Annotated in this window: 50 protein-coding genes (1 of these 50 only partly in view); 15 read left to right on the top strand and 35 right to left on the bottom strand. The window is 61.8% G+C overall.

Going from position 1 to position 57,174, the window contains the following annotated elements; all coding sequences use genetic code 11:
- Window positions 1-428, top strand: partial view of an alpha/beta hydrolase gene (locus tag B0B52_RS19450; RefSeq protein ID WP_077595329.1) — the 3' end only. It extends 451 nt beyond the left edge of the window; only the last 428 of its 879 coding nucleotides appear in the window; the start codon falls outside the window, past its left edge; its stop codon occupies window positions 426-428.
- Here the strand turns inward: B0B52_RS19450 and B0B52_RS19445 are convergent.
- The 15 genes from B0B52_RS19445 to B0B52_RS19375 all read right to left on the bottom strand — a co-directional run bounded on the left by B0B52_RS19445 (window position 425) and on the right by B0B52_RS19375 (window position 15,509).
- Window positions 425-814: a tautomerase family protein gene (locus B0B52_RS19445; protein ID WP_077595328.1), complete on the bottom strand. Its 390-nt coding sequence runs from the start codon at window positions 812-814 to the stop codon at window positions 425-427. The genes B0B52_RS19450 and B0B52_RS19445 overlap by 4 nt on opposite strands.
- A gap of 58 nt (window positions 815-872) precedes the next feature.
- Entirely contained in the window at window positions 873-1,850 is a 978-nt protein-coding gene (locus B0B52_RS19440) for a GMP reductase (RefSeq protein WP_077595327.1), read from the bottom strand.
- Between the two features lie 203 nt (window positions 1,851-2,053).
- Entirely contained in the window at window positions 2,054-5,023 is a 2,970-nt protein-coding gene (locus B0B52_RS19435) for a VIT domain-containing protein (protein WP_077595326.1), read from the bottom strand.
- Between the two features lie 77 nt (window positions 5,024-5,100).
- The gene (locus B0B52_RS19430; RefSeq protein ID WP_254425777.1) at window positions 5,101-5,826 is read right to left on the bottom strand and encodes a hypothetical protein; all 726 of its coding nucleotides are present in this window, start codon (window positions 5,824-5,826) and stop codon (window positions 5,101-5,103) included.
- 53 nt (window positions 5,827-5,879) lie between these two features.
- Complete coding sequence (locus B0B52_RS19425; RefSeq protein ID WP_077595325.1) at window positions 5,880-6,923, bottom strand: YeiH family protein; 1,044 nt, start codon at window positions 6,921-6,923, stop codon at window positions 5,880-5,882.
- A 12-nt stretch (window positions 6,924-6,935) separates the two neighbouring features.
- Window positions 6,936-7,709: a ferredoxin--NADP reductase gene (locus tag B0B52_RS19420; protein ID WP_077595324.1), complete on the bottom strand. Its 774-nt coding sequence runs from the start codon at window positions 7,707-7,709 to the stop codon at window positions 6,936-6,938.
- Window positions 7,706-8,026 carry a gamma-butyrobetaine hydroxylase-like domain-containing protein gene (locus B0B52_RS19415; protein WP_077595323.1) on the bottom strand — a complete coding sequence of 107 codons (321 nt, stop codon included), beginning with the start codon at window positions 8,024-8,026 and terminating at the stop codon, window positions 7,706-7,708. Before B0B52_RS19415 ends, B0B52_RS19420 begins: the two co-directional genes overlap by 4 nt.
- 2 nt (window positions 8,027-8,028) lie before the next feature.
- Window positions 8,029-8,910, bottom strand: coding sequence for an ABC transporter ATP-binding protein (locus B0B52_RS19410; RefSeq protein WP_077595322.1), 882 nt, complete (start codon window positions 8,908-8,910; stop codon window positions 8,029-8,031).
- Entirely contained in the window at window positions 8,907-9,884 is a 978-nt protein-coding gene (locus B0B52_RS19405) for an ABC transporter permease (protein WP_217349821.1), read from the bottom strand. The genes B0B52_RS19410 and B0B52_RS19405 overlap by 4 nt, the downstream gene beginning before the upstream one ends.
- A gap of 3 nt (window positions 9,885-9,887) precedes the next feature.
- Window positions 9,888-11,366 (bottom strand): ABC transporter substrate-binding protein, encoded by a 1,479-nt coding sequence (locus B0B52_RS19400; protein ID WP_077595320.1) that lies wholly within the window; start codon window positions 11,364-11,366, stop codon window positions 9,888-9,890.
- Between the two features lie 77 nt (window positions 11,367-11,443).
- On the bottom strand, window positions 11,444-11,773 hold the full coding sequence (gene fdxA / locus B0B52_RS19395; RefSeq protein WP_077595319.1) for a ferredoxin FdxA: 330 nt from the start codon (window positions 11,771-11,773) through the stop codon (window positions 11,444-11,446).
- A complete protein-coding gene (locus tag B0B52_RS19390; protein WP_077595318.1) occupies window positions 11,770-12,756 on the bottom strand; it encodes a HEAT repeat domain-containing protein in 987 nt (328 codons plus the stop codon). Before B0B52_RS19390 ends, fdxA begins: the two co-directional genes overlap by 4 nt.
- A gap of 10 nt (window positions 12,757-12,766) precedes the next feature.
- On the bottom strand, window positions 12,767-13,000 hold the full coding sequence (locus B0B52_RS19385; RefSeq protein WP_077595317.1) for a ferredoxin family protein: 234 nt from the start codon (window positions 12,998-13,000) through the stop codon (window positions 12,767-12,769).
- Between the two features lie 23 nt (window positions 13,001-13,023).
- The gene (locus B0B52_RS19380) at window positions 13,024-14,754 is read right to left on the bottom strand and encodes a fumarate reductase/succinate dehydrogenase flavoprotein subunit (protein ID WP_077595316.1); all 1,731 of its coding nucleotides are present in this window, start codon (window positions 14,752-14,754) and stop codon (window positions 13,024-13,026) included.
- 14 nt (window positions 14,755-14,768) lie between these two features.
- Window positions 14,769-15,509, bottom strand: a complete 741-nt coding sequence (locus B0B52_RS19375; RefSeq protein ID WP_077595315.1) for a GntR family transcriptional regulator — start codon at window positions 15,507-15,509, stop codon at window positions 14,769-14,771.
- Between the two features lie 431 nt (window positions 15,510-15,940).
- Between B0B52_RS19375 and B0B52_RS19370 the strand changes: the two genes are divergently transcribed.
- From B0B52_RS19370 to B0B52_RS19360, 3 genes are read left to right on the top strand one after another with little or no spacing between them, the layout of a single operon-like run.
- Window positions 15,941-17,278, top strand: coding sequence for an NAD(P)/FAD-dependent oxidoreductase (locus B0B52_RS19370; RefSeq protein ID WP_077595314.1), 1,338 nt, complete (start codon window positions 15,941-15,943; stop codon window positions 17,276-17,278).
- A 52-nt stretch (window positions 17,279-17,330) separates the two neighbouring features.
- The gene (locus B0B52_RS19365; protein ID WP_077595313.1) at window positions 17,331-19,766 is read left to right on the top strand and encodes a UvrD-helicase domain-containing protein; all 2,436 of its coding nucleotides are present in this window, start codon (window positions 17,331-17,333) and stop codon (window positions 19,764-19,766) included.
- 48 nt (window positions 19,767-19,814) lie between these two features.
- Window positions 19,815-20,180: a hypothetical protein gene (locus B0B52_RS19360; RefSeq protein WP_077595312.1), complete on the top strand. Its 366-nt coding sequence runs from the start codon at window positions 19,815-19,817 to the stop codon at window positions 20,178-20,180.
- On the opposite strand, the gene B0B52_RS19355 is transcribed toward B0B52_RS19360, so the two are convergent.
- A complete protein-coding gene (locus B0B52_RS19355) occupies window positions 20,173-21,306 on the bottom strand; it encodes an ABC transporter substrate-binding protein (protein ID WP_077595603.1) in 1,134 nt (377 codons plus the stop codon). The two genes, B0B52_RS19360 and B0B52_RS19355, sit on opposite strands and share 8 nt — an antisense overlap.
- Before the next feature lie 248 nt (window positions 21,307-21,554).
- Here B0B52_RS19355 and B0B52_RS19350 point away from each other — a divergent pair, with 248 nt between their 5' ends.
- Window positions 21,555-22,349, top strand: coding sequence for an IclR family transcriptional regulator (locus B0B52_RS19350; RefSeq protein WP_077595311.1), 795 nt, complete (start codon window positions 21,555-21,557; stop codon window positions 22,347-22,349).
- Between the two features lie 23 nt (window positions 22,350-22,372).
- Here the strand turns inward: B0B52_RS19350 and B0B52_RS19345 are convergent, their stop codons facing one another.
- The 4 genes from B0B52_RS19345 to B0B52_RS19330 all read right to left on the bottom strand — a co-directional run bounded on the left by B0B52_RS19345 (window position 22,373) and on the right by B0B52_RS19330 (window position 25,410).
- Window positions 22,373-23,095 (bottom strand): iron dicitrate transport regulator FecR, encoded by a 723-nt coding sequence (locus tag B0B52_RS19345; protein ID WP_077595310.1) that lies wholly within the window; start codon window positions 23,093-23,095, stop codon window positions 22,373-22,375.
- A complete protein-coding gene (locus B0B52_RS19340; RefSeq protein ID WP_077595309.1) occupies window positions 23,092-23,889 on the bottom strand; it encodes a BPSS1780 family membrane protein in 798 nt (265 codons plus the stop codon). Before B0B52_RS19340 ends, B0B52_RS19345 begins: the two co-directional genes overlap by 4 nt.
- 153 nt (window positions 23,890-24,042) lie before the next feature.
- Window positions 24,043-25,032 carry a homoserine kinase gene (locus tag B0B52_RS19335; protein WP_077595308.1) on the bottom strand — a complete coding sequence of 330 codons (990 nt, stop codon included), beginning with the start codon at window positions 25,030-25,032 and terminating at the stop codon, window positions 24,043-24,045.
- Between the two features lie 18 nt (window positions 25,033-25,050).
- Window positions 25,051-25,410, bottom strand: a complete 360-nt coding sequence (locus B0B52_RS19330; RefSeq protein WP_139352023.1) for a hypothetical protein — start codon at window positions 25,408-25,410, stop codon at window positions 25,051-25,053.
- 422 nt (window positions 25,411-25,832) lie between these two features.
- Between B0B52_RS19330 and polA the strand changes: the two genes are divergently transcribed.
- On the top strand, window positions 25,833-28,658 hold the full coding sequence (gene polA, locus B0B52_RS19320) for a DNA polymerase I (RefSeq protein ID WP_077595306.1): 2,826 nt from the start codon (window positions 25,833-25,835) through the stop codon (window positions 28,656-28,658).
- A gap of 30 nt (window positions 28,659-28,688) precedes the next feature.
- On the opposite strand, the gene B0B52_RS19315 is transcribed toward polA, so the two are convergent.
- The 4 genes from B0B52_RS19315 to B0B52_RS19300 form a co-directional block, all read right to left on the bottom strand.
- Entirely contained in the window at window positions 28,689-29,555 is an 867-nt protein-coding gene (locus B0B52_RS19315) for a fatty acid desaturase (RefSeq protein WP_077595305.1), read from the bottom strand.
- Between the two features lie 45 nt (window positions 29,556-29,600).
- A complete protein-coding gene (locus tag B0B52_RS19310) occupies window positions 29,601-30,002 on the bottom strand; it encodes a hypothetical protein (protein ID WP_077595304.1) in 402 nt (133 codons plus the stop codon).
- Between the two features lie 18 nt (window positions 30,003-30,020).
- Window positions 30,021-30,530, bottom strand: a complete 510-nt coding sequence (locus B0B52_RS19305; RefSeq protein ID WP_077595303.1) for a thiol-disulfide oxidoreductase DCC family protein — start codon at window positions 30,528-30,530, stop codon at window positions 30,021-30,023.
- A gap of 62 nt (window positions 30,531-30,592) precedes the next feature.
- Window positions 30,593-31,162 (bottom strand): GbsR/MarR family transcriptional regulator, encoded by a 570-nt coding sequence (locus B0B52_RS19300; RefSeq protein ID WP_077595302.1) that lies wholly within the window; start codon window positions 31,160-31,162, stop codon window positions 30,593-30,595.
- A gap of 184 nt (window positions 31,163-31,346) precedes the next feature.
- Between B0B52_RS19300 and B0B52_RS19295 the strand changes: the two genes are divergently transcribed.
- Window positions 31,347-32,246: a dienelactone hydrolase family protein gene (locus B0B52_RS19295; RefSeq protein ID WP_077595301.1), complete on the top strand. Its 900-nt coding sequence runs from the start codon at window positions 31,347-31,349 to the stop codon at window positions 32,244-32,246.
- A 448-nt stretch (window positions 32,247-32,694) separates the two neighbouring features.
- Complete coding sequence (locus B0B52_RS19290) at window positions 32,695-33,555, top strand: ZIP family metal transporter (protein ID WP_077595300.1); 861 nt, start codon at window positions 32,695-32,697, stop codon at window positions 33,553-33,555.
- A gap of 100 nt (window positions 33,556-33,655) precedes the next feature.
- On the opposite strand, the gene B0B52_RS19285 is transcribed toward B0B52_RS19290, so the two are convergent.
- On the bottom strand, window positions 33,656-34,600 hold the full coding sequence (locus tag B0B52_RS19285) for a sugar kinase (RefSeq protein WP_077595299.1): 945 nt from the start codon (window positions 34,598-34,600) through the stop codon (window positions 33,656-33,658).
- A 303-nt stretch (window positions 34,601-34,903) separates the two neighbouring features.
- Between B0B52_RS19285 and B0B52_RS19280 the strand changes: the two genes are divergently transcribed.
- Together B0B52_RS19280 and B0B52_RS19275 are read left to right on the top strand one after the other, a co-directional pair.
- A complete protein-coding gene (locus tag B0B52_RS19280; RefSeq protein ID WP_077595298.1) occupies window positions 34,904-35,923 on the top strand; it encodes a BLUF domain-containing protein in 1,020 nt (339 codons plus the stop codon).
- 174 nt (window positions 35,924-36,097) lie between these two features.
- Window positions 36,098-37,345, top strand: coding sequence for an FAD-dependent oxidoreductase (locus B0B52_RS19275; protein WP_077595297.1), 1,248 nt, complete (start codon window positions 36,098-36,100; stop codon window positions 37,343-37,345).
- Between the two features lie 36 nt (window positions 37,346-37,381).
- Here the strand turns inward: B0B52_RS19275 and B0B52_RS19270 are convergent, their stop codons facing one another.
- The 4 genes from B0B52_RS19270 to B0B52_RS19255 all read right to left on the bottom strand — a co-directional run bounded on the left by B0B52_RS19270 (window position 37,382) and on the right by B0B52_RS19255 (window position 43,167).
- The gene (locus B0B52_RS19270) at window positions 37,382-39,964 is read right to left on the bottom strand and encodes a PAS domain S-box protein (RefSeq protein WP_077595296.1); all 2,583 of its coding nucleotides are present in this window, start codon (window positions 39,962-39,964) and stop codon (window positions 37,382-37,384) included.
- A 113-nt stretch (window positions 39,965-40,077) separates the two neighbouring features.
- Window positions 40,078-40,974 (bottom strand): sulfurtransferase, encoded by an 897-nt coding sequence (locus B0B52_RS19265; RefSeq protein WP_077595295.1) that lies wholly within the window; start codon window positions 40,972-40,974, stop codon window positions 40,078-40,080.
- A 45-nt stretch (window positions 40,975-41,019) separates the two neighbouring features.
- Window positions 41,020-41,943, bottom strand: a complete 924-nt coding sequence (locus B0B52_RS19260) for a DMT family transporter (RefSeq protein ID WP_077595294.1) — start codon at window positions 41,941-41,943, stop codon at window positions 41,020-41,022.
- A 105-nt stretch (window positions 41,944-42,048) separates the two neighbouring features.
- Window positions 42,049-43,167, bottom strand: a complete 1,119-nt coding sequence (locus B0B52_RS19255; protein WP_077595293.1) for an aromatic ring-hydroxylating dioxygenase subunit alpha — start codon at window positions 43,165-43,167, stop codon at window positions 42,049-42,051.
- A gap of 241 nt (window positions 43,168-43,408) precedes the next feature.
- On the opposite strand from B0B52_RS19255, the gene B0B52_RS19250 reads away from it, so the two are divergent.
- From B0B52_RS19250 to dxs, 3 genes are read left to right on the top strand one after another with little or no spacing between them, the layout of a single operon-like run.
- On the top strand, window positions 43,409-43,648 hold the full coding sequence (locus B0B52_RS19250; RefSeq protein ID WP_077595292.1) for an exodeoxyribonuclease VII small subunit: 240 nt from the start codon (window positions 43,409-43,411) through the stop codon (window positions 43,646-43,648).
- Window positions 43,649-43,652: 4 nt separating this feature from the next.
- Complete coding sequence (locus B0B52_RS19245) at window positions 43,653-44,564, top strand: polyprenyl synthetase family protein (RefSeq protein ID WP_077595291.1); 912 nt, start codon at window positions 43,653-43,655, stop codon at window positions 44,562-44,564.
- 54 nt (window positions 44,565-44,618) lie between these two features.
- A complete protein-coding gene (gene dxs, locus B0B52_RS19240; protein ID WP_077595290.1) occupies window positions 44,619-46,514 on the top strand; it encodes a 1-deoxy-D-xylulose-5-phosphate synthase in 1,896 nt (631 codons plus the stop codon).
- On the opposite strand, the gene B0B52_RS19235 is transcribed toward dxs, so the two are convergent.
- Window positions 46,498-46,716 (bottom strand): hypothetical protein, encoded by a 219-nt coding sequence (locus tag B0B52_RS19235; RefSeq protein WP_139352022.1) that lies wholly within the window; start codon window positions 46,714-46,716, stop codon window positions 46,498-46,500. The genes dxs and B0B52_RS19235 overlap by 17 nt on opposite strands.
- A gap of 194 nt (window positions 46,717-46,910) precedes the next feature.
- On the opposite strand from B0B52_RS19235, the gene B0B52_RS19230 reads away from it, so the two are divergent.
- Complete coding sequence (locus B0B52_RS19230) at window positions 46,911-47,993, top strand: TRAP transporter substrate-binding protein (protein ID WP_077595288.1); 1,083 nt, start codon at window positions 46,911-46,913, stop codon at window positions 47,991-47,993.
- Window positions 47,994-48,528: 535 nt separating this feature from the next.
- Here B0B52_RS19230 and B0B52_RS19225 read toward each other — a convergent pair.
- The 5 genes from B0B52_RS19225 to B0B52_RS19205 all read right to left on the bottom strand — a co-directional run bounded on the left by B0B52_RS19225 (window position 48,529) and on the right by B0B52_RS19205 (window position 55,036).
- Window positions 48,529-50,292, bottom strand: a complete 1,764-nt coding sequence (locus B0B52_RS19225; RefSeq protein ID WP_077595287.1) for a TRAP transporter large permease subunit — start codon at window positions 50,290-50,292, stop codon at window positions 48,529-48,531.
- Window positions 50,293-50,306: 14 nt separating this feature from the next.
- Window positions 50,307-50,903, bottom strand: a complete 597-nt coding sequence (locus tag B0B52_RS19220; RefSeq protein WP_077595286.1) for a TRAP transporter small permease subunit — start codon at window positions 50,901-50,903, stop codon at window positions 50,307-50,309.
- Window positions 50,904-51,123: 220 nt separating this feature from the next.
- Entirely contained in the window at window positions 51,124-52,188 is a 1,065-nt protein-coding gene (gene selD / locus B0B52_RS19215) for a selenide, water dikinase SelD (RefSeq protein WP_077595285.1), read from the bottom strand.
- Window positions 52,185-53,189, bottom strand: coding sequence for a selenoneine biosynthesis selenosugar synthase SenB (gene senB, locus B0B52_RS19210; protein ID WP_077595601.1), 1,005 nt, complete (start codon window positions 53,187-53,189; stop codon window positions 52,185-52,187). Before senB ends, selD begins: the two co-directional genes overlap by 4 nt.
- 68 nt (window positions 53,190-53,257) lie before the next feature.
- A complete protein-coding gene (locus tag B0B52_RS19205; RefSeq protein ID WP_139352021.1) occupies window positions 53,258-55,036 on the bottom strand; it encodes a hypothetical protein in 1,779 nt (592 codons plus the stop codon).
- Between the two features lie 287 nt (window positions 55,037-55,323).
- Between B0B52_RS19205 and senA the strand changes: the two genes are divergently transcribed.
- Window positions 55,324-56,622 carry a selenoneine synthase SenA gene (gene senA / locus B0B52_RS19200; RefSeq protein WP_254425776.1) on the top strand — a complete coding sequence of 433 codons (1,299 nt, stop codon included), beginning with the start codon at window positions 55,324-55,326 and terminating at the stop codon, window positions 56,620-56,622.
- Window positions 56,623-57,174 lie beyond the last annotated feature (552 nt).

Raw genomic sequence — 57,174 nt, 5'->3', positions numbered from 1 at the left:
GCGGCCATCTGGCGGCCATGCTGCTGGACTGCCTCTGGACTGCTTACGCAAAGGATTTGCCGAAGGACCTGGTCAAAAACGCGTTGTCGATTTCAGGCTTGTATGAGTTGGAGTCCATCATGCACACACCCTTCCTGAAAGACTCACTGCGGCTGACGCCAAGCCAGGTGGCGCAGGCCAGCCCGGCCTGGTTGCCGGCGCCGAAAAATGGCGTGCTCTACACCGTGGCGGGTGCCGACGAAAGCGATGAATTTTTGCGGCACAACGCGTTGATCGAGCAGGCCTGGGGCAGGCAGGTGGTGCCGGTGCGCGAGGCGCTGCTTGGCAAAAACCACTTCAGCGTGCTGGAGGCGCTGGTGGACACAGAGCACCGGCTGCACCGGCTGGCGCTTGAACTGCTCTTTGCGACTTCCAGGCCTACGGCCTAGATTTCGACGTCGTATTCCAGTTCCACCTCGGAGGCTGGCAGGCCACCGCGGATAGCCCAGTTTTCGCGCGGCGCTTCCCGCAGCAACACCTTCAGGTGGTCTGCAGGGATGCCGCACATGCCCAGGTTTTTCACGATGGCCTGGTACAGCGCGCGTTTGGTCTCGCGGGAACGGCCGACGAAGCAGTCCAGCGTGACCAGCGTGTAACGGTCGCTCTTGCCGGGTGGCCCGGCAAAGCGGTGCGACTCATGCACAAAAAGCCGGATGGAGGTCGTCCAGTCGGGTACCTTCAGCGCCGACGTCATCGCCTCCTGCACGGCGGCAATCAGGGCGGTTTCTTCTTCGCGCGAATATTCTCGGCGTATTTCAATGGCTGCGGTGGGCACGGATTTTCGTTTTCATGAAGGAGCGACGACTGTACTCTGCCCGACGGGCGACAGCTTGTTACATCAGAAGATGCTCACCTGCATTGTCGCCGCCCAGGATCACGTAGTTGACCTTGCGAATATCCATCAACCTGGTGCCACCCGAATAACTGATTGCGCTCTGCACGTCTTCTTCCATTTCGCGCAGCGTGTCCTTCAGGCTTCCCTTGACCGGCTCCAGGATGCGTTTGCCTTCGACGTGCTTGTACTCGCCCTTGTTGAAGTCCGAGGCGCTGCCGTAGTACTCCTTGAACAGCCGCCCATCGACCTCCACGGTTTTGCCCGGGCTTTCCTCCAGTCCGGCGAGCATGGAGCCGATCATCACCATGGTCGCCCCGAAGCGGATGGACTTGGCGATGTCGCCGTGTTCGCGGATGCCGCCATCGGCAATGATGGGTTTGGTCGCCACCCGTGCACACCACTTGAGCGCCGAGAGTTGCCAGCCGCCGGTGCCAAAACCGGTTTTCATTTTGGTGATGCAGACCTTGCCCGGGCCGATGCCGACCTTGGTGGCATCGGCGCCCCAGTTCTCCAGGTCGATGATTGCTTCAGGCGTGCCCACGTTGCCGGCAATCACAAAGGATGCAGGCAACTTTTGCTTGAGGTAGGCGATCATGCGCTGCACGGTGTCGGCATGGCCGTGAGCAATGTCGATGGTGATGTAGTCGGGCGCCAGACCTTCGGCTGCCAGCTGGTCGACCGTGTCGTAGTCGGCCTTCTTGACGCCCAGCGAGATGGACGCGTACACGCCCTCAGCCGCCACGCGTTTCACGAAGGCCAGGTTGTCCAGATCGAACCGGTGCATCACGTAGAAATAGCCGTTCTTCGCCATCCAGACGCAAATCGATTCATCGATCACCGTCTTCATGTTGGCCGGCACCACGGGGATACGGAAGTGGCGGCTGCCCAGCGTGACACCGGCGTCGCATTCGGAGCGGCTTTCCACGCGGCATTTGCGCGGCAGCAGCAGAACATTGTCGTAGTCGAAGATTTCCATGAATCCCAAGCCTTTAAAAACTGTTGAAGAACAGAAGGCACTTGGACTGGACCGGCTTGTTCTGCGGCGGACGCAGAAACAAAAAACCGGGCGCAATTGCTTGGGCCCGGTGACTGATTTTACCCGCGCGCCCTCGCGGCGCGCATAGGAGTAACCGTATGGTCCTTATATGGGGCGAAGCATTCCCATCGGCAGCGCCGTTTTCATTCCATCTCGATCTCGGCAATGCGCACGGTTTCGCTGCCACGGGTCAGTCGCACGCTGGTCCATTCATCGCGCGCTTGCGGCGTACCAAAGCCGGTGGTGACGCGCACCATCGCGGTGGTACCGGCCGACAGCACTTGCTGCCGATTGCCAAAGAATTGCGCCTGAACAAGGTACTTGCCGGGTTTGGCTGATTTCAGCGCAAACTCTTCCGGGCCGTAGCCACCCCTTGCGTCCGGGCTCATAGTGCCGCCCTGGTAGGTGAGGCGGTTGGCGTAGCTGGCTTTTTCACCGTTGGGATCGGTGATCCACATGTCGATGTCGGTGTCATCGGTATCCCAGGCCATGACAACGCGTAGCGCCAGCGGCAGATTGCGGCGCAGGCGGGCATCGATCTGGCTCAGATCCAGTGGCGACCCGCCGCTCGCCTGTGCTTGCGCGATGATTGCGTTGAGTTCGGCCAGCGCGATCATGTTGATGCCGGAAAAGCGGCCGTGCCAGGGACGTGAAACCACCTCCCACAGCGCGTTGACCGCGCGTTGTGTCTGGCCACTTTCCGCCAACGCCAGGCCGAGGTCGCGCCAGGACTGCGGCTCGTTCGGTGCTAGTTCGCTGACCCGTTCAAATACTGGCGTGGCCAGGTCCGACCGTTTCGCTTGAACCAGGCGGTAGGCATAGAGGCGAAGCAACTGGCGGTTTTCGAGGTTCATCTCCGCCAGGTTGGAAAGGACGCGCAGTCCCAGATCGGACATTCCGCGCTCGAAGAACACGCCGGCTGCGTCCATATAGAAGGAACTGCTGTTCTGATGGCTGCCGCGCTCATCGAGGTAGATGTGGTAGAGGTTCGCGTTGTTCGCTGCCTGCAGGCGTTTGAAGTAAGGCGCATCGGGTGTCCATGCTTGCAGTGCGATGGTGGCTGTGGTCGGGCTTGCGGCTGTCTTGGCAGAGGTGCTGTCAGCGGAAGGCCGTGGCGCGGGCGCTGCGGCTGAAGCGGGTGCGGGTGCAGCCATGGGTGCGATGGGTGCCGGTGCTGGTGCCAAGCGCTGCGATAGCGAGGCTTCCGCAAGGGAAGCAGCACCCACGGCGCCTTGTGCGGCCGGCAAGGGGTCGGGGCGCTTGGGCGCCTCCTTGGGGAACTCCTTGTCCCACCAGCGCTGTCTGGTCTCCATCTGCCGCACCATGGCTTCAACGTGATCCTGGCGCGATTGCGTGGCCTGCGCCAGCTGCAAGTGCCCGAGTCGCGCGACTTCCTCTGCCAACTCGGGGGGCGGTGTCAAAGCGTAGCGCGCATAGTCGGCCGCAAGCTCCAGCACGATCAGGGAACTGTTGGGGCCCACGATGCCATGCGTTGCCGCGATTCGCTGCAGTTCCGCGCTGTGCAAGGTCGGGTTTTCAGCCAGCTCGGCGCTGCGCCACATTGCCCACTGCTGTGCGGGCCAGCGGCCGCCGGCAGCCTTGGCATCCACATTCAAGCTCAGCGTGCGTTTGCGTCCATCCGGATGGACCAGCATGATCTCGACGCGCGCACGGGAGTCAGCCAATTCGCCAGCGACTGACAGCCGGTTTTGATGCACTCGCGTCGTGGGTGTGGTCAGATGCTGCGCCGTGAGGCTGCTCAGACGCTCGATGCGCCAGCCATGGAAAAGCAGGGCACGGGTAGCCTCGTCATGGGAAAGCCGCGCCGCGTCCACCAACGCGCCACCGGTGCGGTCTGCCAATCGGGTCAGTCGCGGGACGTCGGCCGTTGCCGCGCTGTTGATCACGAACACCGGCGCGGAATGCCGGTAGTTGATGAGCTTTTTGCCATCAGTCATCAGGCCATCCGTCACCATCAGTGTAGTGTCCACGTCGGCAGGAATAGCCAACTCGTCGAAGTTGCTGGAGCCGTCCAACGGCTCCGATCGAAGAGCATCGGCGAGTTCGTTAAAACGCCCAGGCGCGACGGAGAAGCTGCGTACAGGCTCGGCGCTGTTGCGCACCACCAGCAAGCTGACTTTGACGGTCCGCCGCAAGTTCCGAAAATAGGCATCAAGTACGGGCAGTACCCTACTTTGAGCCGACGACGACGCAGAGGCATCCCATATCAGCGCGATATGGGCAGGGTCGGGCCGCCTCACCGGCTCATCGTTAAAGGCCAATTGGCCGGCAAAAAAGTATTTGCCGTCCGTTTCACTCACCATCACTTGCGGCCTCGCGGCATGGTGGACTGCGATTTGCAGCCAACCTGCAACCCCTTGAGGCGCCGACCACTGGTTCCTGCGCAGACGCAGTTCGGTACTCGTGCTGCCTGTGGTCATCTCGGTTCCTGAAGGGGCTTGCAGCAATTGCACATCTTTTTGCGCGGCACCGTGAGCCCGCACATGGACTTGCAGCTTCCCCACGGTGGACGCAAATGCCAGTGGAACCCGAAGCACGCCGAAATCACGCTGACGTGGCAACGTCTCCGTGACCGTGAGCACCACACGGCGCTCACCTTGCGCGGGGATGGGATAGACCCTTAGTTTGTACTGATTGCCGGCCGTAGCCTCCAGCAGTCCGGGGTCGACGCGCCGGCGACGAATATCTTCAAATATTTCCTGTCCGCGAGCTTTGGGCACCGGCACTGCGTCGCGCAGTCGCCCGTTCACGTCCAAGGCGAAGCCTGTCACGGTTTGGCCGTCGAGCAGCGGGAATTGCAATTCGCCCTCGAGCACCCGATTGTTGGGGTTGAACAGACGTAACTCAATACGGGTCTGTGCCTGGTCACCGAACAGATCCACCTCTATCCCCGCTTCACGCAGTTGGATCGGCTGCCCCGGTTGGGTATTCAATACAACGGTCGGGGGGCGCCAATCAGGGGGCGGCGCCATCTTGCCGGTCAAAATGCCTGGTGGCACCGGGCTGAGTGCCCATACGGGAAGGCTGAGGCAAAAAGCTGCTGCGCATTGAAGAAATTTGGCCGCGTAGAGCGAGCCGGACCAGTGTGGCATGGAGACCCCTTTTTTTGTTGATGATCCGGCTTAAACGAACCGGCCAGAGAAATGGGGTTAACCGGATGAAAATTTAGTTAGCCTTTGACGCAGCGCGACTGCGCTGCCAGAAGAATTCGCCCTTGAGCGTCCTGCACCCAGCCGATCACGCGTACCCGCCCGGTGTTCATGCCGGCAGGCACATCCATCGAGCGCGACTCGATGAAGGATTTTTGCTCTGTATTTGATAGCTGCTGAGGCCCGTCCCATGTGGACTGAATGAGGTTTCTGACCATATTTCTGGCGACCGGCGTGCCTTCGGTGCCGACTGGAATGGTTTCCACCAGCGCCAGCCAGGCGGTCCAGGGCTGGGCAGCGGTCTTCGGCACAACGCCTTTGAACGCTATGGATGCGCCTATGTAACCGGAAACCGGTAAGCCATGAGCGACGCGCAGGGTGCCGGTCCGTCCCTGCACATGGGTCTTGCGGTTCAGGCTGGCGGGCGGCGGCGCTGTGCCCAGCGCTTCCAGGCGCTTGAGTCCGTCCCGGGTGGCGACTGCCGATAGCGGAGCGTTGTCGCCCTGGTTGCCGGGCACCACCCAGTCCAGGACCACTGCGCCCCGGTCGGCACGCGGGGTGGCCGGGTCGGTCCAGCAATCGGCACAGTCGGCGTTGATAAAACGTTCAAGCAATGCCACGGGCCGGCCTTGGCCATCGCTGGAACAGGAAGACTGCGCACGCGCCATGCCGGGAAAACCGATACCAGTCGCCAAAAGGCAGGCAGCCAACCATGCGGGCGCCGATAAGCCAAAACCTGTAATCATGAGAATCCCGGAAATTCTGCGTATGTTCGCAGAAGTCGCAGACGGGCCGAACTTTACGGGTTTTCCATCCGCAGCCACAATGCGCCGCCCAGCATGAAGAGGGCTATCCAGCCGGTGGTGAAGCCCATGAGCAAGGCCGTGCGCCGGCCCGAGCGTGTCAGCTCGAGGAACGATGTCTTCATGCCCAGCGCTGCCACACCCACGGTCAGGCAGGCCTGCGAAGCCTGGCCCAGCCCCGTTTGCAGCGGGCCGGGCAGCCAGCCCAGCGAATGACAGGCTGCCATGGCGAGGAAGAGCAGGACAAAACCAGGCACCAGCGGCGGGCGATGGCCGGTTGAAGGGAGCCCGGCGCTGCCCGGCTGCCGAAAGGCCAGCGCCACCCCCATCACCGCAAGGGCCAGCAGGCTGACCCTGAGCAGCTTGACGACGGAAGCTGCATCTCCCGTTTCACCTCCCAAGGCATAACCAGCCACCACCACCTGGGCTACATCGTGAATGCTGCCGCCAATGAACAGGCCGGCAAGTGCGGGCGGCAGCTGCAAAAAGGTGGCAACCAGCGGGTAAGCCAGCATCGCCACCGTGGACAGCAAGGTGGCCAGCACCACCACCGACAGAGTCTCGCGTTCTCGCTCTGAACTCGGCGGCAGCACGGCGGCAATGGCCATAGCGGCTGAGGCGCCGCAAATCGAAGTTGCACCGCCGGCCAGTACACCCAGGGTGGCGGACAGGCGCAGGCGCCGCGCCATCGCCACCCCTGCCAGCAGGGTGGTCGCCGCGCCGAGGATGGTGATGAAAACGGTGGGCCAGCCCAGCGCGGCAATCTGGCTCAGGGTGATGCGTGCGCCGAGCAGGCCCACCCCCAGGCGCAAGAGGGTGCCGGCGCAAAAGCGCACGCCGGGCGCGGTGCGAACCTCCGCATGCAGGTAGTGCAGGGCCGTGCCGAACAGCAGGGCGTACAGCATGGATGGGCCGCCATGCAAGCCGGCCACAAAACATGCCGCCAGGGCGATCAGTACACACAGGCCTGCACCTGGTAGCGCCAGGCCCCAGCTTTGCCAGGGAGGCATGCGTATGTAGCGCAGCATCATCGAGCGCATGCGGCCGGCGCTTTACTTGTCGACAAACGCGCGTTCGATGACGTAGTGGCCCGGATGGCTCATGTTGCCTTCGGCCAGCCCCAGTTTGTCCAGCAGTGCTCGCGTGTCCTTGAGCATGGCCGGGCTGCCGCACAGCATGAAGCGGTCGTGCGCCGGGTCCAACGCAGGAAGCCCTGCTTCGCGACACAGCTGGCCCGTCTCCAGCAGCGTGGGGATGCGACCCTGGTGTCGAAAAGATTCGCGCGTGACGGTGGGGTAGTACACCAGCTGCCGGGCGACCTGCTCGCCAAACCATTCGTTGCGCGGCAACTCCGTCGTGATTAGTCCCGCGTAGGCCAGCTCCGCCACCTGGCGGCAGCCGTGCACCAGCACGACCTTTTCGAACTGCTCATAAACCTCGGGGTCGCGGATCATGCTCATGAAGGGCGCCAGCCCCGTACCTGTGCCCAGCAGGTACAGCGTGCGGCCGGGAAGCAGGTTCTGTGTCAACAGCGTGCCCGAAGCCTTGCGGCCGACCAGCACGGCATCGCCGGGCTGGATGTGCTGCAGCCGGGAGGTCAGGGGGCCGTCGGCCACCTTGATGCTGAGAAATTCGAGCGTTTCTTCGTAGTGGGGGCTCACCATGCTGTAGGCGCGCATCAGCGGGCGGCCATCGACGTTCAGCCCGATCATGGTGAACTGCCCGCTCTGGTAGCGAAAGCCCGGATCACGGGTGCAGGTGAAGGAAAACAGCCGGTCCGTCCAGTGGTGCACCGTCAGGACTTTCGCCTCGAAGAAGTTGCTCATGGTGTGGTCTGAAGGGAGGGGATTGAAGCCAGTTCGTGAAGGTAGGCCCAGGGATAGATGCCGCGGTCATGACCATCTGAAAACCCCAGCTGCAGACCGAACTCTCCAACCGGTTGCAGCACGGTGAGGGCGATGCCCGTCGCAGGAGCTGTGAGATTTCCGGCACGCCGCAGGCTTTCGCAAGCGGCGCAGCGGCAGGCCGCGCGAAGGGCAGACGCTTCCAGCGTGCTGCGCAGTCCGTCGTTCCACAGCACTTCGAGCTGGCCCGAAGCTTCATGCAGAACGATGTCCAGTGGCCAGACGGCGGGAGTGGCCATGGTCACACCACCGAGCTCATGCCCCGTGGGCCGATTTCCGTGCTCAGACCTCCGAGGCCACCGTCGCTGAGTTCGCCACCCATGGCCGCCAGGCTTTCTTCGCGGATCAGGGCCCGAATACTGCCCGCCATGGCGGCAAACTGCGGCGTGGACATCATCTCCGGCGTACGCGGCCTCGGCAGCGGCACCACCATTTCGGATTTGATGCGTCCGGGGCGCGCCGTCATGACATAGATGCGGTCCGACAGGAAGACGGCTTCGTCGATGTCATGGGTGATGAACAGCACCGACAGACGCAGCCGCTGCCACATGTTGGTCAGAATTTCCTGCATGACCACCCGGGTCTGCGAATCGAGCGCTCCGAAAGGCTCGTCCATCAGCAGTACCTGCGGGCTGGTGGCCAGCGCACGGACGATGCCCACGCGCTGTTTCATGCCGCCGGAAAGTTGGTCGGGGTAGTGGTTCTCGAACGAGAGCAGGCCAGCCAGGCCGAGCAGCGTACGTGCCTGGGTTTCGCGCTCGTTTGCCGACAGGCCCTGCATCTTCAGGCCGAACTCGACATTCTTGCGCACAGTCATCCAGGGAAAGAGCGAGTACTGCTGGAACACCACCCCGCGGTCGGAGCCCGGCCCCTTGATGGCGCGTCCGTCCAGCAGGGTTTGGCCAGAGCTGGGTTCCAGAAAGCCGGCCACCACGTTGAGCAGTGTCGACTTGCCGCAACCTGAAGGCCCGATCAGGGAGACAAACTCTCCGGGATTGACATGTAATGAAACCTCGCTGACAGCGTCCAGCGTGCCGCCCCGGGTATCGAACTGGATGCCGAGATCGCGTACCTCGATATGGCCGCGGGATGTTTCGATCGGTTTGGAGAGAAGCGCATTCATGACCGCCCCGCTTTCGCCGAGAACGCTGTCCAGGGCATCGTTATGCGTGCCACCAGGCGGATGGCCCCGCTGCATAACAAACCGAGCACGCCGATGGTGATCATGCCAAGTGCAATTTCCGAATAGGTGATCAGCGAATAGGCCTCCCAGGTGAAGTAACCCACGCCGAATTGGCCCGAAATCATCTCCGCTGCGATCAGTGATACCCAGGCCACGCCCATGCCCACGGCCAGCCCAGTGAAGATGTGTGGCAAGGCGCCGGGCAACACCACTTGCGTCAGCAGGCTCGTCTCCTTGGCGCCTAGCGAGCGCGCGGCTCTGAGCAGCACCGGATCGATGGCCTGCACGCCATGCACCGTGTTGAGCAGGATGGGAAAAAAAGCGCCCAGAAAGGTGATGAACACGATGCTGACCTCATTGGTCGGCCATAACATGATGGCCATGGGCACCCAGGCAATCGCCGGGATGGGTCGAAAAACTTCCAGGGCGGGCATCAGGAGCTGGCGCGCGCGGCGATAGCGGCCGATCATGATGCCCAGGGAAATGCCCAGTGCGCAGGCCACCAGAAAACCCAGCAGGATGCGGCGGACGCTGATGCCTATGCTGGTGATGAACTTGGTGGATCGATTGACTTCGACCACCTTGTCGAATACTTCGCCGGGTGTGGGAATGTTGTTGAAGCGGATATAGAAGTCCACCCGGAAACGGGTGGCCAGTTCCCAGAGCAGCAGCACTGTGCCAATGGATACAACCGCCAGCAGCCAGTCACCCAGATGACTCCGGATCCAGCCGAGCAGCCGTGCGGCGCGAACCACCGGTTGGGCCGCGATGGGGGCTTGCACCGGTTTGCCGGCAGGCGGGGCATGCAGAGGCACGATGGGGACGACGGTGTCGCGCACCGGCGCCTGAACCTGCACCCTTTCTGCCGGTGGGTCACCGCCGTAGTCGCTGTCCATCAACTGGGCTGTTTTCATGGTTCAGCGCCCCGCGACGTTGGTGCGTGAGGCGATGTCCAGTGCCTGGGCGTAGGTGGCGAGTTTGCCGCTTGTTTTTGCAGCATGTGCCTCGGCATCTTTCTTCAGCAGAAACGGCACCATGGGGTTCTTGCTACCGGCGCCTTCCACCGCATAGAAGGCCTTGTCGGCGAACACCTTGATGCCCAGTTCCTTGTCGAACACGTAAGCCACGCTCACTTTTTTGCCTTCACCCTCATACTGGCGAATGCCGGCCAGCAGGCAGGTGGGCGAACTGACGGGAATGATTTCTCCGCCGGCGAGCCAGATTTCACCCGCGTCTTTTGGCCGTGTGACTGCTGTCTTGCAGACCGGGTCCTTGCCGGAAATGTCGTAGTTGGCCAGGGTCTGCTTTTGCGCGTCGTAGTCCAGGCCGCGCTCCTTGTAAGCCTGGCGCACATAAGTCTCGTTGACCCAGGCATTGATGTCGAACTCTTTCACGCGGCCCAGCTTGCCGAGCACGCCGTGCGCTGTCTTGATGGTGTCCAGCCAGCGCGGTTTGATGGTCGGGTCGAGCGTGTGGATGCCGCCCGGGCCAAGGAAGATGTAAGCCACTTCCTTCTCGATCTTGGTCCATTCCTCGATTTTTGCTGCAGCGGCCTTCGGGTCCTTGCGCACCCATTCATTGGCTTCCATCAATGCCTTGATGTAGGCGACCACAGCCTCTGGATACTTCTGCGCGAAGTCCTTGCGCACCACCACGCCGTGGAAGGTGGGAATCTTGGTCTGCGCGCCGTCGAAGATCTTGCGCGCGAATCCCCGGTAAGGCAGCAACTCAGCGAAGGGCACGAAGTCGCCGTGGCCATCGATTTTCTTTTCCTGCAGGTTGGTTGTCCCCACTTCCGGGCTCTGGCTGACCAAGCTCCAGAAGTCGTCTTTCCAGCCGCGTTCCTGCATGGCTTGCAGCATCATGCCGTGCGCTGCCGAGCCGAAGGGAACTGACACGTTTTTCCCTTTCAGATCGGCCAGCTCGTAGTAAGGGCTGTCCTTGTGCACCACCACGCCGTTGCCAGCGCCGAAAGCGTTGTAGGCAATGATGGCCACCAGTTGGGTTTCATTACCGCGATTGTTCTGGCCGGTGGCGCCGTTGACCAGCAGCGGGTAGTCGCCCATCATGCCGATCTGCAACTTGTCGGCGACCATGCCATTGGTCACCGGCGGGCCGGAGGTGAAGTTCTGCCAGTCAAGTTTCCACTCGATGTTGGCGTATTTGCCGGTTTTGGGCAGGTGCTTTTCGAGCAGCTTCAGCTCCTTGATCACGATGCCGCCGGTGACGGTGTTTGTCGTCGTGTTCTGGGTGCCGATACCGATGCTGACCACCTGTTTGGCCTGGGCCGCGGCCAGGCCGGGCAGCAGTGCAAGGGCCAGCAGCAGGGCGGGTCGCCAGCGTGGCACCGCAAGCTTGGCATGTAGGGACGAAAGGGCAGAAAGATTAGAAGTCATCATGATCTCCAGGCAGGTTTCACAAATGCTCGGTTTGGTAACGCAAGTTCGATACCACATCAGTCTCCATTGGCGAATCAGGCGCTCTCGGTCAGCAGCGCTCTTTTGTCATGTCGGCTCGCCCAGTCGTCGGCGTCGGGCAGCGGCTCCCGCGACTGGGTGATCAGCGGCCATTTCCCGGCCAGCTCCGTGTTCAGTGCCAGGTATTCCAACTGACCGGGAGGCAGGTCTTTTTCCTCGACGATGGCCTCGACCGGGCATTCCGGAATGCAGACGCCGCAGTCGATGCAAACCTTCGGATCGATCACCAGAAAGTTCGGACCTTCGTGGAAACACTCTACGGGGCAAACAGCCACGCAGTCGGTGTATTTGCAGCGTATGCAGGCTTCGGTGACGACGTGGGTCATGGCATGTCTCCTGTCGCGACGGCCCCGCTCATCTGGATGCTGGTCAGGGCGAGCTTGGCGAGCTTGCGCACATCTGGGTCGTTGTCGTGGAGGGCACGCTCCAGGTGCGTGATGGCGCGCGGGTCGCCGACTTCACCGAGTGCAATCACCGCCTCCTTGCGCAGGTTGCTCACCGCATGCTGCAGGGCCTGGCAGAGCACCTCGACACCGCCCCTGGCCTTGAGCTTGCCCAGGCTGCGCGCTGCCTTGACGCGGACCTGCCAGTAGTCGTCGTCCATGGCGCGCACCAGGTCCGGCACACCCAGCGCAGACCCCAGCTTGGCAAAAGTGGTGGCCGCTTCTTCGCGGACCTGCCAGGCCGGGTCGGTAAGGGCACGGCTCAACGCGGGGTGGACGCTGATCTCGGCCGATTCGCCGGCATAACCCAGTGCGCCCACGGCGACGCGGCGGACCTCTGGATCCGGATCGTGGACGGCGGCTTGGGTCAGGGTGCCGATGGCCTGCGGATTTTTCAGGTAGCCGAGCACGCCCACGGCGGCGCGCCTGACCATCGCGTCGTCATGCCGAAGCGAGCTCAGGGCCGGTTCGAAAGCCTGGCTGACGCGCAAGGAGCGTACGGCGTGCAGCGCGGCGGCGCGCACGCCAGGATCGGTGTCCACGAGGTAGGGCAGCAGTGGGGTGGCGGAGGCCGGCTGCTTCAACTCGGCCAGGGTGTAGGCGACGGCCTCGCGCACCTCGGCAGAGCTGTCCTTGAGCAGGGGCACCAGTTGCGCCAGCACTTCGACTTCCTCGAAACCCTCCAGGGCTTTTGCGGCTTCCAGGCGCACCTGCGCATCCGTATCGGCCAGGGCTGCGGTCAGCAGCGGGGCAACGTCGTCCTCCTCGTCGGTATAAGGCAGGTCGATCACGGCGATCCGGCGCACGCCTGCATCGGGGCTGCGCAGGCGCTCATGGATGCTGGCGGGGGTGGTCATGGTATTCATGGTCAGGTCCTCAGCGCACCAGGTAGGGGATGTTGACGTGCACTGCGCCAGTGGGGCAGTCCTTCTCGCAGGGCATGCAGTACCAGCACTCGTCGAACTTCATGAAGGCCTTGTTCTTCACCAGGTCGATGGCCAGGACGTCGAGTGGGCAGACATCGACGCAGACGGTGCAGCCCTTGTCGGCGATGCATTTGTCCTCGTCTACAACGACGGGAGCCTGGGTTCGGGTGATGGCGATGGTCATGGGTGTTTCTCCTGGGGTGTAATTCAGGCGGCCTGCGCAGGACGGGCGACGCGCAGGCGCTGGTAGGCCGACTTTTCCTGCTCGTTGAGTTCGACCACGTAGGGCTCGATGGCACGTTTTCGGAACACGGCGTTGCCCTTCGCGTCGCTGGTGACGTTGGTGTGGCAGAACCAGTTCTCGTCGTCTTTTTCCGGATGGTCCACACACAGGTGGTACAGCCCCCAGCGGCTTTCGGTGCGAAACAGCGAGGCGCGGGCCGCCAGCTCTGCGCAGTCGCGGATGGTGTGGGCCTCCATGGCGCGCATTAGTTCATGCGGGTCGGCGGCAATCATGGAATCGAGGTCTTCGCGGATCTCGTCGAAACGCTGCAGGCCGATTTCCATCTTGCGCGTGACCTTGGGCGGTTGCAGGTAGTCGTTGACGATGCGGCGGGTCTTGTACTCCACCTGGAAGGGTGTGAGGCCCTCGCTGCGCGACAAAGGCGCCAGCACGCGCTCGCGTTCGGCCTCCACCTTGTCCTGCTCGAAACGCGGTTGCTCAATACCCGAAACATAGTCGGCAGCGTTTTCCCCGCAGAACTTGCCGTAGACAAACGCGCCCAGCATGTAGTTGTGCGGAATGCTGGCGCAGTCGCCGGCGGCGTACAGCCCGGGGATCGAGCATTCACCTTTTTCGTTCGTCCAGATACCGGAGGCGCTGTGGCCGCTGCAAAAGCCGATCTCGGAGATGTGCATCTCGATCATGCTCTTGCGGTAGTCCGTGCCTCGCCCTTCGTGGAAGCGACCGCGGCTGGGCCGTTCGTTGGTGTGCAGGATGTGCTCGATCTCCGAGATGGTTTCTTCGGCCAGGTGGTCGAGCTTGAGGAACACCGGCCCTTTGCCGCCTTCGAGCTCATTGAAGAACTCCATCATCATCTGGCCGCTCCAGTAATCGCACTCGATGAAACGCTCGCCGGCATTGTTGGACGTATAGCCGCCGAAGGGGCCCGTCACGTAGGCGCAGGCGGGGCCGTTGTAGTCCTTGATCAGCGGGTTGATCTGGAAACACTCCAAGTTGGTCAGTTCGGCGCCGGCGTGGTAAGCCATGACATGGCCTTCGCCGCTGTTGGTAGGGTTCTCATAAGTGCCGAACAGGTAGCCTGAAGCCGGCAGGCCGAGCCGGCCGGCAGCGCCGGTGCAGATCACGACCGACTTGGCCTTGATGACATAAAAATCCGCGGTGCGGCAGTCGAAACCCATGACCCCGGCGACCTCCCCGGACGGGCCGGTGAGCAGTCGGGTGACCACCACACGGTTGGTGATCTCGACACGCGCCCGCTTGAGCTGGCGGTACAACACCCGTTTCATGTGGTGGCCTTCGGGCATGGGCAGCACATAGCTGCCCAGGTGGTGTACCTTGCGCACCGCGTAGTCGCCGGTTTCGTCTTTCTCGAACTTGATGCCCCACTTGTCGAGTTCCTCGATCATGGCGAAGCTGTTGGCGGCATAGGCGTACACGCCTTTCTGGTCGACCACGCCATCGTTGGCAACGGTGATTTCCTTGGTGTATTGCTCGGGCGTGGCATGGCCGGGAATGACGGCGTTGTTCAGTCCGTCCATGCCCATGGAGATGGCGCCGCTGCGCTTGACGTTGGCCTTGTCCACCAACAGGACGCGCAGTTTCGGGTTCTTTTCCTTGGCCTTGACAGCGGCCATCGGGCCGCCGGTGCCTCCACCGACCACCACGATGTCGTACTCGAGTTCAATCGTTTTCATGTGTGCCTTTCGGTTCAAACGTGCTGGACGGGAACGCGATCGACGCGAACCCGGTACTGGAAGGCGTCGCCGCGGTAATAGAGGTGCTCATAGTCCACGGGTGTACCGTCGCTGGTGTGGGTGGTGCGCTCGATGACGAGAACGGGCGACCCCTCTTCCACACGAAGCTGGGTGGCGAGGTTGTCATCCGCCAGGGTTGAGCCGATCTGCAGATCAGCGTGGCCGAGTGACAAGCCATAGTCGTTTTCGAGAATCACAAACACGTCGCGGGTCGCCAGGTCTTCCCTGGCAAGCCGGTTGCCCAGCGCGGTCGGCAGGTAAGTAACGTCCAGTGAAATCGGCTCGCGGTTGAGGAAGCGCAGCCGCTGCAGTTCGGTCACGCGCGCCCTTTTCGGCAACTGGAGCCGCTCCTGTACCTGAGCCGTAGGCGTGACGGTGCGAATCGAAACAACGCGGGCAAAGGTCTCATAACCCATCTGGCGCATCGCCTCGCCAAAACCCTGCAGCCGGCCCAGGTCCTGGAAGGCTTTGGGCTTGGAGACAAAGGTGCCCTTGCCGTGCATGCGAAAGATCAGGCCTTCGTTCTGCAGGTCGTTCAACGCCTGGCGCACCGTGATGCGGCTCACGTTGAAGAGCGCCATCATTTCGCTCTCCGATGGCATCTGCTGGTGCGGCTGGTAGCTGCCATCAAGAATCCGTGCCCGCAGGATGTCCTTGATCTGCGCATACAAGGGCGTGGGCGACTCGGGCTGCATGACCGCTTCAGCTGTGGGCCGTGGGTTTTCCGGGACCGCGTGCAGTGGGGTGTTGCGAAGCCTGGGATTCATGGGGGCACCAACTTGTTATGACAAGTTATGCTGAGCAAAAGCCATGCCAGCCGAAACAGGCCTTCCAGGGCGTCCAGTTAGCTATAAAGGTGCAAAAAAGCAGTCCGTGGCGGGGCCAAAAGTCCGCAGGCTGTGCACTTCCAGTGCATGGCCCGTGCGAGTGCACAAAAATACGCCCCGATTTGTTGAAGGCCTGGCGGCGTTCAATGGCTGCCCGCTTGTGTCGGATCTATATAGGCGGCTTCGGCAGGGCGCCGCTGTAAATGTTTGTACCGGCGCGTGTGCGGTGGTACCCTGCGGGTCCTTCTGCAATTGCAGGCACATGCCAGGCATGTGTTTGCTCCAACTGGCTTTTCCATATGAACGAAACTCCCATTTCCACCTGCGACGTACTTATCGTGGGTGGGGGCCCCGCCGGCTCCACCATTGCGGCCCTGCTCGCCGCCCAAGGGCGTGACGTGGTGTTGCTGGAAAAAGCGCATCATCCACGTTTTCACATCGGCGAATCGCTGCTCCCCGCCAACGTGGAACTTTTTGAACGCCTGGGGGTGCGCGACCAGGTCGACCGCATCGGCATGCCCAAATGGGGTATTGAGTTTGTGTCACCTGAACACGCGCACTGCAGCTATATCGAATTTGCCGATGCCTGGGATAAATCGATGCCCTCGGCCTGGCAGGTGCGGCGCTCTGAGCTGGACGAGCTGCTTTTCCGCAATGCGGCAACGCGCGGGGCAAAAACACTCGAAGGTTGCACCGTACGTGATGTGAGCTTTGACGCGGAAGGCGCCACTGTGCAGGCCGAGCTCAACGACGGTGCGAAGCGCAGCTGGCGCGCCCGCTTCGTGGTGGACGCCTCCGGCCGCGATACGCTGCTGGCGAACAAGCTTCAGTCCAAGGCAAAAAGCAAGGAGCACAACAGCACGGCCCTGTTTGGCCATTTCACCAACGTGGAGCGACTGGAAGGCAAGCGTGAAGGCAATATCAGCATCTGCTGGTTCCCGCACGGCTGGTTCTGGTTCATTCCGCTGGCCGATGGCACGACCAGCGTCGGTGCGGTGTGCTGGCCGTATTACCTGAAGACGCGCGAAAAGCCGCTGCGCGAGTTTTTCATGGACACCATCGCGATGGCACCGGAGCTGAAACGGCGTCTTGCCAATGCCACGCTGGTCGATGACGCGGTGCATGCCACCGGTAATTTTTCCTACAGCAGCACCCACGCGACGGGCGATCGCTACCTGATGCTGGGTGATGCCTATACCTTCATCGACCCGATGTTCTCGTCGGGCGTGTACCTTGCGATGCACAGCGCCTTCGATGGTGCCGAGCTGGTGGCGACCGCGCTTGACCAGCCGGCCGACCTGCCTGCGGTGCGCAAAAGCTTCGAGGCGATGATGCGCAAGGGCCCGAGCGAGTATTCGTGGTTCATTTACCGCGTGACCAACCCGACCATCCGTGAGATGTTCATGCATCCCGCCAACCCTATGCGCGTCAAGGAAGCACTGCTGTCGCTGCTGGCCGGCGATATTTTTGGCAAGACGCCGTTCTGGGGGCGTCTGCGGGTGTTCAAGGCGATTTATTACGGCATTTCGCTGGCGAATATTCGGCGCACCTGGGCCGGCTGGAAGCGTCACCGCATGGCGATCCGCGACGTTGGCGCGCTCAGGGGCGAGACCATCCTGAAGACGGACGGAAGCTAGAGCCTGATCCTGTGTGCCCGGACGGAGCTGGTGTTCTTCCTACAATGGGAGGATGTTCCCAGAAGTCCCCAGCTCCCCCCTCCTGCACAACCTCAATCCGGAGCAACTCGCAGCAGTCACGCTGCCCAGCACGCACGCGCTGATCCTGGCCGGCGCCGGTTCCGGCAAGACCCGTGTGCTGACCACCCGCATCGCCTGGCTGCTGCAAAACGGATACGTTTCGCCCGGCGGCATCCTGGCGGTGACCTTTACCAACAAGGCAGCCAAGGAGATGCTGACGCGCCTGTCGGCCATGTTACCGGTCAATGTGCGCGGCATGTGGATAGGCACCTTCCATGGTCTGTGCAACCGCTTCTTGCGCGCGCACTACAAGCTCGCCAACCTGCCTTCCACCTTCCAGATCCTTGATACCCAGGATCAGCTTTCTGCGATCAAACGCCTGTGCAAGCAGTTCAATATCGACGACGAGCGTTTTCCGCCCAAGCAGCTCATGTGGTTCATTGCCGGCTGCAAGGAGGACGGCCAGCGCGCCAAGGATGTGGTCGTGCGCGACGAGGAAACACGCAAGAAAGCCGAAATTTATGCGCTGTACGAAGAGCAGTGCCAGCGCGAAGGTGTGGTCGATTTTGGCGAGCTGATGCTGCGCAGCTACGAACTGCTGCGTGACAACGCGCCGGTACGAGAGCACTACCAGCGGCGTTTTCGCCACATCCTGATCGACGAGTTCCAGGACACCAACAAACTGCAGTACGCCTGGATCAAGATGCTGGCCGGGCAAGGCGACGATGCCGCATCCGGTGCTGACGCCATGCCGGGCGGATCGGTGATTGCCGTGGGCGACGACGACCAGAGCATCTATGCTTTTCGCGGCGCGCGTGTTGGCAACATGGCTGATTTTGTGCGCGAGTTCCACGTCCAGCACCAGATCAAGCTTGAGCGCAACTACCGCAGCTTCGGCAACATCCTGGATTCGGCCAACGAACTGATCAGCCACAACAGCAAGCGCCTGGGCAAGAACCTGCGCACCGAAGCCGGCCCGGGTGAGCCGGTGCGTGTTTTCGAAGCCACTTCGGATTTCGCTGAAGCCCAGTGGTTTGTCGATGAGGTGCGGCAACTGGTGCGCGACGGCACGGAGCGCAAGGAAGTTGCGCTGCTCTACCGCAGCAATGCGCAAAGCCGGGTCATGGAGACCGCACTGTTCAACAACGGCATCCCTTACCGCGTCTACGGTGGCCTGCGCTTTTTCGAGCGCGCCGAGATCAAGCATGCGCTGGCCTATTTGCGCCTGATGGACAACCCGCATGACGACACCAGCTTCATGCGCATCGTCAACTTCCCGCCGCGCGGCATCGGATTGCGCAGCATCGAGCAATTGCAGGATGTGGCGCGCGCCTCGGGGTGTTCTCTACACGACGCGGTCAGCGCCGTGCCGGGCAAGGCCGGCGCCAACCTCGGCGCCTTCGTCGCCAAGCTCGACGTTTTGCGAGAGCAGACGCCGGGCCTGAGCCTGCGCGAGATCATCGAGCTGGTGCTGCAGCACAGCGGGCTCGAGGAACACTACAAGCTCGAGAAGGAAGGCCAGGACCGGCTTGAGAATCTGGGCGAGCTGGTGAACGCTGCCGAGTCCTTTGTCAGCATGGAAGGTTTCGGCCGCGATGCCGTGGCCTTGCCGGTCGATGAACTCGGGGTTGCCCTGTCGCAATCGCCGGCCAGCCAGGGGCTGGACCCGTCCGCGCCCCTGAGCGACGAGCCGTTGCCCGAGCTTCTGGCACCCGACAGCGAAACCGGTGAAACGCTGTCGCCGCTGGCCGCTTTCCTGACCCATGCCGCGCTCGAGTCCGGCGACAACCAGGCGCAGGCCGGGCAGGACGCCGTGCAGCTGATGACGGTTCATTCGTCGAAGGGCTTGGAATTCGACTGCGTGTTCATCTCCGGTCTGGAGGACGGCATTTTCCCGCACGAAAACTCCCTGAGCGATGCGGGCGGCATTGAGGAAGAACGCCGTTTGATGTACGTGGCCATCACGCGCGCGCGCAAGCGCCTGTACCTCAGCCACTCGCAGACACGCATGCTGCACGGCCAGACCCGCTACAACCTCAAAAGCCGCTTCTTTGATGAGCTGCCGGAGGCAGCGCTCAAATGGATCACTCCGAAAAACCAGGGGTTCGCGCAGGCCTATGGCGGCCAGGGGGGCGCCTGGGGTGCTACAAATTCAGGAGCTGCTGGTGCCCGTGGCGATTGGGCTAAAGCCGCTTTTGCTTCAAAGAGTCAGGGCGGTGAGCGTTTTCCCAACCCGGCAGTGCCGGTGCAGCGCGAAGCGCCGGCGCATGGGCTGAAGACTGGCATCAATGTGTTTCACGCCAAGTTCGGCGAAGGCCGGGTGATGATGCTTGAGGGTAGCGGCGACGATGCCCGGGCACAAATCAATTTCACGCGACATGGCGTGAAATGGCTGGCGCTGAGCGTGGCCAAGCTCACGGTGGTTTAGGTACCTTGGTTAAGATGAGGCAGACGACCAACCGCCCGCGAGACAACAATGAACGAGACAGAGTCCAACCCTCAAGCAGACGATGCCACCGTCGAGGTCAGCCACCAGGAATTCAAGACCGGTCTGTCCATGGGCCGTTTCCGCCTGATCGTGAACCCTGAGCGCGCGCAGAAATACGTCAAGCACCGGCTGTTCGTGATTGGCATTGCGCTGCCGCTACTCGGGATAGGGGCAGCGCTGGCCCTGTCCGGCCATGTGTGGTGGGGGCTGCCGCTCGTGCTCGTCGGCGCCTTGCTGCCCCGCGTCATCAAGGCGCATGCCGCCAAAATCCTGCTGCACCTGGCGCTGCATGATGCCAGGACCTACCGGGAAGCGATCGAGTACGAAATCCTCGAAGTGCGCCGCGCTATCTGAGCAGCCTGCCGTCTCGCCCGATCACGGTGACTTCGACAAATTTCGAGCCGACACGGTTTTCCGGCGAAAAACTTACCTTGAAACCTCCCACGTCATAGCTGTTCATTTTTTCGAGCTGGCTGATGATCTTTGCGCGGGTTGGATCGGCACCGCTGCGGCGTATGGCTTCCACAAGAATTTTGGCTGCGATGAAGGACTCCATGCTGGCGTAGGAGACCACTTTGTCCGGCTGGTATTTGGCCATCAGGGTCTGGAACTCGCGGGCTACCGGCGCCAGCGTGGAATAAGGGTAGGGCATGACCTGGGAGATGCCGATGCCGCGGGCGTTGTCCTCGCCGGCGTTTTTCAGCAGCTCCTTGAAGTTCACCACCGAGATGCTGAACAGCCGGGCCTTGCTGCCCTGGGCACGCATTTTCTTGATGAAGGCAGCAGAGGCCCGGTTGACCGACACCATGATGATGGCGTCAGGGTTGGCTGGCGCAATGGCGGCGACCGCTGCATCGACCTCTTCAGGCTTGGTGCGGTCATAAGCGCCCGTGGCCACGGCCTTCATGCCAAGCTTTTGCATCGCGCTTTCCGCACCCACCAAGCCGCTTTTTCCGAAAGGATCGTCCTGGTACATCACGGCGAAGCGGCGCAGGCCGATGGTGTACAGATGTTCCACCATGCGCGCGGTCTCGTCGGTGTAGCTGGCCCGGATGTGGAAGATGTGCGGGTTCATCGGGTCGCGCAAATCCTTGGCCCCGGTGTAAGGCGCCAGCAGCGCAATGCCTGCATCTTCCAGCACCTTGTTTTTATTCAGGGCCAGCACGTTGCCGGTGCCGACAAACCCGAACAGCGCCAGCGGCTTGTCTTCAGCCAGCAACTGGCGCGTCAGGGCCAGGGTCTGGTCGGGTTTGTAGCTGTCGTCCTTGAGGGCGACGCGAATCTTGCGGCCATAAATACCGCCGTTGTCGTTGACATAGGCGAAATACGCAGCGCCGCCCGCCACATATTCGTTGCCGGTTCCGGCAATCACGCCGGTCAGTGGCGCTACTTGTCCGATCACCAGATCCTCGCGCCCCGGCGCGGCGTGCCCGGGAAGGACAAACGACAGCAGGGCGGCAAGGCCTAGGGCTCTGGCCATGAGATGAATCGTCTTGTTTTTCATCAATTTTCCTGGTTAATTAACATTGTTTGATAGTTCTGCATTGCAGAACTAACTGCTTACTCCATCAGCGCGATTTTGAAACACTCGGACACATTTATACCTATGGCTTTCCCGAGCTGTGGGGTTAAACAGACTATCTGAGTGTCACAATGGCGGGTTGTTTATTCCGCAATGCAGAACTAACGATGTCTCAACCTTCTGTTTCCAGAAAGCCGGCTTCCGGAATGGCCAGTCCTGTTCACGCCAAGGAAGATCGTCACTTTGTGACGGCACTGGCACGCGGACTGGATGTACTCAGTGCTTTTCGTTCGCGCGATCGAACACTGGGTAACCAGGAATTGGCACGCCGTTGTGGCTTGCCCAAGTCAACGATTTCGCGTTTGACCTACACGCTGACCAAGCACGGCTATCTGGAGCATGCACAGGACGCCAACGGTCACGCGGGTTATCGCCTGGGCAGTGCGGTGCTGGCGTTGGGAAGCGCGATGCTGGCGCGCATGGACATGCGGCAGCTTGCCAGGCCGCTGATGCAGGATCTCGCCGACAGTTCGCAGGCCATGGTCTCGCTGGGCATCCGCGACCGCCTGAGCATGATCTATGTGGAAAACTGCCGTAGCGAATCTGCGCTCACGCTCAGCCTGGACGTAGGTTCACGCATCCCGCTGGCCAGCACGGCGATGGGGCGTGCCTATTTGTGTGGCTGCTCGGACAACGAGCGTGAGGCCCTGCTTGAGCGCATTCGTGTCCAGGACGAGAAGGCCTGGCCTAAAACGCGTGAGACGCTGGAACTGGCGCTGACGCATTACCGCGATCACGGCTGCTGCGCGTCCTTCGGTGATTGGCAAAAAGACGTTAACGCCATTGCTGCTGCATTCCGGCCTGCGGGCGGGCGCTCCGTCATGGTGGTGAACTGCGGCGGTCCGGGTTTCAATCTTTCGCCGGAATTCCTGATGGCAGAGGTGCGGCCGCAACTCGTGGCGCTGGTCAGGCGGCTGCAAAACGCGTCCGGCGATGCCTGACAGGCAGCGCCGGTGCGGCCGGATCAGTAGGTCATTTTCCCGCTGCCGTCCTTGATGCCTTTCCTGCCTGCAATTTGCCAGGAGGTACGCTGATCGACCAGTCCGGCGAGAAACTCCAGTTCTTCGTCGGTATGGTTCAGCGCCCGGGCAGGCGACAACAGGCGGCCGTTGTTGCGGGCTTCGGGGTCGGCCCAGAACGCCTGGTGGTACTGGGCCTGGGACAGCTGCTTGTCATTGCCAGCGCTCAGGTCGACGGTGCCGTAGCAGTTGCAGAAGTAGTTGCGGTTGCCCTGGTCGGCAAAAATTTCGGAGTACACGCCCGTGCCTCGTATGCCGGCCGTCAGTGTTGGCATGATGATGGAGCGGTTCACCCCCTTGCCCCACACGCTGGCCACGGCGCCTGTCAGCAGACGCAACACGCTGACGGCATTCAGCGTGCTGCCGCGTTCAACGGACAGGCGCGAATTCTGGCGAACCTGGAACGACGAATTGCCGATGACAAACACGAGGTTGGAGCCGGGACCGGTCTGGATTTCATCCCCGGTCTGGATCGCCTGTTGCGGACTCAGGCGGCTGCCATTGATGGTGGCGTCCCCCGTCAATTGCACAATGTTGCTGCGCTGTTGGGCCATGGCGGCCGGTAACCCTCCCAAGGCCACCCAGGCAGCGGCTGCCTTGAGCGCATCGCGCCTTTGAAACCACAAAATTTCTTTTTCCTGGCGGCCTTGCAGCAGGTGCTGGGTCATAGCGTATCTCCGGGGGTGGGGTTGTTGTCGGGGTGATCGTTGTTGTTCGGGTTGTCGTCCGGGGAAGCGTCAAAACTGCCCTCGAAGGTGAAATATAGCGAGGTCGAGAACATGGCCGCCATCAGCAGCGCGGCGGGCATGACGATTGCGGCGGCAGCATCGGGGCTGGCCAGCAAACCAGCCAGCAGACTCACCAGCATGCCGATCAGCATCAGAACCACCATCCAGGCCAGGCCAAACACGACGTAAGCACCTGCATTCCTGAAACAGACCACAGCACTGAAAAACAGGCTTTTGACAGGTGAAACACCGTGCCAGTGCACCAGAGCGGGCGCATGCCAGAAGAGTACGGAAATCGGCAGATACAGAACCATGATCGCGAGCATGGCCCCTTGCATTCCGGGTGTCAGGGCGGCTTCGCGGCTGGCCGGTACCTCGAAAAACAGCGGTACCACGGAAACAATCAGCAGGCAGGCGGCCGCGTAAAGAAAACCCAGCACCAGCATGGCGCGCACGCGCTGCTTGCCGGTGCGGAAGGCGCTGATCAAGATGGTGGGCATCGGAAAGCGGCCCTTGGCAGCTTCCTGTGTGGCGGCCATCAGGCCCAGCGTCGCTGCCGGTACGATAGCCAGGGCCAAGACGACGCCGACGAACGGAATCAACGAAGCCAGCGTGGCCGCCGCCATGTACATGAAGAACAGGCCTGCCATTGCCAGCGGTTGCTTGAAGAAGGTTTGTATGCCGAGTTTGACCCATGTGATGCCAGTACGCGCGGGAACGATGTTTAGTTTCATTTCTTGGATTGCATGTTGAGTGGTTCAGATCGGTCCGGGTTCGACGGGCACGATTAAAAAGGCTGACTCGGTGAACAATTTAACGCCGATTGGGCTCTTTGCTCCCAAAAAGAACGGCATGCCGGCTCCGGCACGCCAGCCGGAAAGAACGGATCAGGGCCGCGGGCTGCAGAGATGGTTCACCCGCTGGCGCAGCACGCGTTCAAAATGCGTGGGGTCGTGCGCCTGCAAAAGCGCAGCTTCGCGCGGCAGGTGAAAGTCCCATAGCCGCGAGATCCAGAAGCGCAGGGCTGCGGCCCGTTCCATGGCCGGAAGCAGGCTGCGCTCCTGCCCGGTGAGCGGGCGCACGGCCTGGTAGGCGGCCATGAAAGCGGCCGAGCGCGAGACATCGCACGCACCCGTGTCCGGATCCACGCACCAGTCGTTGAGGCTGACGCCAATGTCAAACAGCAAGGTGTCCCAGCCGGCGAAGTAGAAGTCGAAGAACCCGGTCAGGTGCAAACGGCCGTCTTCGCTGTCGAACATGACGTTGTCGCGAAAGAGGTCGGCGTGGACAGGGCCGCGTGGCAAGGCGTGGAACGCAGACGAGGCAGCGACATGGTTTTGATAGGCCAGCTCGGACTGGATCAGGCTGGCCTGTTCGGGGTTCAGGTAGGGCAGAACCACCGGCACAGTTTCATTCCACCAGGGCAAACCACGCAGATTGGCCTGCTGGCGCGGGTAATCTTGCCCCGCCAGATGCATGCGCGCCAGCATGTCGCCCACGGCTGTGCAGTGGGCGGATGAGGGCGACAGCTCACTGCGGCCGCGCAAGCGGTCAACCACGGCGGCCGGTTTGCCTTTAAGTTTGTGCAGGATGTCGCCGGCCAGGCTGCCAGCGTCTGTCGTCACGGCAGCACGCGGCTCGGGCACCGGAATGCCGCGCTGTGCCAGGTGTTTCATCAGGTGCAGGTAAAACGGCAACTGCTCGAACCCCAGCCGTTCGAACAGGGTCAGGACGTAGCGACCCTGGTCGGTGTCAACAAAATAGTTGGTATTTTCGATGCCACCGGAGCAGGCATCAATGGTTTGCAGCTGCCCCAGACCGAGCGACTGCAAAAGAGGGGCGGCCTCGTCAAACGAGACTTCGGTGTAAACGGCCATGCTGAAACTGACCGGAACCTAGAACTTGAGCACGTTCCAGACACGTTTGCCGGTGGTGCCGGCGCCGGAGGTGGACGGGCCCGTGCCGCCGCCCTTGGTGCCGTCGGAGGGAAGAACCTCGTAGGCTGGCACGTTTGTCTTGGGCTGCACCGTGATGCTTTGCGTCTCGCCGCCGACACGTATCTCATCGATACGCGAGCCCGCATCTTCGGTGCGAATGCGCTGGATGGCTGGTTCGGGCCTGCGGCTGGTCGGGTTGGTTCCGGGCTCCAGGGCAGGCGCGGGCGCCGCTGCCGGCGCCACCGTCTGGGCCAGCGCCGGGGCGCATGACAAAGCAGCCGTTGCCGCGAGCAGAAGGGAGCAGAGAGGGTGTTGCATGCCTGCATTGTAGGGGGCTGGCGTGTCGCTGGATACAGGCGGCAAAACGGTGACAATCTAGGGTCTGCTCACACTATTTATGCAAGATGCGTTGCGAGTCAAAAAGGTCATGCGCGAGGCGCAAAATGCAGCCGGGCGGCGCTGCGAAGCGTCCGTGCGCGAAGCTGTACAGCGCAGCAGCGCCAATGCTGCCCTTCGCCGGGTCACTTCGCGGCCCGACGGCTACGGGCAGCGCCCGGCCAGGCTTTGCAACGCTGCGCATGGCCTTTTTGGCCGCAACCCGAAGGGAATATGGTTAAAACAGCACCACTCGTTGTTGCACTCCTAGCTCAGCCGCCCAGGCTGAGCGTCGTCGCGCGCCTAGATTGGCGCTGTTTTAACCATATTCGCACTTGCATAAATAGTGTGAGCAGACCCTAGCCATGAGCACCGATAAAAAAACACTTCTGCTGGTGGACGGATCCAGTTACCTGTACCGCGCATTTCATGCCATGCCGGACCTGCGGGCCAACCCTGGTGACCCTCAAAGCCCCGCAACGGGGGCCATCCGCGGCATGGTCAACATGATGCAGAAGTTGCGCAAGGACGTCCGGGCCGACTACGCGGCCTGTGTGTTCGATGCCAAGGGCCCGACCTTTCGCGATGCGCTTTACCCGGAATACAAGGCCCAGCGCTCGCCCATGCCCGACGACCTGCGCAGCCAGGTCGAACCCATTCATGAAGTGGTGCGCCTGCTCGGCTGGAAGGTACTGGACGTGCCTGGCGTGGAAGCCGACGACGTGATCGGCACGCTGGCCTGCATGGCGTCTAAGCAGGGCATTGAAGTCATCATCTCCAGCGGCGACAAAGACCTGAGCCAACTCGTGGACGAACACATCACCGTCATCGACACCATGAACGACCGCCGGCGCGACCTGGCCGGTGTCGAGTCCGAGTTCGGCGTGCCGCCGCGCCTGATGGTGGACTATCAGACCCTGGTCGGCGATGCGGTGGACAACGTGCCCGGTGTGCCCAAGGTGGGGCCCAAGACGGCAGTGAAATGGTTGCTCGAATACGGCTCGCTCGACGCGCTGGTGGCCCATGCCGGCGAGATCAAGGGCGTGGTCGGCGACAACCTGCGCCAGTCCCTGGACTGGCTGCCCAAAGGACGCGAGCTGCTGACCATCAAGAAAGACTGCGAACTGCAGGATTACATTGAGGGCCTGCCTGCTATGGAATCAATAGCTGCTGGCGCCCAGCAGACGGAGGCTTTGAAGGCTTTTTATGATAAATATGGCTTCAAGGGCCTGGTCCGCAGCATAGACGCCCAGAATGCCCCGGCCGAGCTGCCGGCAGGACCGGAAACCCACCGCCAGGGCCGCGCCGCGCCTGCGGCCTCGCCCGACGAGCCGGGGCTGTTTGACGAACCGGCCTTTCTGGCCACGCCGCTGGCCGAGCGGGCCACCAACCTGCGTTACGACACCGTGCTGGACTGGGCGATGTTCGACGCCTGGCTCGCGAAAATCGAAGCCGCCGAGCTGGTGGCGCTGGACACCGAAACCACTTCGCTGGACGAAATGCTGGCCCAGATCGTCGGCCTGAGCTTCAGCGTCACGCCGGGCGAGGCGGCCTACATCCCGCTGACGCACGATTACCCTGACGCGCCTGAACAGTTACCGCGCGATGAGGTGCTGGCACGGCTCAAGCCCTGGCTGGAAAACCCGAGCAAAGCCAAACTCGGCCAACACGTCAAGTACGACCGGCATGTGTTTGCCAACCACGGCATTGAAGTGCAGGGTTATACGCACGACACCATGCTGCAGAGTTATGTGCTCGAAGTGACCAAGCCGCACGGCCTGGCCAGCCTGGCCGTGCGCCATGTCGGACGCAGTGGCATCAACTACGAAGACCTGTGCGGCAAAGGCGCGCACCAGATCAAGTTCAACCAGGTGGACATCGCCAAGGCCGCCGAATACTCGTGTGAAGACTCGGACCAGACGCTGGACGTGCACCGTGTGCTCTGGCCGCGGCTGCAGGCCAACGACAAGCTGCGTTTTATCTATGAGCTGGAGATCAAAAGCAGCGAAACCCTGTACCGCATCGAGCGCAATGGTGTGTTGATCGACGCGCCCATGCTGGCCGTGCAAAGCCACGAACTGGGCCAGCGCATCCTGCAACTCGAGGCCGAGGCCTATGAGATCGCTGGCCAGCCTTTCAACCTGGGCAGCCCCAAGCAACTGGGTGAAATTTTCTTTGACAAGCTGGGCATGCCCGTCATCAAGAAAACGCCGAGCGGCGCGCGCAGCACCGACGAGGAGGTGCTGGAAAAACTCGCCGAGGACTACCCGCTGCCAGCCAAGCTGCTAGAGCATCGCTCGCTCAGCAAGCTCAAGGGTACCTACACCGACAAGCTGGCCCAGCTCGCGCTGCCGCGCACGGGCCGGGTTCACACGCATTACGCACAAGCCGTCGCGGTGACGGGCCGACTGTCCAGCAACGATCCCAACCTGCAGAACATCCCGGTGCGTACGCCTGAAGGTCGGCGCGTGCGCGAAGCTTTTGTGGCGCCTGCAGGCAGCGTGATCGCCAGTGCCGACTATTCCCAGATCGAGCTGCGCATCATGGCGCACCTCAGCGGCGACGAGGCCTTGTTGCGCGCTTTCACCGATGGCTTGGACGTGCACCGCGCAACCGCTGCCGAGGTGTTTGGCGTGGCACTCGATCAGGTCAGCAGCGAGCAGCGCCGCTACGCCAAGGTCATCAACTTCGGCCTGATCTACGGCATGAGCAGTTTTGGCTTGGCGCGCAACCTCGGGATTGAGACCAAGGCCGCTGCGGCCTACATCGACAAATATTTCCAACGGTATCCGGGCGTGAAGAACTACATGGAGCAGACCGTGGCGTTTGCACAGAAGAACCATTTTGTCGAAACCGTATTTGGCCGACAGCTGTATCTGGCGGAAATCACCGGCGGCAACGGCCCGCGCAAGAAGGCCGCCGAAAGGCAAGCCATCAACGCGCCCATGCAAGGCACCGCGGCCGACCTGATCAAGCTCAGCATGGTCAAGGTGCAGGATGTGCTGGATGCGGAAAAGCGTGCCACCAAAATGATCATGCAGGTGCACGACGAGCTGGTGTTTGAAGTGCCCGAGGCCGAAGTCGAATGGGTGCGCACCGAAATCCCGCGTCTGATGGCCGGTGTGGCCGAGCTCAAGGTACCGCTGCTGGCCGAGATCGGGATCGGCGCCAACTGGGAAAAGGCACACTGAGCGCTTTGGCATGGGCCGGTTGAACGGCCCTTATGCCGTACGCCGCCGCGGCTGCAACGCCACGGCAGCCTCTGCCTGACCGAGAACCCGTACACCGGTCCATTCAGGCGCAACCTCATCGAGCCGGCTCGCCAGCACGGGCAGGTGGTTCGCCGGCACGGCCGGGTAGAGGTGATGCTCCACGTGATAAAGCAGGTTGACGGTCAGTCGGTTGACCCAGGGGTGCCGCTCGGTGCGGGCGAACACATCCTTTGCATCACAGCCATGGTGTACGCTCCACACCGCAAAAAAGCCCACCAGCGCATTCGAGCCGATCATGGCGACCACGTGGTAGCGCAGCCAGGCTTGATCGCTCACCATAGCAGCCAGCCACACCGCTGCGATCAGCGCGAGCTCCAGACAGACCCACAGTCTGGTACGCCGGCTGCCTGTACGCAGCGCCTGCCCATGAGTACGTATGCTGAACAGCAGGCCCAGCGCCAAGGCACGCCATGCAGGTTGCCGTGCCCAGCCGCCTTCTTCGTCGCCGTTGCCCAAGGGGTTGCGATGATGCACAAGATGTGTGTGGCGTATGGCGTGGGTGGCACACAGCATGGTGAGTGTCAGCATCAGCAGGACGGCGTCCAGCCATTTGCGGGGCACGCCGATGCTGGCGTGATAGCTGTCATGCGCTTGCCTCAGGGCTGTCAGGAAAAACACGGCAGAGCAGGGCATGGCCACCAGGTAAAGGTCTTGTTGTGCGGCCCACAGTGAGGCCGCAAGCCAGGGGGCCGACAAGCCGAGGTTCAGTGCAATCTCGCGGCGGCGCAGGGGCACCAGGTCTTCCCAGTGCACATGCGGGGGCCGGGGTTTCGCGCTTTTGGTTTCAATGCTGCTTTGACTTGTGCGAGACAACATGGCACGGCCTTTCGGGCTGGTTCATGTGAAGCGGTACAGATGTTTTCAGGCCGACTCAGGCGTGGCCGGTGCATCGCCGCGGACAGCTTCGATGGCGCGGGCTGTGGCATCTACCCGTTGCGCTGCAATCCACTGCCGCACCTGCGTCCAGACATTGCGCGAGATGATGGCCACGGTGAGAAACACACCCGCAAGCACCAGCCAGAGCGAGCGCCGCACGGTGTCGACGACGTCGTGCCTGTTGCTGAACTCGCCGAAGGTCAGCATCAGAAGCAGCGTGCCGGACACGGCGAGCAGGTAGGCGCAGCGTATCCAGAACTCGGCACCGCCATCAGCATCGCACAGCATGCGCAGCACCTTGTACAGGATGGGGCGCAGGTAGGTGATGGCAATGATCGGTCCGACCAGCGCAATCAGCAGCGAAACAAAGAAGAGGTTGGCATTCATGAGGATGTCCTTTCTTGATTAAAGTGAGCAGGTTCCGGAATTGCAGCGTGCACCGGCCGCGCGTTCAGCCGCGCGCCGTGCCGCACCTTCAAAAAGCAGGCCGACAAGCCGGCGGGGAATGCGGTGCCGGTTGCGGGCCAGCACGGGGTAGGCCCATTCAGCAAGCGGACGCAGCACGGGCAGCCGCATGGCGGAACTGATCCCTTTCAGTCCCACGGCTTCATAGGCCAGCCGGAACACCTCGACCCCCTTGATCACACGGCCGTCGGCGGTGCGTGCATGGATCAGGTCCAGCAGGTCCTGCATCGTTGTGCCGGCCGGAACGTCGTTGAACTCCGGTGCCGACACATCGGCAAAACGCAGACGGCCTTCGGTGTTGCGGAGCATGAGATTGGTCATTTCCGCATTGCACAGGGGACAGGCCGATTCGTAGTACAGCGTCAGCGGATAGGTGGCATGGGCGAGCCCGGCCTTGAAGCGGTCGTAGCGGGTATTGCCCAAGTTGGTGAAGTCATTCGCGGTAGTCATTTTTTCTCCTTTAGAAATTTCAGTACAAACAGAAATTAATTTCCAAAAAAAGGATCTCCGGATTAAAAAGTGGGCGGCAGCAGCTCCGAAGGATCCGCAGGTCCGGCATCGCCACCGCGGACAAACTTTTGCACGCTGGCACCCATGCGCAAAACCTTTTCCAGCGTGGCGGGGGATAGGCGCAGCATTTCGTCGGCCCACAGGCCCAGGGACTCCATGAGCCTCAGGGTTTCACGCACGCGGTCCTGGGCATCGGCGGCTTCTGCCCCAAAGCCTTCTTCCTTCACCAACTCACGCAGCATGCGCACGGTGGGATCGAACTCGCGTTCCTTGCGCTCGCGCACCACGGTGCGGAACAGCTCCCAGACATCGAGCGAGGTTTCGTAATAATCGCGCCGGTCGCCCAGCAACTGGGTTGTGCGTATGAGGTTCCAGTTCAGTAGTTCCTTGAGGCTGGTGCTCACATTGGAGCGGGCCACCGTCAGGGTGTCGGCAATTTCCTCGGCATGCAGCGGGCGGCCGTGGAAAAACAGCAGGGCATGGATTTGCGACACCGTGCGGTTGACGCCCCACGCTGTGCCCATTTCTCCCCAGTGGACGACGAATTTGCGGGCGACAGTGCTGAGTTCCATGGCTTCGAATATATACCGTCTGAAATTTCTGTCAAGACAGAAAATAATCGTTCGTCAATGGTTTTAGCGGCCAGTATCGTGGGCCTGTTGGCTGGAAGATACCGTTGTATTCCCCGTGCGGGCAAGAACTTCTGCACCTGCTTAGACTCCGAGGGTTGATTTAACCACCCCAGAGGAAACCACCATGCTCAATAGCAATCAGAAAAACGAGTTTGATTCCCTTTTGCCCGGCCAAAGCACGGAAAGCGGCGCCACCCGCCGCACGGCACTGAAGACTGCGCTCGGCGTTGGTTATGCCGCGACAGCCCTGCCCATCATGGCGCAGACGGCCATCAAGACGTCGGCTGACGGCCTGAAAGCCGGTGAAACCACCTTTGAAGTCAACGGTTTCAAGGTGCCCGCCTATTACGCGGCGCCAGCAGGCAAGACCAACCTACCGGTGATCCTGGTGATCCAGGAAATTTTTGGGGTGCATGAGTACATTGCAGACACCGCGCGCCGCTTTGCCAAGGCCGGCTACCTGGCCATTGCCCCCGAGCTGTATGCCCGCCAGGGCGACCCGACAAAGTACGGTGAAATCGCCAAGCTGATGGCCGAGGTCGTCGCCAAGGTGCCGGATGCGCAGGTCATGGCCGACCTCGACGGTGCCGTGAAATGGGCCGGCGCCAACGGCGGCAATACGGCGAAGGTCGGCATCACCGGCTTTTGCTGGGGTGGCCGCGTCACCTGGCTCTATGCCGCACACAACCCCAACGTCAAGGCCGGTGTTGCCTGGTATGGCCGGCTGGTTGGTGCCAGCACCGACCTCACACCGAAACACCCGATCGACCTTGCACCCATTCTGAACGGCCCGGTGCTGGGCCTGTACGGTGGGCAGGACAGCGGCATCCCCCTTGACACGGTGGATAAGATGAAGCTCGCCCTTGCCGGCGGCAGCACAGCGGCAAAGGCTTCGCAATTTGTGGTGTACCCTGATGCCCCGCACGCATTCCATGCCGACTACCGCCCCAGCTTCCGCAAGGAGGCGGCAGAGGACGGCTGGAAACGCGCTCTGGCGTGGTTCAAGGCCAACGGCGTGGTTTAAAAACACCCCCGTCCAGGCTCACTGCGTGTAGCCCGTTCCCCCCTCAAGGGGGCGGCGCCTGCGGACTGGCTAAGCCAGATCCGCGGCCCCTGCTGGTTATGCCCACCGAACTCTTCAGCAAGCCAGGGCCGCGGTCCGGCTTAGCCGGCCCGCAGGCGCAGCGGCCCCCGAGGGGCTGGAGCCTGCGGCTCCAAAGCTGCTTGAGCAGCTTTGGACAGGCGACAGAAGCGAAGCCTCTGGCGAGCGGCGGCCTGCAAGGCCTCGGGAGCTACACGAAGTGAGCAACCGTGGGGGCCATCCCGGGGTTGACACAGTTGATAAGATCAAAGCAACCCCGGCCGCAGGCATTGGATGCCTCGCCCGGGGTTTTGTCGTCTGTGGTGTAACCTCCACGGATATTTTTGAATGATTTTGGGCTCCAGCCCTTTGAGAGCGAGCGCAAGTAGCTATGACATTGATAGCAATTTTGGCCGGCACCCTGGCTGCCGGCATTGGCAGCGTTTGGCTCGCGGCCGTGCTCAGCTTTGGTGTTCTTGCGCGTTACACCACGCACATGTTGAGCCTGGCTGCAGGCGCGTTGCTGGCGACAGCCTTCATGCACCTGCTGCCTGAGGCGTTTGAGAGCCAGGCCGGCGCCCACGAGCTTTTTGCCACCTTGCTGGTGGGCTTGGTGTTTTTTTTCCTGCTCGACAAGGCCGAGCTCTACCACCATGGCCACGAGCATCATGACCCGCACGAGGCTGGTCCGGATCACCTGCTCGCGTCCGTGCGCACCGAAAACTCGGTCACCGCAGAGCGCGTCGAAACCACTCCGTCTCCGCTGGGCCACCACCACCACCATGGCAGCCACAACCACGATGCCCAATCCGGCAGCTGGGCTGTGTTGACCGGCGACAGCGTGCATGCTTTTGGCGACGGCATCCTGATCGCTTCTGCTTTTGTGGCCGACATGCGTCTGGGTGTCATCACCGCGCTGGCTGTGCTGGCGCACGAAATTCCCCACCACATGGGCGATTTGGTGGTTTTGCGCCAAACCTCCAGCAACCAGCGCATCGCCCTGGTCAAGGTTTCACTGGCGGGCGCAGTGACAGCGATAGGCGGGCTGGTCGGCTACGCCCTGGTGGACATGCTGCACGACTGGCTGCCGTATTTCCTGGTGGTGGCCTCCAGCAGCTTTGTCTACGTGGCCCTGGCCGATTTGATTCCGCAACTGCAAAAGCGCTTGAGTGCCGCAGAAACGTTTGCGCAGATCGCCTGGCTGGCGGTGGGGATTGCGCTGGTGACGGTGGTCAGCGGGCTGGCACATTAGCACCGTTGGCGGCCAGCAGCAACGCCGCCGCATGACGGTCAAGGACCGCCTGCACCTCTACCGTTGTAAGGGGTGCCGCCGCCGGGTGCGGCATTGCGCCTCAGAGCCCAGCCTGTGCCAGGTCAGCCTGTGTTGGCAGGCCTTCGGTGTCGCCCAGCACCTGTACTGCACGCGCGCCAATCCAGGCTCCGCGCTTGACGGCTGCCTGAATGTCCAGGCCGCTCAGCAGGGCGCTGATCACGCCCACCGCAAATCCATCGCCTGCGCCCACGGTGTCTACCACTTTCTTGACTGGGAAACCGGTCACATAGCCGCTGGCGCCCTCGCCGCTGAAGTAAGCGCCTTCGCTGCCGAGCTTGACGACGACCAGCTTGACGCCGAGGTCCAGGTAAAAGCGGGCAACACCTTCGGCGGTGCTTTCGCCCGTCAGGAAGTGGCCTTCTTCCAGGCCCGGCAGCACCCAGTCGGCACGCGCCGCGAGGTCGTTGATGGCTTCTCGCATGTGTTCAGGTGTGGCCCACAGAGTAGGTCGCAGGTTGGGGTCAAACGACACGCTGCGTCCGGCATCGCGCATCAAATCCATGCTCTGGCGCGCCAGAGGCAGCGTGGTGGCAGAGATGGCCGGGAAAACGCCTGTGGCGTGCAGGTGGCGTGCCGAAAGCAGCCAGGCGGTATCCATGTCGCTGGCGCTCATGTGGCTGGCGGCCGAGCCTTTGCGGTGGTATTCCACAGGCGGGTCGCTGCCGTCAAGCACGCTGCCCTTGAGCATGAAGCCCGTCGAATGTTCGGGAGACAGCGCCACATGGGAACAGTCGATGCCTTCGCCCGTCATGGCCTTGATCAGGTAACGCCCCATCATGTCCGTGCCCAGGCGGCTGGCCCAGCCCACTTTCAGGCCCAGGCGTGACAGGCCGATGGCCACGTTGGTTTCAGCGCCTGCCGTGCGTTTGTAAAAAGAAGAGGCGTCTTCAAGGGGGCCCGGGCGGTCGGCCACCAGCAGCATCATGGCTTCGCCAAAAGTGACGACGTCCAGCGGGTTTGTCATGGGAAGTTCTCGGCAGTGCAGGGTGCAGAAATCCTAGCATTCTGAGGCTGCTATTGTTTTTATAGCTACTTACGCCCACGATACAAGGGCAAACAGAGGTTTTTGCTTGTAGACGAGCGCCGCGAGCGGTCCTGAGCCGTCCCGGCGTGCTGCATCAGGCGCCCCCACTGCCGGTGATGCAGCCCGAACACACCGGCGTTGCCAGAAAACATAGGCGGGTGATATTTCTTCCGGTATCCGAAGATGTTGGTCCGGTTGATCTGGAGCAACTGGAACCGCTGAGTACCAAGGCAGACTTATGCCATGCGACTTAACAGCAAGGTATGCGTAGAGCCGCAGGAGAGCGTTGTGCGCATCGTCTACGCGAGCGAAGCTTGTATCGGCGCCGGCGTGTACGCAGAGATGGAGCGCATCCGCGCCAGCGCGGTACGCCACAACGTGCCCGTCGGCATCCACACCGCGCTGCTGTACCAATCGGGTTGGTTCGTGCAGTGGAAGGAAGGGCCTGGCCACGCGCTGCTGCGGCTGACGGACCGACTCGCGGCGGACCCGCGTCATCACTCCCTTCGTATCGTCCATTCCAGCCGCGGTCCACGGCTGCTGAGCGGCCCGTGGTCCATGGCCATCGTGCAAACGAACGAAGAACCCGAATCCATGGCCCGGCGCGTGGCACGCCTGCGCCAGAGCATGGAAAACGGCGTGCAGTACTCGCCGCCCGCCGTCTGGCGCCAGCTCTCCACGCCCCTGGGCCACCCCGGTGCGGCGCAGCAAACCAACCCTGACGCATTCCAGCGCATTCTGGTGTGCGCGGCGGCGGCTTCCCCCTCGTTCGAGTTCGCGCGATGGCTTGCCGCGCGGCACCAGCAGCCGCTGGTGCGCCGGCGCTTCGCGGGTGATGAGGGGCTGGATGTCGGCACCGACTATGTGGATTTCAACGACGACGACCGCGTACTACGCGTCATCGCCATGTCGCGCAAGGGGCTGGCCGTGCCTCTCACGCGCGCTTTCGTGCCTGACTACTCGCACATCGTGCTGCTGCTTTCCGGCGAGCCCGAGCGCGATCTGCCGCTGCTCGACAAGGTGGCCGCCGCATGCGCCGGGCTGGCTTCGCCGCCGGTGCTGGTCGGAGTGGCGCAGCATCACGCGACACACTCGCGGCCCTTTGCCCTGGCACATCACCTGGGCCTTATCTATCTCGACGCCCAGGCGCACCCCCACGACTGCGCGGGTGTGTGGGCGGCCGTGCACCCCTTGCTGGCCCGCTGGCGCGAAGCTGCCAACAGCGGGCCGCTGTCCATTCCCGACCTGTTTGCCATGAGGTAACTCATGCCCGTTGCGCTTTTCCGCAACGACAACCATGCCTGCCTGATGTCCGCCGACCTGGTCGGGGAGGCCGGGCAGGGCGGCAGGTTCCTCGGGGCTGTCGTGTGCTTTTGAGGACGGTTGCTCTGGCACACACAAGCGGCTAAGCTGCCTGTCTGCGCTGGAGGAGCCCCGTTGAATCTACTTACAACACGATGCTGCATCGCTGGCGGCGGCCCGGCAGGCATGATGCTGGGCCTTTTGCTCGCGCGCGCCGGTGTCGACGTTGTCGTCCTGGAAAAGCATGCCGATTTCCTGCGTGATTTTCGGGGTGACACGGTTCACCCGTCTACCCTGCAGGTGATCCATGAGCTGGGGCTGCTCGAGCAATTCCTGGCCTTGCCGCACGATGCCGTCCAGGTGTTGCGCGCGGTCATCGGCGGCAAAGAGACAGTGCTGGCGGATTTTTCCCGCATCCGCGCCCACAGCCCGTTCATTGCCATGATGCCGCAATGGGAGTTCCTCGATTTTCTGCGTGACGAGGCCGAACGTTATCCGGGCTTTCGCCTGATCCAGAATGCCGAAGTCACCGATATCGTCGAAGATGCGGAGAAGGGCCTGGTCACCGGCGTTTTGGCACAAACGCCTGAAGGACAACTTCAAGTCAGCGCGGCACTGGTCATTGGTGCCGATGGCCGACGCTCTGAGGTTCGGAAGGCAGCCGGCCTGAAGGTACGCGATCTCGGCGCACCCATTGACGTGTTGTGGCTGCGTCTGCCGATGGCCCCGACTGATCCCCCCGGCACTGGCGGCCGTATCGGCCGCGGGCTGTTCCTGGCGATGATCAACCGAGGCAGTTACTGGCAATGTGCGTATGTGATTCCGAAAGGCGGCATGCAAGCCCTGCAACTGCGCGGGCTGGACGCCTTCAAGGCCGATTTGCTGAAAGTCGCTCCCCTGTTTGCTGACCGTGTTCATTTGCTGGCGAGCTGGGACGACATCAAGCTCCTTAGCGTGACGGTGGACCGGCTCGAGCGCTGGTACCGGCCGGGGCTGCTGTGCATCGGTGACGCGGCACATGCCATGTCGCCCATTGGCGGTGTGGGTATCAACCTGGCGATACAGGATGCGGTGGCGGCGGCCAATATCCTGGCACGGGCACTCGCCGATCCGGCGGTGACCGCCTATGCTTTGACGCAGCTGCTGGCCCAGGTTCAGGAACGGCGGCTGTTTGCCACGCGCGTCACACAGGCTGTACAGGTGGCCATACAGAACCGCGTGTTGAGCCCTGTCCTGGCAAGCGCTGCGGGGCAGGACACCTCGCCGCTGCCAGTGCCCTGGCCGTTGCGCGTGATCAACCGCTTTCCTGCGCTGCAGGCCTTGCCCGCCTATGCGGTGGGTATCGGCATCCGGCCTGAACATGTCGCGTCACCGCGGGTGTGAACCCTCCGGCCGGTCAGGCTGTGTGGTGCTTGCGTTCTACGTCGTTTCAAACGGCCGTGGGGCCGAAGCGGGATCGAACGAGAAATAAAAGCAGGCCCCGGAGCCTTCGGTCGACTCGGCGCGAATCACTCCGCCGTGCCGCTCCAGAATGCGGTGCACCGTGGCCAGGCCGATGCCGCTGCCTTCGAACTCGGTTTCATGATGCAGCCGGTGAAAAGGTTTGAACAGGCTGTCTGCATAGGCCATGTTGAAACCTGCGCCGTTGTCGCGGACGAACAGCATTTTCCGGCCGTCTTCGCGATCTGTCAGCTGCCCGAACTCAATCTTCGCGTCGGGGCGTTGCCGCGAATATTTCCAGGCATTGCCGATCAGGTTTTCCAGAATGATGCGGGCAAGTTTGCTGTCGCAATGCTCGCTGATGCCGGGCTGAATGGTGACCTGCACTTGTCGCCGAGGATCGCGTTGCTTTTCCTGAGCAACGACCTGCCGCGCCATGGTGCTGAGGTCAACCTCCTGGAGGCTGAGCTTGCCTTTGCTGACGCGTGCAAGCGCCAGCAGGTCATTGATCAACTCATGCATGCGCACAACGTTGCCGCGGACGCGATCGAACAGGCGCTCCTCTTCCTCGCTCAGGCGCCCCTTGAGCCGGCGCGCCAGCAGCACGCTGAAGCCCTCGATGCTGCGCAGCGGTGACTGCAGGTCATGTGAGACCGAGTAGCCGAAGGATTCAAGTTCCGCGTTGGTGGCTTTGAGCTGTTCGGTGCGCTCGTTCACCCGCTGCTCCAGCGTTTCGTTGAGGCGCTGGATTTCGCGGTCACGCCGCAGGCGCACCAGCTCGGCCGTGACGCGATTGGCAAAAATCTGCACCAGCGCGTCGCGGTCGGGCGATGGGGCCTGGGGCTTGTGCCAGAAGGCGTTGACGATGCCGATGGGGCTGCCGTCCGCGTCGCGCAGCGCGACACCGATGTATGCGTGGTAATTGCCTTCAACCAGGAAAGTGTCCTGGGGAAACAGCTGCTGCAGATCCTGCCCGTACGTACACACGTCTTCCTGGGCGACTGCAAGGTCGCAGGGTGTGCCGGCCAGCGCATAACTTATGTTCGGCTGGAGCACACCGTCCATCACCATCGACAGCGAGGTAACGCTTTGGCCGTCGGTGGTCTCACCGACCATCACCAGATCTGCCGCGATGGCCTTGCCCAGGTTCTGCACCACCGAGTGAAAAAACGGCTCTCCGGTTTCAACGGACAAGCCGCGAGCCAGGTCGAGCACCAGGGCCTCGCGGCGCTTTTGCTCGGTAACATTGATAACGGCACTGAGAATGCATTCGTCCCCGGCGATGTCGACAGGCACGGCCCACATGCGGCAGTCAACCAGATGGCCGTCCTTGTGGCGCATCTGCGTTTCATAGTTGTGCACGCGCTGGTCGCGGCGAAGCTGGGAGACGAAGCGTTCGCGGTCTTCCGTGCTGGGCCAGGTGCCCATGTCCACCGATTTCCGGCCCACAAGTTCCTCGGCGGTGTAGCCTTGAATCGTGTCTGCCGCGGCATTGGCCGCAAGAAACACGCCGTCGGCTGCCCGGGTGATGTTCATGTTGATGGGGCTGAAGTCGAAGGCTTTGGAAAAAAGTTCTTCAGACTGGCGGGCCGCCTGCCGGGCCTGCGTCTCCGCAGTTGCGTCGGTGACGGTGGACACAATGATGCGTGCGGTACCCGAGCCTTCCACTTTGCACGACAGCAGGATGTGGATGAGCTGGCCAGCCTTGGTGCGCGCATCCAGCGGCATGTTGATCACCCGCCCGGTTGCAGCCACCTTCTGCTGGAAAAGGCCGCGAGCCGCAGGGTCATTCCACAGGGGCGCGTCGGTTCCGCCCACAAATTCGCTGCGCGTGTACCCATACAGTCTTTCAAACGCCGGATTGACGTCGAGCACCGACTTGTCTGCCAACGACTGCACCATGATGGCCACCGGGCTGCTGCGGAAAATGCGGGTAAAGCGGTCTTCGCTCAGGCGCAATTCGCCTTCGGCCTGTTCTCGCCGCATCAGTTCGGCATGTTGTTCGCGCAGGGCCTGCAGCATCAGCTGGCGGTTGGTGTAGACGCTGATGGCAATGCCCATCAGTAGCATCATCAGGAAAAGCCAGAACCGCACGTCGACCTTGAAATCGGGTTTGACGAGCAGGCCTGACGCCTCCGCCCAGGTCAGCGCGCCCAACACCGCCGCGCTAAGCAGCATGGCCAGGGTCAGGGCTTTTCTTCCGAGTGTCATGCCGGCCGTGACGATGGCTGCGGCATAACCGAGCATGACGCCGGTGCGCACCGAGCCGTAGGCGAACATGCCTGCCGCCGAGAAGCCGATCAGTGAAAAAACGATGAGATGGCTGACGGCCGTGACCAGCCCGCGCTGGAGAAGCCAGTAGGCAAGTGCGGCCGTGGCCAGCGCGCCCGCCACGATGCCGGTCTGAAGGGCGCCATGGCCCTGGATGATGGTCAGGCCCAACACAATCGGGAGGCCCGCCAGCATCACTTGCAGCAGCGACCGCAATCCCCGCTGGTAGTGCTTGTCAATCAGGTCTGTGGCGAGCAGATAGGTTGATTCGACAGGAGGTTGGTTGGGCATGGGAAATGGACTTGTCTCAGTCTCATACTAAGGCAGGTGGGCGCGGTTGCCTATGTTTCTCTTTGGGCATTTGCCACGAGGCAGTGCCACGCCATCAGCGTAAATTCAGGCTTCTAGCCGCGCGCAACCGGCCGCGAAGGATCGCTGCACCAGTCGCTCCAGCTTCCCGCGTACAGGCTGGTGCGGCCCAGGCCGGCAATTTCCATGGCGATGAGGTTGGGTACGGCGCTGACGCCGCTACCGCAGTGATGCACAACGGTGGCGGGGTCGCGCCCGGCTAGCAGCGCTTCAAACTCGGCCCGCAATTGCGTGGCAGGTTTGAACTTGCCGTCAGGTCCGATGTTTTCGCTAAAAGGCCGATTGAGCGCGCCCGGAATATGGCCGGCTACAGGGTCCAGCGGTTCGACTTCGCCCCGAAACCGCGCGGGCGCGCGGGCGTCGATCACGGCCAGACCTGGCTGGCCCAACCGGCCCACGATGGCCTGGGCATTCACCAGCACCGCTTTCTCCGCTTTTGGAAAGAAAATCGATTGAAAATGTGAGGGCTCTTCGCCGCTGTTGACCTGCCCACCGCTGGCCTGCCATGCCTGGAGTCCTCCGTCGAGCACGGCTACCGCCTCGTGGCCCGCCCACTTGAGCATCCACCACAGACGGCCGCAATAGTTGGCGCCGTTACGGTCATACACCACGGCCTGCATGTCATTGGAAAAGCCGACGCTGGACAGCCAGGTCGCAAATTTTTCGCGGTTGGGCAGCGGGTGGCGCCCGCCGGAGGCGGGCTGGTCGGCGCCGCTGGCTGTCACTACGCCGTGCGCGCCGGGCACGCCATGTTTGGCGCTCAGGTCGGTGTCCAGGTTGGCATAAACCGCGCCGGGAATGTGCGCCTGCAGGTACTGCTGCTTACCTGCCTGCGGTTGCATCAAGTCGAAGCTGCAGTCAAACACCCGCACGGGCAGGTGACTGCCCTGCAGTGCCTTCAGTTGTTCGACGGAGATCAGAGAGGTGTACATGGCAGCTCCAGGAAAATAGGGGTCAAGGGCAGGGCGCTCAATGTTTCAGTGCTCTTCTGCGGGGGAGCCCGGCGCGGCGCGAGCGCGAAGCACGGTGGCGGCGATGCCGCTGGCCACGATCAACGCCATGCCGGCCCAGCCGATCATCTCAATCCGGTCCCCGAACAGCACCAGGCTGTACACCGCACCGAACACAATACCGGAGTATTGCAAATTTGCCACGACCAGGGTGGCGCTGCGGGTTTTGGCCAGGCTGTAGGCCCGCGTCATGCACAGCTGGCCGAGCGAGGCCAGCACGCCCAGCGGAATCAGCCACAGCGCGGGTTTCCAGTGCCATTCGGAGGCACCGGCCATCAGCACGCCCACACCGCCGGCCACGGCCGAACCGACCGCGAAATAAAACACCGTGCGGGTTTCGGGCTCTCCGACACGGGCCAGTGCCATCACCTGCATGTAGGCAAAGGCCGCCAGCAGGCCGGACATCAGGCCGATCAGGCCGGCGAAGGCCTGGTTTTGCTCGATGGTCGGGCGCAGCATCATCACTACCCCGGCGAAGCCGGTGATAACAGTAAGCACCAGCGGACCCTGTGAAGCGATGGTTCCGGTCGTGGCCTGGCCCCGCGCGGGCAGCAGCCCCATCAGCAGCGCACCGCCGACCAGGAAAGCCGCGATCCACACGCTGCTCATGTAGTTCAGGGTCATGGCGGTGGCCAGGGGCAGGTGGGCGATCGCATAGAACCAGGCGCCCAGAGAGACCACACCCACCAAGCTGCGCCACATGTGCATGCCGGGGAAACGCGTGGCCAGCGGGATGCCGCGTGTGCGGGCCAGGGCCCACATGAAAAACATGCCGAGCAAGCCGCGATAGAAAACCAGCTCGGCGCTGTTGAAGTATTCCGACGCGAACTTGACGCAGACCGCCATGGTTGCGAAGAAGAAGGCGGCAGCTAACATCCAGAGGGCTTGCATGTGTCGGTCTGGGTGGGTTTGAGAGTGAAAAGTGACTTTTGCCCTTATGGGACGGACGCAAGCAGCTATAAAAAATATAGTGAAACTGCCGGCGCAGTGCCGGCTTCAAAGCATCTGGGTGGTTTTGCTGGCGCCCATCTCGCGGCGGTACCACTCGTGAAAATGCTGCATGCCGTCTTCCATGGGGCTCTGGTAGGGGCCGAACTCGTTGTCGCCGCGTTGCATCAGGGCCTTGCGGCCGGCGTCCATGCTCAAGGCAATCTCGTCGTCCTCGACACAGGTCTCCATGTAGGCGGCCTGCTGCGCCTCGATGAACTCGCGCTCGAACGCGCAGATCTCCTCGGGGTAGAAGAACTCCACCACGTTCAGTGTCTTGTCCGGGCCTTGCGGATGCAAGGTGCTGACCACCAGCGCGTGCGGATACCACTCGACCATCACGTTGGGGTAATACGTCAGCCAGATCGCGCCGTACTTGGGCGGCACTCCCTGGCGGTATTGCAGCACCACGTCGTGCCATTTCTTGTAAACGTCGGTGCCGGGCTTGCCCAATTTGTCGGACACACCGACCGTCTGCACGGAGTAGTGGGGCGTCAGCTCCCAGCGCAAATCGTCGGTCGTCACAAAGGCGCCCAGGCCGGGATGGTAAGGGCCGACGTGGTAGTCCTCCAGGTAAACCTCGATGAAGGTTTTCCAGTTGTAGTTGCATTCGTGCAGGTGAATTTTGTCCAGCTGGTAGCCGCTGAAGTCGAGATCGGCCATGTGCCCCAGGGGCGCCATCTCGGCGGCAATGTCGCGGCCGTTGTCTTCAAACACCAGTCCGTTCCAGGTGCTGGTTTTGTAACGATTCAAATTCAGGCAGGGATCTACCTCGAAATGCGGTGCCCCGATCAGCTCGCCATTGATGTTGTAAGTCCAGCGGTGCAGCGGGCAGACAATGTTGTTGCCGGTATTGCCGCGTCCTTGCAGCATGGTGGACTGGCGGTGCCGGCAGACGTTGGAGATCAGCTCCACCCCGCCGGCGTTGCGAACCAGTGCGCGGCCGCCCAGCTCTTGCGGCAGGGCGTAGTAGTCGCCCAAGTTCGGCACCGACAACTCGTGCCCCACATAACGCGGGCCGCGCGTGAACAGTTTTTGCTGCTCCCGCTGATACAGGCCGGCATCAAAATAGCTGGAAACGGGGAGCTGGCTGGTGGCCTGCAGGAGTCGAAGGCTGAGATCAGACATGCAATTTCCGAAATGGAAGATTTCGGGAGGGTAGACGGCGCGAAGGCAACCTTGCCATCACGCGGCAAGGACGAGAGGAGAAAACTACCTTTAATTGTAACTCGACCCCCCTGTCGCAACGGCCCGTTGACGCCCTGCGCAGCGTGTTTGCTCCCCTGAGCGCAGGGCGGGGCCGGCGTGAACGGCAGCCCCCGGGAAACCGGGGCCACAACGGCCTAAAATCAGGCTCCAACCAAATACCATGGCCAAAACCTCCCCCACCCCTGCACCCATCGCGCCCGCCAGTTACGAAGCTGCGCTGGAAGAACTGGAAACTCTGGTCGCGAAGCTCGAATCGGGCCAACTGCCACTGGACCAATTGCTCACGGGCTATCAGCGCGGGGCCGAACTGCTCGAGTTTTGCCGCAGCAGGCTGCAAGCCGTGGAAAACCAGATCAAGGTGCTGGAAGGCAGCGAACTCAAGCCATGGAACCAAGAGTAGCCCATTGACCGATCACCAACCTTTTGCGCTGGAAGCCTGGAGCGCCAGACAACTTTCTGCCGTTGAGCAGTCCCTCAAGTGCTGGGTGGCGCATCCCGAACCGAGGCCCGCACCCGCCGGATTGGGCGACGCCATGCGTTACGCCGTGCTGGACGGTGGCAAAAGGCTGCGTCCCCTGTTGGTCATGGCGGCTTGCGATGCGGTGGACGGCAGTGCGGCAGCCGCCATGCGCGTGGCCTGTGCGGTGGAACTGATTCATGCCTATTCGCTGGTGCACGACGACATGCCGTGCATGGACAACGACGTGTTGCGCCGTGGCAAGCCAACCGTGCACGTGAAGTTTGGAGAGGCGCAGGCCCTGCTGGCCGGTGATGCCCTGCAGGCGCTGGCTTTTGAGTTGCTGACGCCCGAGGACGGCTCCATCGATGCCGCAAGACAGGCCGCCCTGTGCCGCATGCTGGCCCAGGCGGCCGGTTACCAGGGAATGGCAGGCGGCCAGGCCATCGACCTCGCCAGTGTCGGCAAGGCCTTGTCGTCGGAGCAACTGCATGACATGCACCGGCTGAAAACCGGCGCACTGCTCCAGGCCAGCGTGTTGATGGGCGCTGCCTGCGGCGCCCCGTCGGCTACGGCAAAAAATGCGTTGCGCGACTACGGTGCGGCCGTGGGGCTTGCGTTCCAGGTGGTCGACGATATCCTGGACGTCACGGCTGACTCGGCCACTCTGGGTAAAACTGCGGGCAAGGACGAGGCCCAGGACAAGCCGACATTTGTATCGCTGATGGGGCTGAAGGCCTCGCGAAACTACGCACAGGAATTGTTATCACAAGCGCATCACAGCCTGAAGGAGAGCGGGCTCAAAAATACCGCTGCCCTCAGCGCCCTGGCTGACATGCTGGTTAACCGCTCGACTTGAAGAAAGACGCTCCGGCCGTCCATAAAGAAACAAGCCATCCAACAAGACACCACGATGTACCCATTGCTTGAAACCATCAACAGCCCGTCCGATATGCGCTTGCTCCCGCGGGCCCAACTCAAGACGCTGGCTGACGAATTGCGCGCCTATCTGCTGCATAGCGTGTCGCAGACCGGCGGGCACCTGAGCTCCAACCTGGGCACGGTCGAGCTCACGGTGGCCCTGCATTACGTGTTCAACACGCCGGACGACCGGCTGGTCTGGGATGTAGGCCACCAGACCTATCCTCACAAGATCCTGACAGGCCGGCGCGAGCGCATGGGGAGTCTGCGCCAGCTTGGCGGCCTGAGCGGTTTTCCCCGGCGCGATGAAAGCGAATACGACACCTTCGGCACCGCGCATTCGTCCACCTCAATTTCTGCGGCCCTCGGCATGGCGATGGCGGCGAAACAAAAAGGTGAAGACCGCCACGCAGTGGCCATCATCGGCGACGGCGCCATGAGTGCGGGCATGGCCTTCGAGGCGCTGAACAACGCCGGCGTCTGCGACTGCAAGCTGCTGGTGGTGCTCAACGACAACGACATGAGCATCAGTCCGCCGGTCGGTGCCCTCAACCGTTACCTCGCGCAACTGATGAGCGGGCAGTTCTACGCTTCCGCCAAAAGCGTTGGCAAGCAGGTGCTCAAGGTGGCGCCGCCGCTGTTCGAGCTGGCCAAGCGGCTGGAGACGCATGCCAAGGGCATGGTGGTGCCGGCCACGCTGTTTGAAAATTTTGGTTTCAACTACATCGGCCCCATCGACGGTCATGACCTCGAGTCGCTGATCCCGACGCTGGAAAACATCAAGCACCTGCAGGGCCCGCAGTTCCTGCACGTGGTGACCAAAAAAGGCCAGGGTTACAAACTGGCAGAGGCCGACCCTGTGGCCTACCACGGACCGGGCAAGTTCGACCCCGCCATGGGCCTGCAAAAATCCGCCGCGCCGGCGAAGCAGACCTTCACCCAGGTCTTTGGCCACTGGCTCTGCGACATGGCTGAAAAAGACAGCCGCCTGGTCGGCATCACGCCGGCCATGCGCGAAGGCTCGGGCATGGTCGAGTTTCACCAGCGTTTCCCGGACCGCTATTACGACGTTGGCATTGCCGAGCAGCACGCTGTGACCTTTGCCGCGGGCATGGCCTGCGAAGGCCTGAAGCCGGTGGTGGCGATTTACTCGACTTTCCTGCAGCGTGGTTACGACCAGCTGATCCACGATGTGGCCCTGCAGAATCTGCCGGTGGTGTTCGCGCTGGACCGCGCCGGGCTGGTGGGCGCCGACGGCGCAACCCATGCTGGCGCTTACGACATCCCCTTTTTACGTTGTATTCCGAACATCAGTGTGGCCTGTCCAGCGGACGAGAACGAGTGCCGAATGCTGCTCAGCAGCGCGTTCGAACAGAACCATCCGGTAGCGGTGCGTTACCCGCGTGGGGCCGGCGCAGGTGTGGCGACACAGGCGAACCTGGATGCCTTGCCTTTCGGCAAGGGTGAGGTGCGGCGTCAGGGCACGGGCGTGGCGATCCTGGCCTTCGGCACCTTGCTGTACCCTGCGCTGCAGGCCGCAGAAAAGCTCGGAGCGACCGTGGTCAACATGCGTTGGGCCAAACCGCTGGATACCGAACTGCTGCTCCAGGTGGCGGCCAGCCACAACATGCTGGTGACGGTGGAAGAGGGCGCTGTGATGGGCGGTGCAGGCAGTGCGGTTGCCGAGGCGCTGTCAGCTGCGAGCGTGAGCAAGCCGGTTTTGCATCTGGGCTTGCGTGATGAATTCATCGAGCACGGCGACCCGGCGCGCCTGCTGGCCTTGCAAGGGCTGGATGCGGCAGGCATTGAGAAGGCGATCCTGGATCGTTTCGGCGTCTTGCCCGCTTCGGTCGAACCTGCGAAGCGCGCTCTCAAATCAGTGGCCTGACATCCAGAATCTGCACATCCTGCGCACCCGCCTGTACAGCACTGGCTGCACGCCACCACACCAGCGCGAATGAGTCTTCGCGCCAGAGGTTCTGCGCAGCGTCAAAGCACGCAAGCTTTGAGGGCAGTAACAGGGCGTCACATGGCCGGCGCCGTTTTGCTGACAGAACACTGAAGACCAGGATGTCGAAGGCGGATTTCAAGGGAAAACCCGCGAAAGTCACTTCTGGGACATCCCTACAATTCGCGCAACAACAGCCGGATACGGCCCGTTGTACCTGCGATTTCCGTCAATGAGGTTAAGCCCTGAGTGGGTAACTCCCAATGCTCAAGGCTTGGGCCACTCCTAGACTCGCGGGTGGTTGTAGCCTATTTTTTTAAACTGAGGAGTTAGCTCATGGATCGTCGTTCCCTTATCAAAAATGCCGGTATTGCCGGTGTCCTGGCGGCAGGCATTGCGCCCGCTGTCCATGCGCAGGGCGCCGCCATTCGCTGGCGCCTTGCATCGAGCTTCCCCAAGTCGCTCGACACCATCTTTGGCGGTGCTGAAACCTTTGCCAAAAAAGTCAGCGAGATGAGCGGTGGAAAATTCACCATCAGCACCCATGCCGCCGGCGAGTTGATGCCTGCTTTCGGTGTGGTGGACGGCGTGCAGAACGGCACCGTCGAGTGTGCCCATACCGCCCCTTACTACTTCTTCGGCAAGGACGAGACTTTTGCCCTCGGTTGCGCCATTCCTTTCGGCCTGAACAGCCGCCAGATGACCGCCTGGATGTACGAAGGCAACGGCATGAAGCTGATGCGCGAGTTCTACGCCAAGTACAACATCATCAATTTCCCGGCCGGCAACACAGGTGCGCAGATGGGCGGCTGGTACCGCAAGGAAATCAAATCGGTCAAGGACATGAAGGGCCTGAAGATGCGCATCGGCGGCTTCGGCGGCAAGGTGCTTGAGCGCATGGGTTCCGTTCCACAAAACATTCCTGGCGGCGAGATTTACCAAGCGCTGGAAAAAGGCACGATTGATGCGGCTGAGTGGGTCGGTCCTTACGATGACCAGAAACTGGGCTTCAACAAGGTGGCTCCGTTCTACTACTACCCTGGCTGGTGGGAAGGTGGCCCTCAGCTCGACGTGTTCGTCAACAACAAGGCCTTCGAAGCGCTTTCCGCGGACAACAAGGCCATCGTCGAAGCGGCGGCTTCCTATGCCCACGTCGAAATGCAGGCCAAGTACGATGCCAAAAATCCGACAGCCCTCAAGCAGTTGGTGGGAAGCAAGGCCAAGGTCCTGCCATTTCCCAAGGACGTTCTGGATCTGGCCTTCAAGGAGTCCATGGCTCTGTATGCCGAAATCAGTGCCAAGAACCCGAACTGGAAGAAGGTCTATGACGACTACGCTGCATTCCGCAAGGACCAGAACTTGTGGTTCCGTTTTACCGAAGCGCGTTTCGACAGCTTCATGCAGACCCAGAAGCTGTAAACAGTTTCTGCCCTGCTGACCAAAGCCCCGCTCTGCGGGGCTTTTTTTATGGGCGCTTGTCGTCACCCAGGACCCAGAACCCATGAGTCTGCGCGGTGTTGCAAAGTCTTGTCGGGGGATGGCCCGTAGCCGTCCGGGCCACGAAGAGGCCCGGAGAAGAGCAACTGATGGTGCTGCTCCGCTGTAAAGCTTCGCGGACGGACGCTGCGCAAGCACTCCGACGGCGTTTTACGCCCTGCTCATGGACTTTTTGATCGCAATCCGAAGGGACGCATTTGCATAAATTGCGTTGGCAGGCCCGGACTGCCTCCGGGGCAGCGTGCGGCAGAGGGCGCGTGTAGCGAGCAGTCGCCGCGCGGCTGGCGCAGGCTGTGGGACGCTCCTCGAAAGCAGCTGGAGCCTTTGGAGCCCCGCCTGGTCGACAGCGGGAGTCGGCTGCGGGTCAAGCAGATATTCAACAGCCTGCTGACGCGTAAAAAAAAGCCCCGGTATGCCGGGGCTTTTGGGGTTTCGAAGCAGAAGTCGCGAGAGGCCGTTACTTCTTTTCCTTGTCCTTGGCCATGGAGTCCTCCATGGCTTTCATTGGGTCATCATCGGCCAGCTTTTTCTCTGCGGCAGCTTCTTCGGCGCTGCCTGCGGCTGCAGGTGCTGCAACAGGGTCCTGCTGAACTTCCAGGATCACCTTGTCGAGATCGAGCTTCTCAACCTTGTCGAGGCCGCTGGACACAATGCCGGGGAAGGCAATGATCAGGCCGACCATGACGATCTGGATCAACACAAAGGGAACGGCACCCCAGTAGATCTGCATGGTGGTCACGGGTTGGATCAGCTTTTTGGTGACTTTGTCGGTGTATTCCTTGATCGGTGCGACGCTGCGCAGGTAGAACAGCGCAAAACCGAAGGGCGGATGCATGAAGGACGTCTGCATGTTCACGGCCAGCAGCACGCCGAACCAGATCAGGTCGATGCCCAGCTTTTCAGCCACAGGCGCCAGCAGCGGGACCACGATGAAGGACAGCTCGAAGAAGTCCAGGAAAAAAGCCAGGAAGAAGATCAACACGTTGACCACGATCAGGAAGCCAACCTGGCCACCCGGCAGGCCGCTGAGCAGGTGCTCCACCCACTTCGGTCCGTCCACACCCTGGAACACCAGGCTGAAAATGGTTGAGCCGATCAGGATGAAAACCACGAAGCAGGACAGCTTGGTGGTGGTGTTGAGCGCCTGCTTGAGCAACGAGAAGCTCAGGCGACGGCGCGCAAACGCCATGATCAGCGCGCCGAGCGCGCCCATGGCGCCACCTTCGGTCGGCGTGGCGATGCCGAGGAAAATCGTGCCCAGTACCAGGAAGATCAGCAGCAGGGGGGGGATCAGCACAAAGGTCACACGCTCGGCCATGCGCGACAACAGGCCCAGGCGGGTGACCTTGTTGGCTACGGCGATCACAAACGCCAGGATCACACCCAGACACATGGACACCACAATGGTTTCATCGAGCGGCACCGAGGTGACGGGTTCGCCCTTCCACCAAGTCTGTACCCCAGCGTAGTGTTTGGCGAAATAGACGGCAGTACTGGCTGAGGCGATTGTCAGCAACAGCAACGACAGCAGGCCGGCCTTGCCGTTGTCTTCGCGGATGGTGCGTGCTTCCGCAGGCAGTGCAGGCACCCATTGCGGTTTGACGAAGGCAAGCACGAAGACATAACCCACATACATGCCGGTCAGGATGAAGCCGGGAACAAAAGCGCCCTTGTACATGTCGCCCACGCTGCGGCCCAGCTGGTCGGCCAGGATAATCAGCACCAGCGAAGGCGGGATAATTTGCGCCAGAGTGCCGGATGCGGCGATGACACCCGAAGCCAGACGCCGGTCATAACCGTACCGCAGCATGATGGGCAAGGAAATCAGGCCCATGGAGATCACCGAAGCAGCAACCACACCGGTGGTGGCAGCCAGCAGCGCACCGACCAGAATGACCGCAATGGCCAGGCCGCCGCGCAGCGGGCCGAAAAGCTGGCCAATGGTGTCCAGCAGGTCTTCGGCCATGCCGCTGCGTTCGAGCACCAGGCCCATCAGCGTAAAGAAGGGAATCGCAAGCAGCGTGTCGTTCTGCATGATGCCGAACAGGCGCAGGGGCAAGGCCTGAAGCAATGCCTCGGGCAACACACCGAGCTCCACACCGACAAAGCCGAAAAACAGGCCGCAGGCGCCGAGGCTGAACGCCACCGGAAAACCCATCAGCAGGAAAACGATCAGCCCCATGAACATGATGGGGGCGAGATTTGCAATAAAAAATTCCATGATGATTTTCCTGTTCAGCCGGCGATTTTGGACTCGGCGAGGCGGCGTATCGCCTCGGCCAGCTCTTCTTCAGCCGTCTTCTCAACTTTCTTGGCCGTCGGGTCTTCGATCAGGCCTTTGAGGAAGGCCACGCGCTTGATCAGCTCAGACCAGCCCTGCATCATCAGCAAGGTAAAACCGATGGGAATCATGGCGTACACCGGCCAGCGGATCAGGCCCCCTGCGTTGCCCGACATTTCGTTGGAGCGATAGCCCTGCAGGAAGAACGGGATGCCGTAATACAGGATCGTCAGGCACACCGGTGTGAGGAAAATGGTGAACCCGACGATGTCTATCCAGATCTGCCCGCGTTTGGACAGTTTGCTGGAGACGACGTCGATCTTGACGTGTTCACCCTGCAGCAGCGTGTAGCCCGCCGCAAGCAGGAAGGATGCCGCGAAGAAGTACCACTGCACTTCGAGAAAGGCATTCGAACTCATGTTGAATACCTTGCGGATCACGGCATTGACGGCGCTGATCATGGTGGAGGCAAGAATCAACCAGATCACGTATTTGCCGATCTGGGCATTGAGCCAGTCCACGGCGTTGGAAAATTTCAATAAGGCGCGCATGTTGTCTCCAGAAATATGAGTCCGCGCATTAACAATCATCCGGCAGACCTCTCTGGGAAGGGCTGCCGGATGCGGGTCTGCGCGGTTGGGATTTTATAGACGACTATAGAAGGCAAGCTGACAGCTTCGTGACGGTGTTATCCCGTAGCGGGGACCGATGCCAGGCGCGTCCGGTTCTGCTCTTTACAGGAGAACGCGCCCTGGAGAGGGCAGGATCGTGCTAAATGACCTGAACGCCGCTGCCTTCCCGCATGCGGCCTATGGCGCGGGCATCGGCAAAGCCCTGGCTGTGAAAGCAGGTCAGGACCTCGTCGGCGATTTCCGGAGCGCAGGACACCAGCAGCCCGCCGCTGGTTTGCGGGTCGGACAGCAGGGCCTGCCGGGCCGGGCTGATACCGGCCGGCAGAACCACTTCGCTGCCGTAACTGGCCCAGTTGCGGCCCGAGGCGCCGGTAACCAGGCCCTGCGCTGCCAGCTCGAGCACACCTGGCAGCAGCGGAATCTTGTCGAGCTGCAATTCCATCTTCAGCTTCGCGCCGCGAGCCAACTCCAGCCCATGGCCGAGCAGCCCAAAACCTGTGATGTCGGTCAGCGCATGGACACCCTCCATCTGTGCCAGCGCAATGCCCGGTTTGTTCAGTTGGGTGGTCACGGCGATCATGCGCGCATGGCCCTCTGCATCGAGTGCGCCTTTCTTGAGTGCTGTCGACAGGATGCCGACGCCAAGTGGTTTGCCCAGGACCAGAACGTCGCCCGCGCGGGCGCCCGAGTTTTTCTTGACGCGAGAAGGATGGACCAGCCCCATCACGACCAGCCCATAAATAGGCTCGACCGAATCAATCGTATGCCCGCCGGCAATTGGAATGCCGGCGTCACGGCAAACATCCTGGCCACCACGCAGGATGGCGCCTATGGTCTCCAGCGGCAACACGTTGATGGGCATGCCCACCAGCCCCAGCGCCATGATGGGCGTGCCGCCCATGGCATAAACGTCGCTGATGGCATTGGTCGCGGCGATACGGCCGAAGTCGTAGGGGTCGTCCACGATGGGCATGAAAAAGTCGGTCGTGGCGATCAGCGCCTGTTCGTCATTGAGCTGGTAGACCGCGGCATCGTCGGCAGTTTCAATGCCGACAAGCAGCTGCGGCGGAATGGGAAGGTTGCTCGAATTCTTCAGGATTTCGCTGAGCACCCCCGGCGCGATCTTGCAGCCACATCCGCCTCCATGCGAGAGGCTGGTCAGACGGGGATGGGCGGGAGGAGTCAACTTCTCGGGGGCGTTCATGGCGTGGCTTTCAATGCGCTGGTAACCAAGTTTATGACACGCCGCTTTTCTTCGGACGGATCGAACAGATGGGACCGCTGGCGGCATTGTTTTTCCAGAAACGACAGAAAGTGCCTGTCGGCAGCGCAGCGCTGTAGCAGGGCCGCCAATGCCGTGTCATCACCTACCGGAAAGTAGCCCGCGTAGCCGGCGCCCAGCATGCCGATGTTGCCCCGAATACGGGAGGCCAGCACCGGTGTTCCGCACTGAATGGCCTGCAGGATCACCTGCGCGCCGCCTTCCATAAGGGAACTGTTCACAAGCACATGGGCGCGCTTGATGTGCTGGCGTGTACTGGTACGCGGCAGGCCGCCCAGCCACCGATAGCCCGCTATTGTTTTTTCTGCCGCCTGCACTGCCAGTGCCAGTTCGGGCGTCAGTGCGTTGCCAATCTGCTCGAACGCCCACGGATGCTGGCGATCTGCGGACCCGGAAGCCAGTCGCTCTGCGGCGCGCAAGAAGGTGAGGGGGTCTTTCTCATCGCGCAGGTGGCCCACCATCACCGCACGAAACGGCCACAGGGGTTTGGCCACCGGCTTCAGGGTGCGGGCCGACTGGTAGATCACGCTGGCTTTTTTGCGCAGGGCAACGGGCAAATCCTCCAGGCCGGCTTCCTGCAGAACCACCAGATGGGTGGCCAGCGCCAGTGACTGCTGCGCGCTTGCATCGGTTTGGATGTCACGGTACAGGTCTGTCCCTGTGAGGATGACGATCAGGGGCTTGCCTGGACAGCAACGTGCCCACGCTTCGATGGAGGGGGCCGAACGTCGCGCGTGCAGTGCAATCATGGCATCAGCGCAAGGCGATACTGAAGAGTCACTCCACTGAGGCAGCAATGTGGTGTTGACTTGACCCGAGAGGCATTGCGCCCAGCGGTCTGCAGTGTGCCAATTGCCGTTGTTGGCCTCCTGCAGGGCGGGAGTGACCAGAATCAGGTTGTTGATTTGGGAAACACGGTCCAATGTCTTCACCTTGCGTGCGGGCTGATGCCTTTCGCCGCAGGTTAACAGGTCAGACTGCACAACACCGTTTAACCGCCTTCGGTGTCGCGCCCTGCTGTGAGTTCGCCTTTCTGGGCGTCGTAGACAAACTGTTTTTTTGCCAACGCCGGCTGGTAGTTGAGCATGTCAATCAAAAAGCTCAGGGCTCCCAGGTTGTTGCCCAGGCGGTCGAACGTTCCGGCTGCGCGGGCCTGTTGCTCGTTCACGTCTGTTGCGATCATCTGGTCAACCAGTTCGCGCATGTGCATCACCGCGAGCGCGGCCTCGTCCAGCCCCAGCACGGCCAGCACGCCCCGCATCTGCGCGAGCTGCCCCGGCACTTCGGCCAGGAGCTTTTTGTCTTGCGGGGCGCGGAAAAAGTTGTCCAGCGATTTTTCCAGTACGCCCAGCGAGAGGCGCAACTCACCCACCACGGTGGCCATGGTCTGCTTGTCATTGACGCGCCGGTACAGCTCCTCCATCCATGGCTCCGGAGCTTGTGCCGGTGCACCGGCACGGGCATTTTCCAGGCGTTTTGCAAGGCGAGCCGCGCGTGCCGCGAGTTGCGGGTCGTCGGGGTCGAGGTCGTCGAACGCGGTCTCAAGATAGAGCACCGCGGTTGCGACCTCCAGGGACAGCTCAGGCCCAGGCGCGCGCCCGGAACTCACCGTCGCCTCGATCACGCTGGACAAGGCCCGTGCAAGCGGCTCGCTGGGCGGGTGAAGTTTGACGAGTGAATCGGTCACCAGACTGACCTGGTCGCTCAGTGTTTTTAACCGGGTCAGATCGCCCTCGGCCACCAGGGACCAAGTCTCTTTGGCTGAGCTGATACGCTTGCGGGCCTGGGTGATCAGGGCGGGCGCAAAACGGCCGAACTGGATCGCTTCGTAGTCGACCGGCTGGAACCGGGCCAGGCCGTAACTTGCGCGAACGGCAGACAGCACCGGTGCATCTCCCGCCTGACGCGGCAAGGCCTGCGTACACAGAAAAAGCAGATCCTGCGCAAGCCGGTCTGACGCATGCGGATTGCCCTTGGCAAGGGACGCGTATTGCAGCAGGATGCGCAAAATGGCCCTTTTTGCATAGACGTCGACCTTCAGCAGGCCCTTGGCCAGCGCCTCAAAAAAACCGGCTGCGGTTTTCCAGAAAGCCCTCGGTTCGCCCTCGGTTTCCGTCTCTGCAAAACCCAGGCACATGTCGGAGAGGGTCTGCGCAGACTGCTTGTCGCCGGTACGCACGAGTTTTAAGGTGCAGCGATCCAGAACGTTTCTGGATGCGTCGTCATAGGCCAGAGCTTGCGTTGTGGAAGCCAGCTCGGGTTCTATCCAGCGCCATTCGAAAGCCCAGAGATCCGCCGGGTGAACGCGGTTCGCACCCACCAGTCCCTGGATATCGCGGTATTGCGGAAACAGCGAAACCGCAGAGGCCGGTTTTCCCGTCAGCACCTCTTCGAGGTAACCCGTCAGGGCAAAGCCGGCAAGTTCCATCTTGTTGGCCGCTTCGGGGGTGCACTGTGCGGGGAATTGAACAAACTTCTGCACCGCCGCTTCCATGGCCCGCACGATCAATGCCGGTGCGCTCAGGCCGACCATTTCCAGTGCGCCCACCGCTTGGTGCAATTGCTGGCGGGCAATGCGCAGCTGGCTGGCGTCCAGCGCGGCCAGGTCAGAGCCTTTGGCCGCTTCGGCTTCGCGTACAAATCGTTTGGTTGCCTTGGAGGAGCTGTCCAGTGATTTTTTCAGCTCGTCCAGAACCCAAGCCAGCGGGCTCAGGTCCATGATGCTCACGTCGAGGTCTTCAGTCGACGGATTCAGATCGTTTGATGGCATAAGTGGCAGACCGGTGTGTGGAGCGGCGCTCACGGCCAGGAGCCGGGATGCGCGCAGTGTTTTCGGATCATGATGCGAACTCTAGCAGTCTATCCCTGACCTTACTGCTTCAGGATACGGCGAGTCAATCGGGTGACAACCGGTAGCCAATTCGGGTTGACTGGTTGCCCTGTAGCGCTTTCCCGTTATTTACGGGGGCGCAAGATAGAAAAGCGGATTAGTAGGGAAGATGTCATGGCAGGTGGCAGCCAATCTGTTATTGTGAAATCGCCGACAGGAACACAGCTTTGGCCTCAGACGCTTCACCCCATTCATCCGCCCAACCCTCTACAGCCGGGCTGATTGATTCACCCCTGGTACGAAATGCGGGCCGCGACGTGCTGTCGCTGGCGCTCATGGACGCGCGCAACCACACGCTGCATCTTCTGGGGCAGTACCAGCAGGCCTTGGAGTCGGTGAATTTCGCCGTTCCACAGATGTCCGTTCTCAACCCGCCTTTGTGGGAGCTGGGCCACGTTGGCTGGTTTCAGGAGTGGTGGATCGGGCGCAACATGCAGCGCTCGCGCGGGCCGCGCTGCGATGCGGCGCATGCACGGCTGGCGTCGATCGAGCCCAGCGCGGACCGCTGGTGGGACTCCGGCCACGTGCCGCATGACCAGCGCTGGACACTGGACCTGCCGGGAGTGGCCAACTGCCGCGCCTATCTGCTCGACACGCTGGAGAGCACGCTGGAGCTGCTGGAAAAAGCCGGTGACGATGACGATGCGCTTTATTTCTACCGCCTCTGCCTGTTTCATGAAGACATGCATGCCGAAGCACTGACCTACACCGCGCAGACACTGGGCTTGAGCCTGGATAAAGCCTTGCTGCAGGTCTTTACCCCGCCGACCATGGCATTGCGCGAGCCCTTGCTGGTGCCGGCCACGGTCTGGAAACTCGGCAGCCCCGATCCTTCGCTGGTGACTGGTTTTGTGTTCGACAACGAGCAGGCACAGCATGAGGTCAGCGTGCCCGAGTTCGAGATTGATGCGCAGCCGGTGAGCTGGGCGCAGTTTGTGGAGTTTGTCGACGACGGCGGCTACGACCAGCCCGAGTTCTGGCAACCCGCGGGTTGGGACTGGTTGCAGGCCGCTGCAAAAAGCGAAGGCCGGCGCGGCCCGCGTTATGTCGAGCAGATCGGTGTGGCCAGCGGTGCAGTGATGCAGACGCGATTCGGCAAGGCCATGCGCATGCTGGGCAATCAGCCGGCCATGCACATGAGCTGGTGGGAAGCCGACGCCTGGTGCCGCTGGGCCGGGCGCCGGCTGCCGGCCGAGGTTGAGTGGGAAGTGGCGGCGCACACGGCGGCGCGGCGCGGTTTCCGCTGGGGTGACGTGTGGGAGTGGACGGGAAGCACTTTCCGGCCTTACCCGGGTTTCACGCCGGGCCCCTACGCCGATTATTCGCAGCCGTGGTTTGAAACGCACAAGGTCTTGCGCGGTGCCTCTTTCGCGACGCGCGCGCGCATGAAACATCCGAAGTACCGGAACTTTTATCTGCCGGAGCGGGATGACGTCTTTTGCGGGTTTCGTTCTTGTGCGCTCTGAAAAAGATAGCTGCTCGCGCTCGGGGGATAAGGGCTGTAGCTTCTTTTCTTATAAATTTTTAGGGGTTTCAGGGCACTCCTGACGGCTTGGCGGTTCGAGTTCATTGGTGAAATGTGCTTTTTACCCTTATTGCACGGGCGCGAGTAGCTATTGAATTCATAGCGGATGTCACCTTCTTTTCGTTGGGTTTGTCATCCTGGACTTGATCCGGGATCCATGCGGGCGATCCTCTAACGCATCCTTCCACCGTTCGGGCTGAGCCTGTCGAGGCCGTCTTTGCTTCCTGCGTTTGTGGTGTGCCAGCTAGCCGGGGGTTGCCCGGCGGCAACTCACTTTCTTTTGCTTCGCCAAAAGAAAGTAAGCAAAGAAAAGGCGACCCTACTGTCTGCGTCCCTCCTTCGCTGGCGCTTCGGAGGGAAACCTGCGGTGCTCGGCAAAAGCGGGGTCTCGCTCGAACTCGCCTTCGGCTCAGACAATCGCGAGCCCTGATCCGCTTTTGCCTGCGCTCCTCGGCGCATACAGAAGGGTGGGGGAATGGGGCGGGAGCGGAAT

This window comes from Polaromonas sp. A23 (assembly GCF_002001015.1).
Classification (GTDB): Bacteria; Pseudomonadota; Gammaproteobacteria; order Burkholderiales; family Burkholderiaceae_C; genus Polaromonas.
Note: the sequence above shows the minus strand (reverse complement) of the source record. Positions and strands in the feature narration are given on the sequence as shown.

Excerpts from the sequence above, each read along its gene's own strand:
- B0B52_RS19410 (WP_077595322.1), bottom strand. The coding sequence starts at position 8,910 with ATGAATGCGCTTCTCTCCAAACCGATCGAAACATCCCGCGGCCATATC.
- B0B52_RS19405 (WP_217349821.1), bottom strand. The coding sequence starts at position 9,884 with ATGAAAACAGCCCAGTTGATGGACAGCGACTACGGCGGTGACCCACCG.
- B0B52_RS19305 (WP_077595303.1), bottom strand. The coding sequence starts at position 30,530 with ATGACTACCGCGAATGACTTCACCAACTTGGGCAATACCCGCTACGAC.
- B0B52_RS19415 (WP_077595323.1), bottom strand. The coding sequence starts at position 8,026 with ATGGCCACTCCCGCCGTCTGGCCACTGGACATCGTTCTGCATGAAGCT.
- fdxA (WP_077595319.1), bottom strand. The coding sequence starts at position 11,773 with ATGACCCACGTCGTCACCGAAGCCTGCATACGCTGCAAATACACCGAC.
- B0B52_RS19430 (WP_254425777.1), bottom strand. The coding sequence starts at position 5,826 with ATGATTACAGGTTTTGGCTTATCGGCGCCCGCATGGTTGGCTGCCTGC.
- B0B52_RS19315 (WP_077595305.1), bottom strand. The coding sequence starts at position 29,555 with ATGTTGTCTCGCACAAGTCAAAGCAGCATTGAAACCAAAAGCGCGAAA.
- polA (WP_077595306.1), top strand. The coding sequence starts at position 25,833 with ATGAGCACCGATAAAAAAACACTTCTGCTGGTGGACGGATCCAGTTAC.
- B0B52_RS19205 (WP_139352021.1), bottom strand. The coding sequence starts at position 55,036 with ATGCCATCAAACGATCTGAATCCGTCGACTGAAGACCTCGACGTGAGC.
- B0B52_RS19260 (WP_077595294.1), bottom strand. The coding sequence starts at position 41,943 with ATGCAAGCCCTCTGGATGTTAGCTGCCGCCTTCTTCTTCGCAACCATG.
- B0B52_RS19265 (WP_077595295.1), bottom strand. The coding sequence starts at position 40,974 with ATGTACACCTCTCTGATCTCCGTCGAACAACTGAAGGCACTGCAGGGC.
- B0B52_RS19370 (WP_077595314.1), top strand. The coding sequence starts at position 15,941 with ATGAACGAAACTCCCATTTCCACCTGCGACGTACTTATCGTGGGTGGG.
- B0B52_RS19350 (WP_077595311.1), top strand. The coding sequence starts at position 21,555 with ATGGCCAGTCCTGTTCACGCCAAGGAAGATCGTCACTTTGTGACGGCA.
- B0B52_RS19225 (WP_077595287.1), bottom strand. The coding sequence starts at position 50,292 with ATGGAATTTTTTATTGCAAATCTCGCCCCCATCATGTTCATGGGGCTG.
- B0B52_RS19250 (WP_077595292.1), top strand. The coding sequence starts at position 43,409 with ATGGCCAAAACCTCCCCCACCCCTGCACCCATCGCGCCCGCCAGTTAC.
- B0B52_RS19280 (WP_077595298.1), top strand. The coding sequence starts at position 34,904 with ATGCGACTTAACAGCAAGGTATGCGTAGAGCCGCAGGAGAGCGTTGTG.
- B0B52_RS19345 (WP_077595310.1), bottom strand. The coding sequence starts at position 23,095 with ATGACCCAGCACCTGCTGCAAGGCCGCCAGGAAAAAGAAATTTTGTGG.
- B0B52_RS19385 (WP_077595317.1), bottom strand. The coding sequence starts at position 13,000 with ATGACCATCGCCATCACCCGAACCCAGGCTCCCGTCGTTGTAGACGAG.
- B0B52_RS19290 (WP_077595300.1), top strand. The coding sequence starts at position 32,695 with ATGACATTGATAGCAATTTTGGCCGGCACCCTGGCTGCCGGCATTGGC.
- B0B52_RS19380 (WP_077595316.1), bottom strand. The coding sequence starts at position 14,754 with ATGAAAACGATTGAACTCGAGTACGACATCGTGGTGGTCGGTGGAGGC.
- B0B52_RS19310 (WP_077595304.1), bottom strand. The coding sequence starts at position 30,002 with ATGAATGCCAACCTCTTCTTTGTTTCGCTGCTGATTGCGCTGGTCGGA.
- selD (WP_077595285.1), bottom strand. The coding sequence starts at position 52,188 with ATGAACGCCCCCGAGAAGTTGACTCCTCCCGCCCATCCCCGTCTGACC.
- B0B52_RS19335 (WP_077595308.1), bottom strand. The coding sequence starts at position 25,032 with ATGGCCGTTTACACCGAAGTCTCGTTTGACGAGGCCGCCCCTCTTTTG.
- B0B52_RS19300 (WP_077595302.1), bottom strand. The coding sequence starts at position 31,162 with ATGGAACTCAGCACTGTCGCCCGCAAATTCGTCGTCCACTGGGGAGAA.
- dxs (WP_077595290.1), top strand. The coding sequence starts at position 44,619 with ATGTACCCATTGCTTGAAACCATCAACAGCCCGTCCGATATGCGCTTG.
- B0B52_RS19425 (WP_077595325.1), bottom strand. The coding sequence starts at position 6,923 with ATGCGCTCGATGATGCTGCGCTACATACGCATGCCTCCCTGGCAAAGC.
- B0B52_RS19330 (WP_139352023.1), bottom strand. The coding sequence starts at position 25,410 with ATGCAACACCCTCTCTGCTCCCTTCTGCTCGCGGCAACGGCTGCTTTG.
- B0B52_RS19270 (WP_077595296.1), bottom strand. The coding sequence starts at position 39,964 with ATGCCCAACCAACCTCCTGTCGAATCAACCTATCTGCTCGCCACAGAC.
- B0B52_RS19435 (WP_077595326.1), bottom strand. The coding sequence starts at position 5,023 with ATGCCACACTGGTCCGGCTCGCTCTACGCGGCCAAATTTCTTCAATGC.
- B0B52_RS19440 (WP_077595327.1), bottom strand. The coding sequence starts at position 1,850 with ATGGAAATCTTCGACTACGACAATGTTCTGCTGCTGCCGCGCAAATGC.
- B0B52_RS19340 (WP_077595309.1), bottom strand. The coding sequence starts at position 23,889 with ATGAAACTAAACATCGTTCCCGCGCGTACTGGCATCACATGGGTCAAA.
- B0B52_RS19285 (WP_077595299.1), bottom strand. The coding sequence starts at position 34,600 with ATGACAAACCCGCTGGACGTCGTCACTTTTGGCGAAGCCATGATGCTG.
- B0B52_RS19390 (WP_077595318.1), bottom strand. The coding sequence starts at position 12,756 with ATGAATACCATGACCACCCCCGCCAGCATCCATGAGCGCCTGCGCAGC.
- B0B52_RS19420 (WP_077595324.1), bottom strand. The coding sequence starts at position 7,709 with ATGAGCAACTTCTTCGAGGCGAAAGTCCTGACGGTGCACCACTGGACG.
- B0B52_RS19220 (WP_077595286.1), bottom strand. The coding sequence starts at position 50,903 with ATGCGCGCCTTATTGAAATTTTCCAACGCCGTGGACTGGCTCAATGCC.
- B0B52_RS19295 (WP_077595301.1), top strand. The coding sequence starts at position 31,347 with ATGCTCAATAGCAATCAGAAAAACGAGTTTGATTCCCTTTTGCCCGGC.
- B0B52_RS19255 (WP_077595293.1), bottom strand. The coding sequence starts at position 43,167 with ATGTCTGATCTCAGCCTTCGACTCCTGCAGGCCACCAGCCAGCTCCCC.
- B0B52_RS19400 (WP_077595320.1), bottom strand. The coding sequence starts at position 11,366 with ATGACTTCTAATCTTTCTGCCCTTTCGTCCCTACATGCCAAGCTTGCG.
- B0B52_RS19365 (WP_077595313.1), top strand. The coding sequence starts at position 17,331 with ATGTTCCCAGAAGTCCCCAGCTCCCCCCTCCTGCACAACCTCAATCCG.
- B0B52_RS19375 (WP_077595315.1), bottom strand. The coding sequence starts at position 15,509 with ATGCAGCCCGAGTCGCCCACGCCCTTGTATGCGCAGATCAAGGACATC.
- B0B52_RS19355 (WP_077595603.1), bottom strand. The coding sequence starts at position 21,306 with ATGGCCAGAGCCCTAGGCCTTGCCGCCCTGCTGTCGTTTGTCCTTCCC.
- B0B52_RS19360 (WP_077595312.1), top strand. The coding sequence starts at position 19,815 with ATGAACGAGACAGAGTCCAACCCTCAAGCAGACGATGCCACCGTCGAG.
- B0B52_RS19230 (WP_077595288.1), top strand. The coding sequence starts at position 46,911 with ATGGATCGTCGTTCCCTTATCAAAAATGCCGGTATTGCCGGTGTCCTG.